Raw genomic sequence first — 55,876 nt, 5'->3', positions numbered from 1 at the left:
AGGCCAACGTGCGCGAGGGCGAGGCCGGCGGCATCACCCAGCACATCGGCGCCTACCAGGTGGGCGTCGACTTCGACGGCTCCGAGCGGCTGATCACCTTCATCGACACCCCCGGTCACGAGGCGTTCACCGCCATGCGTGCCCGCGGTGCCAAGGCCACCGACATCGCGATCCTGGTGGTTGCCGCCGACGATGGCGTGATGCCGCAGACGGTGGAGGCGATCAACCACGCCCAGGCCGCCGATGTGCCGATCGTGGTGGCGGTCAACAAGATCGACAAGGAAGGCGCTGACCCGCAGAAGATCCGCGGCCAGCTCACCGAATACGGCCTGGTGCCAGAGGAATTCGGTGGCGACACGATGTTCGTCGACATCTCGGCCAAGCAGGGCACCAACATCGCGGCCCTGGAGGAGGCGGTGCTGCTGACCGCCGACGCCGCCCTGGACCTGCGGGCCAACCCCGACATGGAGGCTCAGGGTGTGGCGATCGAGGCGCACCTCGACCGCGGCCGCGGCCCGGTGGCCACCGTGCTGATTCAGCGCGGCACGCTGCGGGTCGGTGACTCGATCGTCGCCGGTGACGCCTACGGGCGGGTGCGGCGGATGGTCGACGAGCACGGCGACGACGTCGACGAGGCGCTGCCGTCGCGGCCCGTGCAGGTGGTCGGCTTCACCTCGGTTCCCGGCGCCGGCGACAACCTGCTCGTCGTCGACGAGGACCGGATCGCCCGCCAGATCGCCGACAAGCGCAACGCGCGCAAGCGCAACGCCCTGGCAGCGCGGACGCGCAAGCGGATCTCGCTGGAGGACCTGGACTCGGCCCTGAAGGAAACCAGCCAGCTGAACCTGATCCTCAAGGGCGACAACGCCGGTACCGTCGAGGCGCTGGAAGAGGCCCTGATGGGTATCCAGATCGACGACGAGGTGGCACTGCGGGTGATCGACCGCGGCGTCGGTGGCATCACCGAGACCAACGTCAACCTGGCGTCGGCGTCGGACGCGATCATCATCGGCTTCAACGTGCGTGCCGAGGGCAAGGCCACCGAGCTGGCCAACCGCGAAGGCGTGGAGATCCGCTACTACTCGATCATCTACCAGGCCATCGACGAGATCGAGAAGGCTCTCAAGGGCATGCTCAAGCCCATCTTCGAGGAGAAGGAACTGGGCCGCGCCGAGATTCGCGCCATGTTCCGGTCCTCGAAGGTCGGCAACATCGCGGGTTGCCTGGTCACCTCCGGCATCATGCGCCGCAACGCCAAGGCGCGGCTGCTGCGCGATTCCGTGGTGGTCGCCGAGAACCTCACGGTCTCCTCGCTGCGCCGGGAGAAGGACGATGTCACCGAGGTCCGCGACGGCTACGAATGTGGTCTGACGCTGACCTACAGCGACATCAAGGAAGGCGACATCATCGAGACCTACGAGCTCGTAGAGAAGGCACGGACCTAGCCATGGCTGACCCGGCACGCGCGCGCCGGCTGGCCAAGCGGATCTCCACGATCGTCGCCTCGGCGATCGAGTACGAGATCAAGGATCCGCGGCTGGCCGGAGTCACGATCACCGATGCCAAGGTGACCGCCGACCTGCACGACGCCACGCTGTACTACACGGTGCTGGGCCGCTCCCTGGACGAGGACCCCGACTATGGCGGCGCTGCCGCCGCACTGGAGGGCGCCACGGGCGTGCTGCGGTCCAAGGTCGGCGCCGGCACCGGGGTGCGCTTCACCCCGACCCTGACGTTCGTCCGGGACACCGTGCCCGACGCCGCCCACCGGATGTCGGAGCTGCTGACCGCGGCCCAGGCGGCCGACGCCGACCTGGCCCGCATCCGGGAGGGCAAGCAGCCGGTCGGGGACCCCAACCCCTACCGGGAGGCCCCGGCGCAGCCGGACGCCGAAGACAGCGGTGACGGTGAGCGATCGGGCGCCTGATCCGCTGCCGCCGGGTCGGCGCGTCGACGCCGCCGGTGCCGTGGAGCTGCTGGCGGGTGCAGGCACGCTGGCGGTGATCTGCCATGTGCATCCCGACGCCGACACCATCGGTGCCGGGCTGGCACTCGCGATGGTCTTGCGCCGGTGCGGCAAGGCGGTCCAGGTCAGTTTCGCCCGCCCGGCTTGCCCCGCCGAGCTGCCGCAGTCGCTGCGGTCGCTGCCGGGCGGCGAGTTGCTGGTCAGCCCGGAGACGATAAGCCACGAGGTCGATCTGGTGGTGACCGTCGACGTCTCGAGCGCTGATCGGCTCGGGGCGCTCCAAGAGCTGGCCGCCGCCGGTTCTGAGTTGCTGGTGATCGACCACCATGTGTCGAATCAGCTATTCGGAACGGCGAATTACGTTGACCCGTCAGCGGATTCGACGACGATGATGGTGGCAGATCTGATCGATGCATGGGGCGAACCGATCGACGAAGACGTGGCGCACTGCCTGTATGCCGGGCTGGTCACCGATACCGGCTCGTTCCGATGGGCCAGTGCCCGCGCCTACCGGCTGGCGGCGCGGCTGGTCGGCGTCGGCGTGGACAACGCGACGATCACCCGCAGCGTGATGGACACCCATCCGTTCGGCTGGCTGACGATGCTCTCGCGGGTGCTGGCCGACGCGCAACTGCTGCCGGATGCCGCGCATGGTCGCGGGCTGGTCTATGCCGTCGTCGACCACGCCGAGTGCAGCGCCGCGCGGCCCGAAGAGGTGGAGAGCATCGTCGACATCGTGCGCACCACCGAGCAGGCCGAGGTGGCGGCGGTGTTCAAGGAGGTCGAGCCGGGCTGCTGGGCGGTTTCGATGCGGGCCAAGTCGGCGGTGGACCTCAGCGCGGTGGCGGTGTCGTTCGGCGGCGGGGGACATCGGCTGGCCGCCGGGTATTCGGTCACCGGCGGCGCGGACGACGTGGTCGCTGCCCTGGTCACCGCGCTGGCTTGATCCGCCCATGATGGACATGCCCGATGCCGTTGAGTCGGCCGGGGCCCGCCGGATCGCGGCGCTGGCGCTGCCGGCGCTGGTGGTGCTCGCCGCCGAACCGCTGTATCTGCTGTTCGACACCGCGGTCGTCGGCCGGCTCGGCGCCCACGGGCTGGCCGGACTGGCGATCGGCGGGCTGATTCTGGGCCTGGTCGCCTCGCAGGCCACCTTCTTGTCCTACGGAACGACGGCGCGCTCGGCGCGGCACTTCGGTGCCGGCGACCGCGCCGCCGCGGTCGCCGAAGGGGTGCAGGCGACCTGGCTGGCGTTGGGTCTGGGCGCACTGATCGTCATCGGGGTGCAGGCCGCAGCGGTGCCACTGGTGTCGGCCGTCGCCGGCCGTGACGACATCGCGCAGGCCGCTCTACCTTGGCTGCGGATCGCGATCCTCGGCGCTCCGGCGATCCTGGTGTCGCTGGCCGGCAACGGCTGGCTGCGCGGGGTACAGGACACCGTACGTCCGCCGCGCTATGTCGTTGCCGGCTTTGCGCTTTCGGCGCTGCTATGCCCGCTGCTGGTGTTCGGCGCGCTGGGCATGCCGCGCTGGGGCCTGGCCGGCTCGGCGGTGGCCAACTGCGCCGGCCAGTGGCTCGCCGCACTGTTGTTCCTGCGCGCACTGCACTGCGAGCGGGTCCCCTTGCGGCTGGACGGCGCGGTGCTGCGGGCACAACTGGTGATGGGACGCGACCTGATCGTGCGCTCCCTGGCCTTTCAGGCCTGCTTCGTGTCGGCGGCCGCGGTCGCGGCGCGATTCGGGGCCGCAGCGCTGGGCGCCCATCAGATCGTGCTGCAGCTGTGGACATTTCTGGCGTTGGTGCTCGATTCGCTGGCCATCGCCGCGCAAGCGCTGGTCGGAGCGGCACTGGGCGCCGGCCACGCCGGTCACGCCAAGTCGGTGGCGTCCCGGGTGACGGTGTTCTCCACGGTGGCCGCGGTGGTGCTGGCCGCCCTGCTGGCCGCCGGCGCCGGTGAGCTACCCGGACTGTTCACCAGCGATGCCGCGGTGCTGGCCGCAGTCGGGGTGCCGTGGTGGTTCCTGGTCGCCCAATTGCCGCTTGCCGGAATTGTTTTCGCTCTCGACGGCGTTCTGCTGGGCGCCGGCGATGCGGCGTTCATGCGCACCGCCACCGTGATCAGCGCGCTGGCCGGCTTCCTGCCGCTGACCTGGTTGGCGCTGATCCTGGACTGGGGGCTGGCCGGAATCTGGTCGGGCCTGACCACGTTCATCGCGCTGCGGCTGGTGTTCGTCGGGTGGCGCGCGCTCTCGGGGCGATGGGCGCAGACCGCCCGCCAGTAGGATCAGCCGGCATGAACGGTCACCGGGATCGGATGCTCCGCGGGCAGCGGTATTTGCCCGATGATCCCGACTTGGTCGCGGACCGCCGAGCCTGCCGGCGTTTGGTTGCCGCGTTCAACGACACCGCGCCCGACGATGACGACCGGCGCCGCGACCTGCTGGGGCAGCTGCTCGGATCGTTCGGGGCGGGTTCGGTCATTGAGCCCCGATTCTGTTGCGACTACGGCAAACACATCGGCATCGGCGCGAACTGCTTCATCAACTACGACGCCGTCCTGCTGGACTGCGCGCCGATCACCATCGGCGACCACGTGTCGATCGGCCCCCGCGCCCAACTGGTTACCGCCCTGCACCCGATCGACGACATCGACGCCAGGCGCGCCGGCTGGGAGTCGGCGGCGCCGATCACCGTCGGCGATAACGCCTGGCTGGCAACGGGTGTCATCGTCTGTCCGGGGGTGTCGATCGGAGCCGACACGGTCGTCGGCGCCGGCAGCGTGGTGACCCGGGACCTCCCGGCCGGGGTGCTCGCGGCAGGCAACCCCTGCCGGGTCATCCGGTCACTCGGCTAGCCGATTGTCCGCGTCTCACCCCACTTGCGCGCGACCGCGTTTCAGTACGGCCTCCCGGTTGGCGGCGACGTCGGCGCCGCTCACCCGCTTCATCCACTGTTTGGCCGCGGCCGCCTCCATCCACAACCCGGTAGCGGTCTGCGACTCGTCGATGCGGTGATAGGAGGCCAGCAACGCCCGCACCGCGGCCTGGTTGTTGCCGACGATCGACGCGGCCGCAGTGCGTGCGGCGGGCAGCAGCTCGGTGTGCGGCACCACCTCGGTGACCAGACCTGCTCGCAGCGCATCGGCCGCCGACAGGTAGTCCCCGGTCAAACTCATCCGGCGGGCCAGGCCCACCCCGACGCGTTGGGGCAGCCGCACGCTCAGCCCCCAGCTGGGCATCAGTCCGACCCGGGCGTGGGTGTCGGCGAAGCGCGCCTGCTCCGAGGCGATCAGGATGTCGCAGTACAGCGCCAACTCCAGTCCGCCGGTCACCGCCGCGCCGTTGATCGCACCGATCACCGGCTTGGTCAGCGCCGGCCATTGCGGTGAGATGTCGGGCAGTGCAGTCGAATCGCCGAACTCCTTGAGATCCAGGCCGGCGCAGAACACCGGATCGGCGCCGGTGAGGATCATCACGTCCACATCGCCGTCGGCGTCGGCGTCGGCCAGCGCGCCGAAGATGGCATCACGCAACGCGCTGGACAGCGCATTGCGGGCCTGGGGACGGTTGAGGGTCAGGGTGCGGGTACGGTCCTGTGTCTGGACCAGCAAAATGTCGTCGCTCACCGGTTCACGGTAACCCCGACTACCCTGAGGAAAATGCGCGGTACGGCGTTGAAGGAGTGGAGCGCCGTCGTCTCGGCCCTGCTGGCCGGTCGGCAGCGAATCTTGCTGCGCAAGGGCGGCATTCACGAGAAGCGCTTCGACGTCACCGCCGAGGAGTTCCTGTTGTTCCCGACGGTGGCGCACAGCCACGCCGAACGGGTCCGCCCCGAACACCGTGACCTGCTCGCAGCAGCGGCCGCCGATTCCACCGCTGACGAGCTGCTGGTGCGGGCCGCAGCGAAAGTCGTTGCGGCGCTGCCCGTGGAGCGGCCCGACGCGCTGGATGACCTCGCGGACCTGCACATCTGGACGCCTGAATCGGTTCGTGCCGACCGGCTGGATTTCCGGCCTAAACACCGGCTGACGGCGCTGGTGGTCCAGGTGTTTCCGCTGGTCGCACCGGTGCGGTTGGCGCGCAGCCCCGACTATGCCGGCTGCTCCAGCTGGGTGCGGCTACCGATCGCCGACCCTGAGCTGGGCGACCCGGTATTCACCACCGAACAGCTCGAGGCGGTGACCGCCGGGGTCCGCGACACCGTCGGCTGACAAGGCGGGGTCAGATCTGCCCGTGATTGGGCGGCCGGACAGCGGTCAGCTCCCATGCGCCGATGTGGTGGTACTTCCAATCCACCGGATCGTGCACGCTGTGGGTGCGGGCGTTGCGCCAATGCCGATCCAGTCCGTGCTTGAGATCCGTTCCGCTGGCCCCGGTCAGCGCGAACAGCTCGCTGGCGACCTCGACGGCCACCTCGCTGGCGAACGCCTTGGCCTGGGCAACCGCGATCGACCCGTGTGCGGCGGTGTCGGGGCCGGCCGGGATCAGGCCCAGCTCCTCGAGGACGTCGGCTGCCCAGCGCAGCAGCTGCACGGCGGCGCGGGTGCGGGTGGCCAATTGGCCGAACCGCAACCGGATGGTCGGATCCTCGGCGGCGGTCGGTGCGTGATCGGCCCGGTACGCCTCGGCGAACGGCCGGCTGCGGGTGCGGATGAATTCCGCGGCGTCGGCCAGCGCCCCCTGTGCGATCCCGGCTTCGATAGCCGCGTGCACCAGTTGCGTTCGCGCACCGAGCAGCTGTGGCTCGGTGAACGCGGTCCAGTACGGAACGACGAAGCCGTCATCGACGCGCACGCCGTCGAAATTTGTTGTACCGCTGACCGTAGCCCGCTGTCCCATCGCCGACCAGTCCTCGCCGATGGCCACCCCGGCACGGTCGCGTTCGACCAGTGCCAGCACCAACCGCTCGTCGGGGTCCAGCGCGCTGGCGGCCAGCCAGCGTGCGGTGATGGCGCCGGTGCTGTAGTACTTGGTCCCCTCCAGGCGCCAGCCCGGTCCGTCGGCGACCAGACGGGTCTTCAGGTCGAGGGCGTGGGTGCCGCCGCGTTCGGCCAGCACCGGCGCGATGCGCCCACCCTCGGTCACCGCGCCCAGCAGCGTGCTGCGCTGGTCGGCAGTGCCCAGCAGGCGCAGGATGTCGATGGCCAGGAAGTGGCCCTGCGGGATCTGCGCCAACGCCGGGTCGGCGACGGCGATCGTTGCGATCACCTCGGCCAGTGTCACCGGCCCCAGGCCGGACCCGCCGTCGGCGGCCGGGATGGTGATCGCCGGCAGTCCGGAGCGGTCGAAATCGGCGAGCTCGGTGTGCGGAACGCGGCCGGCCCGGTCCCGGTCGGCCGCGCCGGGGCGTACCGCGTCGGCGAAGGTCTTTGCGGCAGCGACGGCTTCGGCGTGGCTGTCAAGTCGCACCGCGGTCCCTGCCGTCACGGCAGTGCCGGCTCAGCAACGGGCGCCAACCCGGCACGTGCTTCCAGTTCGCGCACCAGCGGCAGCACGTTACGGCCGAACGCCTCGACTTCTTCCTGGAAGTGCAGGAACCCGGCCAAGATCAGATTCACGCCGAGCTTCCGGTAGGCGACGATGCGCTCGGCGACCTGTTCGGCGGTGCCGATCAACTGCGTGCGGAAGCCGTCGTTGTATTGCACCAAGTCTTCAAAGCTGGAGTTCGCCCACATACCCCGCTGGTCTGCGGTTGACGCGCCGGCCTGGCGCACCGCCGCGCCGAACCCCTCAACCGCGCGAACATCGGCTTTGGCGATGATCTCGCGCAGCACCTCTTTGGCCTCCGCTTCGGTGTCGCGCACGATGACGAAGCCGTTGAGGCCGAAGCGGGGCGGCTCGGCGCGACCGGAGTCGGCCGCGGCACGGCGCAGGTCGGCCAGCTGCGCGGTGACCCCGTCGAAGTCGTTGCCGTTGGAGAAGTACCAGTCCGAATAGCGACCGCCGTTGTTGCGGGCCGCGGTGGAGTTGCCGCCCTGGAAGATCGCCGGGTGGGGCCTGCCGTCCCAGGAAAGCGGCTTGGGCTGCAGACTGAAGTCGCGGATGCGGTAGAAATCGCCGGCCAGATTCGCCCGGTCCTTGGTCCAGATCTCCCGCAGCGCCTGGATGAATTCGGCACTGCGCCGGTAACGTTCGTCGTGCTCGAGCCACGGTTCGCCGAGCTTGGTGAACTCGTCTTTGAGCCAGCCGCTGACGATGTTGACCGCCACCCGCCCGTTGGACAGATGGTCGGCGGTCGCCAGCCATTTCGCCAGCACTCCCGGCTGCCACATTCCCGGGTGTACCGCGGCGATCACCTTGAGCCGCTGGGTGGCCAGCAGCAGGGCCAGGCTGAAACTGGTTGACTCGTGCTGATATTGGGCGCTGTAGCTCGCGGTGTAGCGGACCTGAGTCAGTGCGTACTCAAAACCGGCTTCCTCGGCGATCCGGGCCAGCGCTACGTTGTAGTCGTAGCTCCAGTCGGTGCGCTGCTCAATCGTCGAGGTGACCAGTCCACCGCTGACGTTGGGAACCCAGTAGGCGAAGCTCAGCGGCGTGGGGGCATTGGTCGGCATGGCCTTGTCTTCCTTACGTGTATGAGGTAACGGGGTTCTCGAGCAGGCCCCGCTCGGCCAGAATGGGCAGCACGCCCTCTCCGAACGAGAACGCCTCTTCCAGGTGCGGATAGCCGGACAGGACGAATTCGTCCAGTCCCAGCTGGTAGTACTCCTCGATGCGGTCGGCGACCTCCTGGTGGCTACCCACCAGTGCGGTTCCGGCGCCGCCCCGGACCAGGCCCACACCGGCCCATAGGTTCGGTGACACCTCGAGTCGGTCGGTCCGCCCACCGTGCAGCGCAGTCATCCGCCGCTGGCCCTCCGACCCGGACTGCTGTTGGATCTGCTGGGCACGCTGGATCTGCTCGGGGCGCAGGCCGGCCAGCAATCGGTCGGCTTGGGCCCACGCCTCTGCCGCGGTGGGCCGGCTGATCACATGCAGCCGGATCCCGAACCGCAGCTCGCCGGAGGCCACCCGAGCCGAACCTGCGTCCTTGACCCGCCGGCGCACCGCGTCGAGCTTGTCGGCGACCTGGGCCGGTGGTTCTCCCCAGGTCAGGTAGACATCGGCGTGCTCGGCGGCCACGTCGATCGCCGCGGACGAGGAGCCGCCGAGATAGATCTGCGGCCAGGTCGCCGCGGGCACGATGGTCGCATCCTCGACGAAGAGGTGATCGCCATGGAAGGTGACCGGATCTCCGGTCCACAGCTGCCGGAAGACGGTGAGGAACTCGGCGGCGCGGGCGTAGCGCGCGTCCTTGTCCAAGCCGTCGCCGAACCGCCGCTGCTCGGCGTCGTCACCGCCGGTGACGAGGTTGAGTAGCAGCCGGCCCCCCGACACCCGCTGGAAGGTCGCCGCAGCCTGGGCTACCAGCGTCGGCGCCTGCAGACCCGGACGGAAAGCCACCAGGAACTTGAACCGCGTGGTGAGTTGGCTGAGCGCGGCGGTGAACACCCACGCGTCCTCGCACCAGCTGCTGGTCGGGGTCAGCGCCCCGGTGAACCCCAACTGCTCTGCCGCCCCGGCGACCAGACGCAGGTAGTCCAGGCCCGGGGCGCGGTCGGCGCCATCGGGGTTTAGGCGGCTGCCTGCGGCACCGACGGCGTTCCCCAGACTCAGATCGCTGCGGGAATCACCGTTGGTGGGCAGGAACCAGTGCAGTGTGATGGCCATCAGCGGTACAGCGAGAACTCAGGGTGCCGGTGGTTGAGCACCCAGTCACCGACCTCACGCGCCTTGTAGGCGACCGGGTCGTGCAAGGTGTGCGTGCGCAGGTTGCGCCAATGCCGGTCGAAGCCGTAGGCACTGGCGGTGGCGCGGGCGCCCTGGATTTCGAACAGTCGGCCTGCGGCCTGCAAGCCGACCTCGGTGGACAGAAACTTGGCTTCGTACACCGCGATCGCGGCTTCGGCGCGCTGGTCCTCGGTCAGTGCGGGACCGAAGTCAACGGCCTCCTGCAGCGCCTCGCCGGCGCGGTCGGCCAACAGCGCTGCGGCGCGAACCTGACTGACCAGCTCGCCGACGGTCTGCAGGAGGTAGGGATCGTCAGTGGCGCGCTCGACGCCCGAGGACTCCCACGGGGTGGCGTACTCCCTGGTCCAATTCAGTGCCTCGGTGAGCGCGCCCTCGGCGGTGCCGACGTAGAAGTTGACGAAGGCCAACTGCCAGTGCGGAGTGATCAGCGTCTGGTACGGACTGAGCGTGCCACCGGTGAACGGTTCCGCACCGAGTACCTCATGATGTTCGATGCGGGCATCGACGACCCGGACCCCGCCGGAGTCCGTCAGGCGCTGGCCGATGTTGTCCCAGTCGTCGAGAAAGATGAAACCCTGCCGTCCCCCGCGGGTGTCGAGGGACAGGAAGACCTGTGACCCGTCCAGCAGTGCGGTCACCGAGAGCTGGTCGCCCGTGCTGGCGCCGCTGGCGAAGGTTCGGCTGCCGTTGAGCCGGAAGCCGTCACCGTCACGCGTCAAGACCAATCCTGAACTGCCACGCGGGTTTTGGATACCGCCCCAGAACAACTTCTCGGCGGCATTGCGGCGGGACTGGGCGTCGGCCTGCGCGGGCGTGCCGAACAGCGTGGCGACCCGGGTCTGGGCGTAGTGGTAGCCGAGCAGGTGGGCGATCGAGGTGTCGCCGCGGGCGATCCGCCGGGTGACCTGGGAGGCCTGGGCAAAGTTCAGCCCGGATCCGCCGTATTTGGCCGGCTCTTGGATCTGCAGCAGATCGTTGGATCGCAGCAGCTCGATCTCGGCGCGCGGGGTCGCATTCGCCTTGTCGCGCTCGGCCGCGGTCTGGCGCAGCTTTTCGGCGACCCGGTCGGCGGTGGCAAGCACATGAGCGAGGGTCTGGCCGCTGGCGGCCGGCCGCTCGGTGACGACGGTCATGGGGGACTCCTCGGGGAACTAAGTGGCACAACGGATGTGTGGCGTTGACATGAGATACAACGCGGAGGACCCGTTCCCGAACAACACCGGTGCCGGCCGAGCTCGCGGGCTGAACCGATGCTGAGCTGCCCCTATAGCGGTCTGACGCGCTAAAAAACAAGCTGAGCCGAATCCGGTGGGGCTCCGAGGGACCGCCGCACGGTTGGCCGGGTTGCCGAAAGTCAAGCCGATGCGCCAGGTTTCGCTCGGACTGGAGCTTATTGGCATCACGCGCTAAGCCGCTGACCACAGCTCTGTGACCTGTGTGCACCAGTCGGCAGCCTGTTGCGTATCGGCGTTGGCTGAAATTTCATTCCGTCTTGAATCGCCGTCCGGCGTGCGGCGGTCTCACGCCTCCGTGCGTACCAGCGGTTACAGCGTCCAAACAGGAAGAGCCAATGAGGTTTTCGATGAATCGTCAAGACTTGTCCAGCGTGACCCTTCGGCGGCGGACGCGCAGCGACTGCAGCGCTGCGGAGTCAGCGGTCAGGGCGGGGACGCGACGGCGATCGAGGGCCCAGGTGGCAACGGCGGTGGTCGCCGTCCTGGTGGCCGTCGGTTCGCTGGCCCTGGCGGCTGACCCGGTGGCGAACGCCGACGACGTCAAGTACGAAGCGTTCTATACGCCGCCGGCACCGCTTCCGGCCGGGAAGCCGGGGGATCTGATCCGGACCGAACCGCTGCGGCTGGTGCTGGAACCGTCGGGGCAGTTGGGCGCCTTCGTCGGGACCGGAACGCGAATCATGTACCGCGGCACGGATGCTCAGGCGCATCCGGTTGCCGTCACCGGGGCCTACATCGAGCCCGACGTGCCGTGGCCGGGGAGCGGACCGCGTCCTCTGATCGCGTATGCGACCGGCCCGTACGGAGTCGGTGAGCAGTGCGCCCCGTCGCGGCTGTTGGACCAGGGTATCCACTTCTCCCAGGGTTTCGACCTGACCTTCAACTACGAAGAAGGCTTCATCGCGACACTGCTGGCGCGCGGGTTCGCCATCGTGGTGACCGACGGGGTGGGACTGGGTACGCACGGACCGCAGTCGCCTCAGTTCTTGAACCGGGTTGCGGCCGGAACGGCGCTGATCGACGCCGCCCGCGCGGCTCAGAAGTTGCCCGGCACATCCCTGGATCCACATGGACCGGTCGCGTTCTGGGGCTGGGCGTCCGGCGGGCAGGCGTCGTTGTCGGCTGCCGAGTTGGCACCGACCTATGCGCCCGAACTCAACGTCGTGGGCAGCTACGCCAACGCGCCGCTGACCAACGTGGTCGAGGCGATCCCCTCGGTCGACGGTAACTTCTTGGCGGTGATGGCCGGTTATCTGCTGCGCGGCATCCAGGCGTCGTATCCGGAGACCGAGCAAGCGATTTGGGATGCGCTGACCCCGCGGGGAGTTCAGATGCTGGACTGGAGCGGTCACACCTGCCTGGTGCAGGGCGGCGTCGACTACGCGTTCCGTCACCTGCGGTTCTGGTTCAAGGACGACTTGAATGAGGTCGCCTCCGCCGAGCCGCTCAAGACGATCTTCGCCTCGCAGCGGGTCGGAAACATCAAACCCAAAGGGCCGGTGTATATCTCGCACAACCGTTGGGACCCGTTGGCGCCCTACACGTCGGCTCGTGACACCGCGCGCGACTGGTGCAGGTTGGGCGCTGACGTCGAACTGTGGACCAACGAGCAGCCTCCGTTCCTGAACAAGATGGACATCAACATCCTGCTGCTGCAGTTCGTCGATGGTGAGCGGAGCATGGCGTGGGTCAGCGATCGCTTCAACGGTCTGCCGACCCACTCCAACTGCGCGGCAATCCAGGCCGAGTGAGGTTCGCCGGGGATCAGGGCGAATGCGCACCCCGCGGTCGCGGTGGTGTTATCGCCGGGATCGCAGGGTCCGGATGATCTGTGCCGAGAGGTCCGGGTCGGACAGCAGCTGGTCGATCAGCGCCGTCATCACTTCCTGCCCGGTGATCCGGGCGCACCCCACGCGGTCGGCGGCCTCACGCTGCCACATATCCAGCCCGCGGTGTTGGGCCGGCGACAGATCGACGGTGCGGCGGGTCCGGGTTTGACGCAGCGGGATCGGCTCCGTCGGCTTCATCCCTGGCTCGCGCGCCGGCGCCCAGCCGGTGGGCGCGCCGCGGACACTGCGGTTCTCGAGGGGATCGCTGGCGGTGCTCATCGTGTGGACCTTCGGTAGCGGTGGTACCTCGCCCTGGTACTCACGCCAGAGTAGCCCGTCAACGGACGCAGGTGAGCGCCAGAGCAGCGGATGGTGGGCTCAGCTTGCTGTCCGGGTCGCTCAAGCCGGATACCGGGTGCCGACATAGCGGCGCGTCCCGGGCCTCGAATCGAAATACCGTCGAAGTTAATTTACCGCCCGTTATCAGTGCGCCTGAAAATAGGCATGATGGGACTGGATTGGTCCATGATTTCATGAAATACGGATACCCGTAAATCAGTGATTCAGTAGATCAGTAAATAGCTTCTGACCTGCTATAACCGCTTCCTTCCGCATTATTTGTGGCGTTCCGTCTGCGAAATCGTACGAAGCCGTAAAACTGTCGGACAAACCATTGTTGAGCCAGGTCATGAGTGCTACTCTGCAAGAATATCAAGAGAATTCGGGAATCTTGACGAGGAGGAAATCATGGTGATTTCACGGAATTCGTGCCGGCGCGTGGCGGCCGGGGCGATCGGAGCCGGCGTGTTCGCCGGTGCGCTGTTGTCGGGTGCTGCGGGGCCGGCGCAGGCCGCCCCGGAGGGCTTCCCGGCATCCCCGCCGGCCACGGTTCAGGTCGCCGACGCGCCGCCTGCACTGGTCGGTCAGCCGCAATCCGCGGGTCCGGGCGTGCTGGCCACCGGCTGGCAGTCCGGGCCGATGCCGCAGTGGGGGCATCACTGGTGGCGTCATCATCATCACCACTTCTGGCACCACTGGTGGTGGTGGTGGTGACCGCGATGGCGGTCACACCGAAACCTGATGGCGGGCGCCGAACGGCCGCCCGCCACGGGCTGCTGCTACTGGCCGCACTCGGTGTCGGGGCAACGCTCGCCGGGTGCGGTACCGGTACCGAGGGGGCTCCGGCGGGCTCGGTTGTGTCGCCGCCGCCCGCCGCTGAGCCCAGCCCGGCACCGTACGACATCTCCCGGGTGGACGCCGTCAAGGACGGCTTCCCGGCGGGCTTCACCGCGCAGGCGCACCCGGCCAAGACGCTGGGGGAGCAGGACATCGCCGGGTCGGCGGTCGCCGCGTTCACCGACGCCCAGGTCGAGCCGCCCCAGTGCCGGTCGGTGGTCATCCCGCCCTACGTCGATCCGAAGGCCGGCACCGAAGCCGCCGGCGTGATCGGGCAGGGAGACCAGGGAAACGTGTATGTCGTCGCCCTGCGGTCACCGAATCCGATTGCGGCCGGGCATGGTCCGGCGGGCTGCGACCGGATCTCGCTGTCCGGTTCGCCGGAGGCGACCGGGACCGTGGAGCGGATACCGGCACCCGCCATCGCCGGCGCCACCACAACCGGCGTCAGGCTGTCCGTCGCGGATCCCCAGGAAGATCCCGACTACCTCTACACCGCGGCACTCGACGACCGGACGTCGATCGTCGTGATGGGCAGCGCGGACGCCCAGTTGGATCCGCAGCGGCTGATGTCGGACCTACTGGTCAAGGCCGTCGCGGCGGTCCGCGGGCAGCAGCAATCGTGACCGGCCGAACGGCAGCGTGTGCAGCGCCGGTTGCACCCGGGTGGCGCTGATCGGCGCTTCGCCGGTGCCCGGGTTCGCCGCGTAGCGGGGGTGGTTGCCGCCGCCGATCAGCACCCGGATTCGGGAGCCGGCGGGGAAACGGCGCGCCAGGGCGTCCAACTCGATGCGCACCGGCCCGGTGCGCTGCCGCAGCCGTCGGTAGCCGTCGGCGACGTTGACCGAGCGGCCGCGCGTGTCGACCTCGCTGACCCGGACGAACAGGTCGACGTGGCCGGTGTCGGAGCTGTGGTCCAACTCCAGCACCGGGACACCGAACACGTCCAGATCTTCGGTCAACGTGGCGCTGGTGAAGCTGAGCATGTCGGCGCGCCGGTGCAGCCGGCTGTCGTTGCGGTACCCGGCGGCCGCGGACAGCAGTCGCCCGCCGATCGTCGGGGGCGGATCGCTGGGATCGAAGCGGAAAGTGGCCGGCGTGGCGGCCGCATCGGGTGCGGTGGTCGCAAGTGTGCCACCGGGCTGCAGGTACCACGCCTGCCAGGCGTCGGCCGGCGCCCAATCCGACCGGTCTTCCCAACCCCGACCGGCCGTGAAGATCCGGACCCGGCTCGGCCGCGGCGTCGTGGTCGAGCCGCGCAGATGGGTGTCCAGCCACTGCAAAGACTCGGCGGTGACCAATCCCAGGCCGGCGGTCAGCATCTGGGTGTGCGTCCAGGGCCCGATGGTCATCGCGACCTCGGCGCCCCGGTCGCGCAACGCCCGGTACTGGGCCAGCGTCTGATCCAGGAACAGGTCCTGCCAGCCGCCGAGCAGCAGCACCGGAACCCGTGACTGCTCCAGCGCCGCGGGGTGGCGCAGCACATCCCAGAACGGGTCGTCGGCGTCGGGGTGTTCGACCCACGACTCATACCAGGCTGAGCCGTCGCCCAGCAGTTTCCGGCCGGCCGTACCCAACGGCCGACCGGCCGCGGCGCGCTTCACCTTGCGCTGGGCGGTCAGCTGGTGCACACCGGCCCGGATCCGCGGGCGGTCTTCCTGGTGGGCCATCAAGTGGCTCCAGCCCAGGAAGTCATTGAGCGCGAACGACCCGGCGCCCCAAGTGGACTGGTAGAGATCGTGCGGCCCGACGGTGATGACCGAGGCCGCCAGCTCCGGCGGCGGATCGGCCAGCAATGCCCACTGGGTGAAGCCGAGATACGACAGTCCGATGGTGCCGAACGAACCGGTGAACCACGGCTGGGTACGCAGCCACGCCACGGTGTCTGCGCCGTCGGCGGCTTCGTTGACCATGGGTTCGAACACGCCCGCCGACCCGAAGGTGCCGCGGACACTCTGCAGGATCACCCGGTAGCCGCGGGCGGCGTACATCCGCCCGAACACCAGCGCGAACGGAAAGCCCCGGCCGTACGGGCAGCGAACCAGCAGGGTGCCGCCCACCTCGCCGGTCGGTTGGTAGTGGTCGGCCGTCAGGGCGACACCGTCGCGCATTTCGATGCGTTCCCGGCGCACGGTGTAGCCGGTGGTGGGCGCGGGCAGCCGCCGTAGCGCCCGGTTCAAGACGACATCGGCGAGACGCGGGGCGGTCCTCACCAAGGGATCAGTATTTGTAGTGCGGCGCCAGCTGGTGGGCGCGCATCAGGTTCTCGGCGGGGCAGTCCACCTGCGGGTTGGAGTAGACCGGTGAGTAGTACAGCGATTGCTGGATCACCCCGTAGCTGGTCTTGAACGCCACCATGCACGAGACCCACCACCGGTTGTTCCACTCCGTGGGCTTCATCACCCAGAACTGCGCCGCACGGTGCCCACCGACGTCCGTCTCGATCGCGTCGGCCGGCAACGTCTCGTCGTAGCTGCGCCACACGAACGTCTCGACGGCCATTTGGTAGTTCCCGGCATCGAACTCGCAGCGCACCCCCTCGACCGGCTTGGGCGGCGTGAAGGCCAGCCCCAGTTGGGCGATCACGTCGAAGGGAATGTCCTCGCAGGCGTCGAACGGCCGCGGGTTGGTGAGGTTGACCGGTTTGCTCGAGGTGGGCGGTGGCGCCAGCGGCATCGCGGTGGAGCGCAGCTGCACCCCGCCCTCACCCGAGACGCCGCTCCCGGACTGCTGCCCGACCATGACGACGGCCATCACCAGTGCGCTGACCGCGGTGATCAGCCGCAGTTTGGTGAGCATGACACTCCTCGCTTCCGCCCGGTGTTCTGCCGGGAGTGTACAAGTTGTGGCGCGGGCCACTCCCACGAAGGCGAGAACACGTTCCAGTTCGCCGGACCCGTTAGGCTCGAACCCCGTGACCACCCGTGAGCCGACGGCCTCGCACGGCCCGACCCTGTGGGCGATCTCCGACCTACACACCGGCCACATGGGCAACAAGCCGGTCACCGAGTCGCTGCATCCGGCGACCGGTGACGACTGGCTGATCGTCGCCGGTGATGTCGCCGAGCGCACCGACGAGATCCGTTGGTCGCTGGACCTGTTGCGCAAGCGCTTCGCCAAGGTGATCTGGGTGCCCGGCAACCACGAGCTGTGGACCACGACCAAGGACCCGATGCAGATCTTCGGGCGCTCCCGCTATGACTACCTGGTCGACATGTGCGACCAGATGGGCGTCATCACCCCGGAGCACCCCTTCCCGGTCTGGACCGAGGAGGGCGGCCCGGCCACCATCGTGCCGATGTTCCTGCTCTACGACTACACGTTCCTGCCCGTCGGGGCGACCAGCAAGGCCGCGGGTCTGGCACTGGCCCGGGAGAACAACGTGGTGTGCACCGACGAGTTCTTGTTGTCCCCCGAGCCGTACGGCACCCGCGACGCGTGGTGCCGTGACCGGGTGGCCGTCACCCGCAAGCGGCTCGAAGGCCTGGACTGGATGACGCCGACCGTATTGGTCAACCACTTCCCGATGGTGCGCGAGCCCTGCGACGCGCTGTTCTACCCGGAGTTCTCGCTGTGGTGCGGCACCACCGAGACCGCCGACTGGCACACCCGCTACAACGCCACCTGCTCGGTCTACGGCCATCTGCACATCCCGCGCACCACCTTCTATGACGGGGTGCGCTTCGAAGAGGTTTCGGTGGGCTACCCACGGGAGTGGAAGCGACGCCCGCCGCACCGCTGGCTGCGGCAGGTACTGCCCGACCCGCAGTACCCGCCCGGCTATCTCAACGAGTTCGGCGGCCACTTCGCCATCACCGACGAGATGCGTGCGGCCAGCGCACAGTTCGCCGAACGCCTGCGGCAGCGGCAGTCCCGATGAGCAAGCTGCTGGACACGGTGCTGGATCCGGTGCCGGGGCATTCGCTGGCCTGGGCCGAACGCTACGACGACCCTCCAGGGTTGGCCCCGCTTCCCGAGGAGGAGCCGCTGGTTGCGCGGTCGGTCGCCAAGCGCCGCAACGAATTCATCACGGTGCGCTACTGCGCCCGGCTGGCGCTCGAGGAGCTCGGTCGGCCGCCGGTGCCGATCCTCAAGGGGGAGAAGGGCGAACCGACCTGGCCCGACGGCGTGGTCGGCAGCCTTACCCATTGCGCGGGTTTCCGCGGCGCGGTGGTGGGTCGCAGCGCTGACGTGCGGTCGGTAGGCATCGACGCCGAGCCGCACGACGTGCTGCCCGACGGAGTGCTGAACGCGGTCAGCCTGCCGGCCGAGCGCGCCGAGCTGGCCGCGCTCCCGCGCGAGCCGCACTGGGACCGGATCCTGTTCTGCGCCAAGGAAGCTACCTACAAAGCATGGTTTCCGCTGACCAGGAGGTGGCTCGGCTTCGAGGACGCCCACATCAGTTTCACTCTGACCGGCGAGGCGTCCGGGACATTCGTGTCTCGCATCCTGATCGACCCCGCAGCCCTGGCCGGGCCGCCACTGACCGAGCTGCGTGGGCGGTGGTCGGTCACCGGCGGGCTGGTGCTGACGGCGATCGTGCTGTGAGCGTGCAGCCCGGCTTGGTGATCGTCGACAAGCCAGCCGGAATCACCAGCCACGATGTGGTTTCGCGGTGCCGCCGATTCTTCTCCACCCGCAAGGTCGGCCACGCCGGCACTCTCGACCCGATGGCCACCGGCGTGCTGGTGATCGGCATCGAACGAGCCACCAAGATTCTCGGCCTGCTCACCACCTCGGTGAAATCCTATGCCGCCACCATCCGGCTGGGTCAGACCACCTCCACCGAGGACGCCGACGGCGAAGTGCTGCAGACTGTTTCAGCCACGCACCTCAGCGACTCCCAGATCGTCGACGCGGTTTCGAACCTGCGTGGCGATATCTTGCAGGTGCCCTCGGCGGTCAGCGCGATCAAAGTCGCCGGCAAGCGATCTTACCAGCTGGCCCGGGAGGGCCGCGCCGTCGAACTGCCGGCCCGCCCGGTGCGCATCGATCGCTTCGAAGTCCTCGCGGTGCGCCGCACCGGGCAGTTCGTCGATCTGGACGTCGAGGTGGATTGTTCGGCGGGCACCTACATCCGGGCGCTGGCCCGCGATCTCGGCGGCGAGCTGGGGGTGGGCGGGCACTTGACCGCGCTGCGGCGCACCCGGGCCGGCAGCTTCGGCCTGGATCAAGCCCGCACCCTGGAAGAGCTGGGAGACGCCCCGCGGCTGAGCTACAGCCTGGATGACGCCTGCCTGCAGACCTTTCCGCGCCGCGGCCTGACCGCCGACGAGGCACTCGACGCCAGCCACGGCCGGCCGCTGGCGCCCGCGGGCCTCGACGGCGTCTATGCGGCTACCGCCCCGGATGGGCGGGTGATCGCGCTGCTGGAGGATTCCGGGCGGCGGACCAGATCGGTGGTCGTCATCCGGCCGGCGACGCTGTGAGCAGGCGCCGGCGCTACGCCACCGCGGCGACGGCTTGGGCCCCATGGACACCGGAGGACAGCAGGTCGTTGGGCAGTGACAGCCGGATCACATTGCGCCACGCCGAGGCGACCTGTTCGGCGACCTTCGGCGCGATCTCGCAGAAGCGATTGCTGGCCAGGTCCGGAAATAAGTGGTGCTCGATCTGTAATGACAAGTTGCCGCTCATCAGATGGCTCAGGCTGCCGCCGCTGATGTTGGCCGAACCGAGCATCTGCCGCAGGTACCACTGGCCGCGGGTCTCGCCGTCGATCGACTGGTCCTCGGGTTCCACCCCCGTAGTCGACGGGCCGGCGCGAGGCGTCGACGGGTTGGCATCTTTATGTATACCGGTGACGCTAAGATGCTGATATGCGCACCACGATCCGGATTGATGACGACCTCTACCGGGAGGTGAAGGCGCTGGCGGCCCGGTCCGGACGAACCGTCGCCGCGGTGCTCGAAGACGCCGTGCGGCGTGGGCTGCGCCCGCAGACCCGGGAGCCGAAGGCCCGCTATACGGTCCGGCCGCTCGGTAGCGGGGGGCTTCGGCCCGGCGTGGACCTGTCGTCCAACGCTGCGGTCGCCGAGGTGATGGACGACCACGGCTCGCTCGATGCGCTGCGTTGACGTCAACGTCCTGGTCTACGCGCACCGCACGGACCTGCCCGAACATGACGACTACCGCGGCCTGCTCGAACGGCTTGCCAATGACGACGAGCCGCTTGGTCTGCCGGATCTGGCGCTCAGCGGGTTCGTGCGGGTGATGACCAATCGCAGGGTTTTCACCGAGCCGGCAAGTTTGGCCGATACGACTGCCGCGGTCGACGAACTGCTGGCCGCCCGCAGCGCCATGAGGCTGTGGGCCGGGGAACGGCACTGGACCCTGTTCCGGCAACTTGCCGCCGAAATCGATGCCCGCGGAAACGATGTCGCCGACGCATATCTGGCCGCCTACGCGGTCGAGAACAACGCGACCTGGCTGAGTGCCGACCGCGGCTTCGCTCGTTTCAGTCGGCTGCGCTGGCGGCATCCGCTCGACCTCTGAAGCTGCGGGTGAGTCCGGCTGAGCCTCAAACCCCGGATCGCGGACGCATCCCGCGCCAGAACAGGTCGAGCACCGCGTCGGCCGTCGCGTCGGTCTTGGCACGATCGGTCGGCGGGGCGGCGAGCGTTTCGGCGACCCGTTCGGCGGCGCCGACGATCGCGCGGGCGTGGATCACGGTCTGGGCGCTGTCTGTGGCGTATCCGAGCTCGTGGAGCAGATCGACGACCAGGGCGTCCATGTTCCGGCGGATCGACTCGGCTTGGTGACCCGCCTTCGTCCCGGTCAGGGCACCGTCGGCGAGCAGGGCGCGACACAGCGGTCCACCGTGGGAAATGAACGCCATCGCCTTGCGCACGATCGTCTGCAGGCGGCGGTAGATATCATCACCGGTAGCGGTGGCTTCGTCGATGATCCGGTGCAGTTTGAGCAATGATCCGGACAGTGACGCGGCGGCGAGTTCGTCATTGGATGAATAATGCTGGTACAGCACAGTTCTGGTCACCCCGGCATGCCGGGCGATATCGTCCATGGTTGCGGCGTGGAACCCGCGTTCGGCGAACACCTCCTCGGCGCTGCGCAACAGTTGACGGGCTCGGTCGGCGGGCGCCATTCGGCGACGGACGCGACCGCTGGCCTAGGGCATGGGTCCTGTCTACCGCAGCAGGTCACGTGCTCATCGCGGGGGGTGCGGCTCGGCGGTCTCCGACGGCGCGGTCCGGACGATGAAATCGGCCGGGTCCAACTGGGCGAGCCGGCGGCGGAATTCCTCCAGCGGCCACGGCCAGAGCAGCGAAACGCCGTCCGGGCCGAGATACCAACTGTCGCAGCCGCTGACCCATACGGTGCCGCCCATCGCGTCGCCCACCTCGTCGTAGAAGCGGTTGGTCGCGGACGCCGTCGGCTCGATCTCGACAATTCCGCGCTCACGCATCCGGCGCAGCCACGCCACCACGTAGTCGGCTTGGATCTCGGCGATCGGCACAAGTGAGGAGTTGCCGATCGGAGAGTTGGGACCCATCAGCAGGAACAGGTTCGGCAGGCCGGGGATCGTCGTGGTGTTGTGATCGACGAATTCATTGACCGCGCCGTGGAACACACCAAACGGGTGCGGCTGGGCACCGGTTATTCGTTCGACTACGACATGGGATCGATCACCACCCGGGCCAACTTCGAGCGGTTCGCCGGCTACCTGGATCAGGCCACCGCATCCGGCGCCTCGGTACTCACCGGTGGTAGGCCGCGTACCGATATCGGCCCGCAGTGCTACGAGCCCACCATCCTGGTCGACGTGGCGGCATCCGCGTGCCTGCACGCCGAGGAGGTCTTCGGCCCGGTCGCCGCGATCTATCCGTTCGCCACCGTCGAGGAGGCGATCACGTTGGCCAATGACACCGCCTACGGGTTGTCGGCCGGCATCTGGACCCGGGACACCAAAGAAGGCCTGCGGCTCGGGCAGCGGATCCGGGCCGGCGGGGTCAACATCAACGACGGCTACGCCGCGGCGTTCGGGGCGCATTCCGCACCCGCCGGGGGGATGAAGGCGTCCGGTGTGGGGCGGCGCCACGGCGCCTCAGGCTTGCTGCGTTACACCGAGGCGCAGACGATCGCCGTTCAGCGGTTGATCTCGATCGAGTCGCGGTTCGGGTTGCCCCGGCGTATCCATGGGGAGGTGCTGAGCCGCGCGGTCAGATTCCTGAAGTACCTGCGTTGACGTCCGCGTCCTTGATCCGAGCCACGCCTCATCCCTGAAACAATCCGCCGTGTATGTATGTAAGATGCATACACGGCGGCAGGTATCGTTAATCCGTCGAGGCGTGGCGGAAGGGGATGGCGATGGCGACGGGCGTCGATGACGGGCAGCGCGCCCGGCGCACCCAGGCCGAGCGCAGTGCCGCCATGCGGGAACGCTTACTGGATGCCACCGTGGAATGTCTGGTGTCCTACGGCTACGCCGGGACGACCACGCCGCGCATCGCCGAGGTGGCCGGGGTTACCCGTGGCGCCCAGATCCACCACTTCCGCTCGAAGGAAGATCTGGTCGTAGCGGCCATCGAGCACCTGGCCCAACAACGTGCGCAGGCCGCGATCCGCGAACTCGGCCGGCTCAAGAACAGCCCGGACCCGGTTTCGACGGTTCTGGACTTCATGTGGGAGGTCCATCAGGGGCCGCTCTTCGTTGCGACCATTGAACTTTGGATCGCCGCGCGTACCGACCCTGTGCTGGCAGAAGAGATCCAGCGGGTCGAGCCGGTGGTCAACGGTGCGCTGATCGCGGCGATCGCCCAGCTGCTGCCCGAGCACCCGGCGCAGCGGGAACTTCGCAATATCGCCTACACGGCGATGGATGCCTTGCGCGGGATCTTGGTCGCGAGCTTCGTCGACCAGGACGCCGGGCGGGCTCGCCGGCGCTGGGAGCGCGCGTGCGGGGATCTGCGTGCGGTGCTGGCCGGCGCATTGCCGGACTTGCGCTAGCCGCCAGCGGTATCTCCCGCCGAGCGTGCAGCTGGGTCACGCTCGCGCTCGACGGTGAACTCAACTCCGCGCTCGGTGCCTTCCGTGTCCTGCCACCGGTCCTAGCCAAGCGCTTGCAAAGATACAATCACGTGTGTATGTTTTGATCCACGGTGAACAACCCGATGAAGGGAATGTGATGGCAGACAAGGTCGCCAACAAGGTCTACGTCGTCGGCGTCGGCATGACGAAGTTCGAGAAGCCCGGCCGGCGACTCAACGAGGACGGCTCGGCGTGGGATTACCCGGACATGGCCCGCGAGTCCGGCACCAAGGCGCTGGCCGATGCCGGCATCGACTACCGCGAGGTGCAGCAGGGCTACGTCGGCTACGTCTATGGGGAGTCGACATCGGGGCAGCGGGCGCTCTACGAGCTGGGCCTGACCGGCATCCCGATCGTCAACGTCAACAACAACTGCTCGACAGGGTCGACGGCGCTGTACCTGGCCGCGCAGGCGATCCGGGGAGGGCTGGCCGACTGCACCATCGCCCTGGGCTTCGAGAAGATGAAGCCCGGCTCGCTGGAGGCGTCCTACGATGACCGCGCGCAGCCGATGGAGCGCCACATCCTGGCCCTGGCCGAGATCTCTGAGGTGCTGTTCCCGCCCGCGCCGTGGATGTTCGGTGCCGCCGGCCGCGAGCACATCAAGCAATATGGTTCTACCGCGGAACATTTCGCCAAGATCGGGTACAAGAACCACAAGCATTCGGTGAACAATCCCTACGCGCAGTTCCAGGACGAGTACTCCCTCGAGGACATCCTGGGCTCGCGGATGATCTATGACCCGCTGACCAAGCTGCAGTGCTCACCGACTTCAGACGGCTCGGGCGCGGCGATCCTGGCCTCCGAGGCCTTCGTCGACAAGCACGGGCTGGCCGGCCAGGCGGTCGAGATCGTGGGGCAGGCGATGACCACTGACTTCGACTCGACGTTCAACGAGACAGCCAAGAACCTGATCGGCTACGACATGAATGTGCAGGCCGCCAGGCAGGTCTATGACCAGGCCGGCCTGGGCCCGCAGGACTTCCAGGTGATCGAGTTGCACGACTGCTTCTCGGCCAACGAGTTGCTGCTCTATGAGGCCCTCGGCCTGTGCGGTGAGGGCGAGGCGCACAAGCTGATCGACAACGGCGACACCACCTACGGCGGACGCTGGGTGGTCAATCCGTCCGGCGGCCTGATCTCCAAGGGCCACCCGCTGGGTGCCACCGGGTTGGCCCAGTGTGCCGAGCTGACCTGGCAGCTGCGCGGGGCCGCCGACAAGCGCCAGGTGGACAACGTCACCGCCGCTTTGCAGCACAACATCGGCCTCGGCGGTGCCGCCGTGGTCACCGCCTACCAGCGCGCCGAGCGCTGAGCATCCAACCAATCACCACCGAATCAAGGAGAAATCATCATGGGAAGCATTGAAGCCACCAAACAACTGTCGGTCAGCCCGGACGCGTTGTGGAAGACCGTCTCCGACCCGTCGACCTGGGACCAGTGGTTCACCATCCACGAGAAGTGGCTGCAGGAGCCGCCGTCCACCCTCACCGAGGGCGCGACGATGACCGCCAAGATCGTGATGCTCGGCATGGCCAACAAACTGGAATGGACGGTCGATAAGGTCGACGCCCCGACGAGTTTGACGATGTCCGGGACCGGTATGGCCGGGGTGAAATGCCAGTTCGACTTCTCGATCACACCGTCCGGTGACGGCTCGGAATTCAAGGTGGCCGGCAGTTTTGAGGGTGCGCTGGTCAAGGGCGCGCTGGCCAAGGCGGTGGAGAAAGACGGCGCTAAACAGCTCGAGAAGACGCTCGCGCAACTCGAAGCGCTGGCCGCGGCGGCAGCCTGACATGGCCGGTCAGGTCACCGAATTCGACGATTCGGGATTGAACGTCTGGGCAGATCCGGAGACCTTCGAGGTCACCCGCGAGCGGATCGCCGAGTACGCGGCGGCGACCAACGACCCGATCGAGGCGCACCGCAGCGGCGACGTCGCCCCGCCGGTGTTCGCGATCGTGCCGGCCTTCGACGCACTGATGGCGCCCGTGCTCGATGTCGTCCCGATCGAGATCTTCGGCCGAATCGTGCACGGCGAACAGGATTTCCACTTTCATCGACCGATCCGCCCGGGGGACAAGCTGACCTCGCGGGCACGGGTGATCGGCTATGACACGGTGGAGTCCGGCGCCCGGGTCTCGATTCACCTGGAGACCCGCGCGCAGGACGACGAACTGGTCAACGAGCAGTACCTGATCGGGTTCTTCCGCGGCATCGACGCCGGCGACGCGGTGGGGGAGCAGGTGCCCAACCACAAGTTCGATGCCGCGCTGCGGGGGTCCGCGCCGGTGGCCAAGCTGGTGCAGCACGTCGATCTTGATCAGACGTTCCGCTACTCACCGGCTTCCGGTGACCCGATGCCGATCCACCTCGACGAGGAGGTCGCCCGCGACGCCGGACTGCCCGGCATCATCGCCCACGGACTGTGCACCATGGCGTTCACCTCGTGGGCGGTACTCACCGAGGTCGGCGGATCGGATGTGCACCGGCTCAAGCGGTTCGCGGTCCGCTTCTCCAAGATGGTGCGGCCCGGCGACGACCTGGAGACCAGGATCTGGCAGACCGGACGTAGCGGCGACGCCACGACGTACGCGTTCGAGACCGCCCGCAACGGGGACGCCGGCGAGGAATTCGCCATCACCGACGGCCTGGCCGTCATCGCAGACTGATCAAGGGAGCAATACCAATGGGAGCTTTGGAGGGACGGGTCACCGTCATCACCGGCGCCGGACGCGGCATCGGCCGCGAGCACGCGCTGCTGTTCGCCGCCGAGGGCGCCAGCATCGTCGTCAATGACCTGGGCGGCAGCAATGCCGGCGAGGGTGCGGACGCCGGGCCGGCGCAGCAGGTCGTCGATGAGATCATCGCCGCCGGCGGCAAGGCGGTGGCCAACACCGAGAACATCTCCAGCTGGGATGGAGCCAAAGGCCTGGTGCAGCAGGCGATCGACGAGTTCGGCCGGCTCGATGTGCTGGTCAACAACGCGGGCATCCTGCGGGACGCCTTCATCCCCGGGATGGAGGAATCCCAGTGGGACGCGGTGATCAATGTGCACCTTAAGGGCCACTTCGCGATGCTGCACCACGCCGCGGCCTACTGGAAGGCGCAGAGCAAGGCCGGGGATCAGCCCAACGCCGCAGTGATCAACACCGCGTCCGGATCCGGGGTGACCCTGCCCAACGCCGGGCAGGCCAACTACGGCGCGGCCAAGGCCGGGATCGCCGCACTGACCCTGATCGCCGCCGAGGAACTGGACCGCTACGGGGTGCGGGTCAACGCGATCGCGCCGATCGCCCGCACCCGGCTCACCTTGGCCACCCCGGGCATGGGTGCGTTGATGGCCGAACCGGATGAGGGGGAGGTCGACCTGTTCAGCCCGGCCAACATCTCCCCGTTGGTCGCCTACTTGGCAACCGAGAAGTGTCCGATCACCGGCGTGGTGTATGCGGTGCAGGGCGGCGCGATATCGCGGCTATCCGGCTGGCACGACACCGAGACCATCGAGACCGACGGGGTGTGGCAGATCGACGACATCGCAGGGAGGCTGCCGTCATGATCGAATGGTCCGAAACCGATCTGCTCATCCGTGACAGCGTCCGTGAGTTCATCGACAAAGAGGTCCGGCCCAACCTCGATGCGCTGGAGAGTGGCGAGCTGCCGCCGTATCCGATCCTGCGGAAGCTGTTCGCCGACTTCGGCCTTGACGTGTTGGCCGCCGAAGCCGTCAAAGCCATGTTGGACAAGAAGCGTGCCAAACAGGAGGCCGGTGCGATCGAGCAATCCAAGACCTCCGGTGGCGGTCTGGGTGATATCGGCGCTCAGGCCTCGATGGGTTTGATTCTGGTCAGCGAACTGTCCGGAGTCAGTTTGGGGCTGGTCGCCGCGGTCGGGGTGAGCCTGGGGCTGGGAGCGGCCACGATCATGAGCCGCGGCACACTGGCGCAGCAGGAGCGTTGGCTGCCGGAGCTGGTCACACTGGAGAAGATCGCGGCGTGGGCGATCACCGAACCCGACGCCGGATCTGATGCGTTCGGCGGGATGAAGACCTATGTGCGCCGCGACGGCGATGACTACATCCTCAACGGGCAGAAGACGTTCATCACCAACGGGCCCTATGCGGACACCATCATCGTCTACGCCAAACTCGACGAGCGCGATGGTGCAGATCCGCGCAAGCGCAAGGTGCTGACCTTTGTGCTCGATGCCGGCATGGAGGGCCTGACGCTGGGCAAGCCGTTCAAGAAAATGGGCATGAACTCCTCGCCGACCGGGGAACTGTTCTTCGACAACGTTCGGTTGGGCGCTGACCGGCTGCTGGGGGAGACCGAGGAACACGAGGGGGGCGACGGCCGCGACAGTGCCCGGGCGAACTTCGTAGCCGAGCGGGTCGGGGTCGCCGCGCTCGCGCTGGGCATCATCAACGAATGTCACCGGCTCTGCCTGGATTACGCCAAGACCCGCACGCTGTGGGGTCAGAACATCGGACAGTTCCAACTGATCCAGCTCAAGCTGGCCAAGATGGAGGTGGCCCGGATCAACGTGCAGAACATGGTGTTCCAGACTCTGGAGAAGGCCAGGGCCGGCAAGATACCGTCGCTGGCCGAGGCGTCGGCGATCAAGCTGTACTCCTCGGAGGCGGCCACCGAGGTGGCGATGGAGGCGGTGCAACTGTTCGGCGGCAACGGCTACATGGCCGAGTACCGGGTGGAACAGTTGGCGCGGGATGCCAAGTCGCTGATGATCTACGCCGGCAGCAACGAGGTTCAGGTGACCCACATCGCCAAGGGCCTGTTGGCCGGATGATCACCACAGCCCGGGTGAGCTACGGCGCTGTCGAAACCCGGGTGCTCTCGGTGCCGGGTGCCGGCCTGCCGGTGGTGTTGTTGCACGGCTACGCCGACAGCGCCGACACCTGGCGGCCGGTGCTCACCCGGCTGATGGCTGGTGGGCAACGTGCGGTAGCGGTCGACCTGCCCGGTTTCGGGCAGGCCGATCCGCGCCGGCCCGGGGCGATGGTGCCGCAGTTCGACGGTTTCGTCGACGCGGTGCTCGCCGACACCGGTCCTGCGGTGCTGGTGGGAAATTCGCTGGGGGCGGCGACGGCGGTGCGGGCGGCGGCGCGCAATCCATCGGTGCGGGCTCTGGTCGCCCTGGACGATCCGCTGGCGGCCAACCACTGGCTGGCGCGCCGTGCTCGATCGCGACCACTGCCCGGGGCGTTCTGGGGACGCGTCGGCCGTCTCCCGGTGCCGCCGCGGGCACTGCGCTTCGCCACCCGGCATGCGGTCCCGAAGATCCTCTACGGGCCGGGGGTGCGTCCCGAACCGGAGGTGGTGGCGTACTGGACCCGGGCAGCATCGCGGATGTCGGAGGTGGCCACCCTGGGCCGCTATGCCTTCCAGTACGCCTACGAGTCCGCCGCCGGACACGCCGGCGTGCACATCGACTGCCCCACGGTGATCGTGCACGGCGCCCGGGACCGGATCATCCCGGTGCATTCCAGCCGCACGCTGCACCAACAGATTCCGGGCAGTGAGTTGGTCGTGCTGCCGCGCTCGGGGCACTGCCCCCAGCTGGACAACCCGGATGCGGTGGTGCGGACCATCACCGGACTGTGCAAGCAGGTCGACAACTACTGAGAGGACCGGGTAAATGCTGACCGATCGCCTGCGTGCCGTGCGGGTCCTGGCCCGGCGCGGCATGATCGAGCCACTGCGGCCCGACCGCGCCGTACACGCGTTCCTGGCCATCCGGCGCTACGGCCCGTTCGGCGGTCTGATCGCCCACGCGGCCGCCCGTTACGGGGATTCGCCGGCGGTCACCGATGAGCGCGACACGCTGAGCTTCCGCCAACTGGAGGCGGCATCGAATGCGACGGCCCGGGGAATGCAGGCGGCCGGCGTCGGAGCGGGCTCGGTGATCGCGGTGCTGTACCGCAACCACCGGGGCATGCTGTTGGCACTGAGCGCGGCGAACCGGGTCGGGGCCCGGGTGGTGTTGATGAACACCGGATTCGCCGGCCCGCAGCTGGCGGATGTCTGCGTGCGGGAGAAGGTCACCGCGGTGCTGGCCGACGACGAGTTCAACGCGTTGCTCGAGCCCCTGCCGTCAACCGTGGCACGGCTGAATCTCGACGAGCTGGCCGCCGGCCGGGCGACGTCTCCGGTCCCCGCCCCGGCGCAGCCGGGCGGCATGGTGTTGCTGACCAGCGGCACCACCGGCACCCCGAAAGGCGCGCCCCGCAACAAGATCGACCCGCTGCAGTCGGCGCAGCTACTGGACCGCATCCCCTGGTCGGCGCGGGGCGCCTACTGTGTGCCAGCGCCCTTGTTCCACGCGACCGGATTGGCGACGTGCGCGCTCGGGTTGGCGCTGGGTAACCGGATGGTGCTGACGCGCCGCTTCGACCCGGAAGCCACGCTGGCCGCGATTGCCCAGCACCGGGCCGGGGTGCTGATCGTGGTCCCGACCATGCTGCAGCGCATCCTCGATCTGGGGCCGCAAGTGCTCGGCCGTTATGACACCTCATCGCTGGAAGTGGTGTTCGCCGCCGGGTCGGCGCTGTCGCCGGACCTGTGCCGGCGCACCGCGGAGGCATTCGGCGAGGTGCTCTACAACCTGTACGGGTCCACCGAGGTGGCGGCCGCCGCTATCGCGACACCGGCTGAACTGCGGCAGGCGCCCGGTACCGTGGGCCGGCCGCCGCTGGGCTGCCAGCTGGCCTGCTACGACGAGCAGCGGCGCCGGATCACCGAGCCGGGCCGGGTCGGCACCCTGTTCGTCGCCAGCGGACTGTCCTTCACCGGCTACACCGACGGCAACCACAAGGAGATCGTCGACGGCATGCTGTCCAGCGGCGACACCGGGCATTTCGACGCCGACGGGCTCTGGTTCGTCGACGGCCGCGACGACGACATGATCGTCTCGGGCGGTGAGAACGTCTTCCCGCTGGAGGTGGAGAACCTGCTCAGCGACCACCCCGACGTCATTGAGGCCGCGGTCATCGGAGTGGACGACGTCGAGTTCGGAAAGCGATTGTGTGCCTTCGTGGTAGCCACCCCGGACGGCCGATGCGATGCCGACGAGATCAAGGATTTTGTCCGCTCTCATCTGGCCCGGCACAAGGTGCCGCGCGATGTGCTGTTCGTCGATGCGTTGCCGCGCAACGAGACCGGCAAGCTGCTGCGCAATGAGCTGTCTGAAAGTGTCAAATAACTGTCCGTCTTGGGCATTACGCGCCACGGCAGCCGGCCCTAATGTCGTTGGTATGACTACGAATCTCCTGCGGCCCCCGCCCAGGGCGATCGCCGCGGCCGCGCGCGCCGCGATCTTCGATTTGGGCGGTCCACTGGCCCTCGGCACCTATCGTGACTGGCGCCGGCCGCGGGCACGCCGAGCGCCAACCTCGTTGCCGCGCAACACCTTCGATCCAACCCTGCCGGACAGTATCGCCAACCCCTACCCGGATTTCGCGCGAATCCGGGAGCACCCGGTGGTGGTCAACGAACGCCTCGACGTGTGGATGCTGGGACGCCACCACGATGTGCACGCCGCGGCCCGGGATACCCAGATGTTCTCCTCGGCGTCCGGGATCATGCTGCGCTCCACGCCCGGGCCCTCGATGATCACCTCGGATCCACCCCATCACGAGCGCCTGCGCACGATCACCCAGCCGATGTTCAGCAAGAAATCGGTCGCCTCGCTGACCGACGAGATTCGGGCGCTGGCCGCCGACGGGGTGGCCCGGTTGCACCGCGGTGCGGTCGTTGACATGGTGCCCGCGCTGACCATCCCGTTGCCGATCAACGTGATCGCCCAACTATTGGGGGTGCCCCGCGACCAATGGGCACAATTTCGGGCGGTCTCCGAAACCTGGGCGCAAATCTTCAGCCCCAGATCCCTTCCCGAGATTCTGCGGTTGCTGGCCGACGGTATCGCCGCCTATTTTCAGTTGCGTAGTTTTGTCGCCGGTGAGCTGGGCCGCCGGGTGGGACGCTCCGGCACGGAGGTCCTGGATCGGTTGCGCGCCGCCATCGACGAGGGCCAGCTGACCGAGCAGGAGGCGTTCTACTACACCCTGTTGATCCTGGTGGCCGGTAACGAGACCACCACCAACCTGCTTGGGATGACGCTGATCCGCCTCGCCCGGGATCCCGAGCTGTTCGCCGAGCTGCAAGCTGACCGCAGCCTGCTGCCCGCGACAGTGGAAGAGACCGCACGCTGGGGATCCCCGGTGCAGTGGGTCACGCGGATGACCACCGCGCCCTACGAGATCGGGCACACCGTGATTCCCCAGGGTGCCCGGGTAGTGCTGTTCTACGCTTCGGCAAACCGTGACCCGGCCAAGTTCACCGACCCCGACCGTTTCGACATTCACCGCACCACGGCGGGGCATCTGGCGTTCGGCCACGGCATCCACTTCTGCCTCGGGGCGCATCTGGCCCGGCTGGAGGTGGTGACCGCCATCGACCACCTGCTCGACGAGGTCGACGGCCTGGAGTTGGCCGGCCCGGTGCGGTGGGGGACCACCCCGTCGCTGCAGGGGCCGGTGTCGGTGCCGGTGCGGGTCAGGAGGGCGGCATGAGGGGCGCGAAACGACTTGCCGGCAAGGCGGTGCTGATAACCGGCGGCGCGCAAGGTATCGGCGGCCAGGTTGCCCGCCAGTTGGTCGGTCACGGCACCCGGGTCGCGATCGTCGACCGCGACGGCGCCGCCGCGCAGCGACTGGCCGCCGAACTCGGGCCGCGCGCCACGGCGATCGAAGCCGACGTGACCTCCGCGGAGGCGATGGTCGCCGCCTGTGACGCCGCCGCCGAACAGTTCGGCGGGCTGGACGTGGTGGTGGCCAACGCCGGGATCGCGGGGCCGGCGGCGACCGTCGCGGCGGAGTGGCGCCGTGTCATCGACGTCAACCTGGTCGGGGTCTTTCACACCGCCGCCGCCGCGCTGCCGTATCTTCGGCAGCGCCGGGGCTATCTGCTGGCGGTCGCCTCGATCGGCGCGGTGATCCCGGGTCCGACGGTCAGCGCCTACATGGCCGCCAAGGCTGGAGTGGAATCGCTGACCCGCTCATTGCGAATCGAGTTGGGCGGGACCGGTGTCGGGGTGGGCGTCGGCTACTTCGGGCTGGTCGACACCGGTTTGGCGCAACAGATGCTGACCGGCTCCGGGGTGGGCGCGATGCTGTCGGGCCTGCCTGTGCTCAGCCGGGCCATCCCCGCCGCCAACGCCGCCACCGCGATCATCACCGGTATCGCCCGTCGGTCCCGCCGGGTCTACGCACCCGGCTGGGTTGCACCGGTGCTGGATTTGCGGGTGCCGCTGATGGTGATCGACCGGCTACTGGCGGTCTGGCCGAGTATGCGCCGCACCGTGCGCGACGCCGACGAGGCGGAAGTCCGGGCATGAAGCGACAGCCCTCGGTCGGGATCATCGGCGCGGGCATGTCCGGGCTGTGCCAGGCCATCATGCTGCGGCAGGCCGGTATCACCGACGTCACGATCTATGAGAAGTCGCATGAGGTCGGCGGAACCTGGCGTGACAACACCTATCCCGGACTGGCCTGCGATGTCCCCTCGCGGTTCTATCAGTTCACGTTCGCGATCAACCCGGACTGGACCAGGCTGTTCTCGCCGGGGGATGAGATCTTCGACTACTTCCGCTGGACGACCGACGAATACGGCATACGGGAGTCGATCCGGTTCGGCATCGAGGTCACCGACGCCACCTTCGACGGGCGGGGCTGGCTGCTGACCACCGATGCGGGGGAGACGGTTTCGCACGATTTCCTCATCTCGGCCACCGGGGTGTTGCGCGAACTGCGGCTGCCCGACATCGACGGGCTTGCCGACTTCGACGGCCCGGTCATGCATTCGGCACGCTTCGACCACAGCGCGGACCTGACCGGGAAGCGGGTCGCGGTGATCGGCACCGGCTCCACCGGCGTACAGCTGGTCTGCGGGCTGGCCGATTCGGTCAGTCGCCTGGAGCTGTATCAGCGCAGCGCCCAGTGGGTGCTGCCGCTGCCGAATCCGGGCTATCGGCGCTGGACGGGCCCGTTGCATCGCAGGTTTCCCATTCTCGACCGCATCGCCTACCGCGGCTACCACGAAACGTTCGAATTCCTCGCCGGCGGTCTGGTGCGGCCGGGCTGGCGACGCACCATGCTCGGCGCAGCGTGCCGCGCCAATCTGCGCACCGTGCGGGATCCGGAGTTGCGTCGGCGTCTCACCCCGGACTACCAGCCGATGTGCCGGCGGCTGGTGATCTCGGCCGGTTTCTACCGGACCATGAAGCGGCCCAATGTGTCTCTGGTCGATACCGCAATCGACCGGGTGGAGGCGCGCGGCATCGTCACCGCCGACGGCACCCTGCACGAACTCGACGTCATCGTGCTGGCCACCGGGTTCGACGCACATGCGTTCATGCGGCCGATGACGCTGACGGGTGCCCAGGGGCGCACTGTCGAACAACTCTGGGATGCCGGGCCCAAAGCCCACCTGGGTGTCGCGTTGCCCGGCTTCCCGAACTTCTTCATGCTGATGGGACCGCACAGCCCGGTCGGCAACTATTCGTTGACCGCGATCGCCGAAGCCCAAGCCGGACACATCACCGGCTGGATTCAGCGCTGGCGCGGCCGGGAATTCGACAGCGTTGCACCCACTGAGCAGGCCACCGACAAGTTCAACGCGAGTATGCATGCGGCGATGCCGAACACGGTGTGGGCGACCGGTTGCACCAGTTGGTATCTGGGCATCAACGGCACACCGGAGTTGTGGCCGTGGACGCCGAACGCCTATCGGCAGCGGCTCGCACAGGCACCCGACGTAGGCGACTACGAACTGCACACCGCACTGGAAGGAACACGAACACGATGAAGCAGGATCTGACCGGACGGGTGGTCGCGATCACCGGCGGTGCGCGCGGCATCGGGCTGGCCACGGCGAAGGAGTTCGTGGCCGCCGGCGCGAAGGTGGCCATCGGGGACCTCGACGTCGGCCTGGCCAAGAAAGTCGCGGACGGGATCACCGGTGAGGTCGTCGCATTACCTCTGGATGTCACGTCACCGCAGTCGTTTTCGGAGTTCCTTGATGACACGGAAGCCGCGCTGGGGTCGCTGGATATCCTGGTGAACAATGCCGGCGTCATGCTCACCGGTGAGTTCCTGGTCGAATCGGCGGCCACCGAGGACAAGATGATCGACATCAACCTGCGCGGTGTGATCCTGGGCTGCAAGCTGGCCGCGACCCGCTTCACCGGGCAGGGTAGTGGAGCGATCATCAACATCGCGTCGATGGCCGGTGTCGCCGGTTTCCCCGGTGTGGCCACCTACTGCGCTACTAAATTCGGGGTGGTCGGTCTGACCGCCGCGCTGCGAGAGGAACTGCGGCCACACGGGATATCGGTGTCGGCGATCCTGCCGGGCATCGTGCACACCGAACTGTCCGCCGGCGTCCAACTGCCGGGTGTCGTGGAGGATTTCGTGTCGGTCGAACCGGCAGACATCGCCGCGGCCGTCGTCGCGGTCGCACGAACCCGGCGTGCCCAGTCGTATGCCCCGCGCAGGTTGAGCCTGGTGTTGCGGATCGCCGAGGTCATACCGGAACGCCCGCGCAGGTTCCTGTACCGCATCACCCGCACCGAGCAGGTGTACCTGGCCGTCGACCAGGCCACCCGGGACGCCTACCACGCCCGGGCAGGTGGTTGACGCCTCAGCAGTACAGCGTCTGGAATCGCTTGATCGAGCCCTCGATATCGCCCTTGACGGCGCGGGCGGCCGCCGCGCCGATCGGGCCGAACAGTGGCCGTCCGCCCATATCCAGCCGCAAGGTGAAACGGGAACCGGCGGCGGCGGGCGCGATGGCCAGGGACAGACCGTATTTGGTGCCGCCCACTCCGTCGCCGGCGATCTCCAGCAGCGCCGGCGGGTCAAACTTGCGGACCGTCCAGGTGACCCGGTTGCGCATACCCTTGGCGCCGGCCACCCCGACTAGTGTTGTCCCGACCGTGAGTTCCTCCGGCAGCTCGCAGCGCCACCCCTGATGCATGGACAGCCAGTCGCCCAGCTCGGCCAGGTTCGAGGCGTGCTCCCACGCCTGCTCCGGGGGAAGCGACAGTTCGCGGGACAGTTCGAGTTTGGCCATCCGTCGATGCTAGGCGATGCGGTGCGTATCGAGTTCGGTCCGCAGCCGTTTCGCGAAGCGGTCGATCGCCCGGTTGGCCTCGCCGATCAGCCCGGCCATGATGTGAAACACGTGCGCCTGGCCGGGATGCTCGGTGTAGGCCACCACCTCGACACCGTCGCCGCGAGCCCGTTGTGCCAGTGCGCGGGCGTCGTCGACCAGCAGATCGTGGCCGGCCGCTTCGATGACCATCGGCGGAAGCCCGGCGAGACTGCGCAGCGGCAGGTCCAGGCTGGTGGTGTCGGTGCTGTCCCAGGTGTAGGTGCCCACGAAGCGGCGCATCAGCTCGGCGGTGAGGATCGGGTCGCGGGCGTCCCTGGCGGCGACGACGTCGGGGTCGTATTCGACCGGCGGGCAGATACAGCACCACTGCGTCGCCGGCGGCCCCGCGGGGGACGTGGACCTCGGTGGGCAATCCGGCCAGAAGCTGACGGCGCAACGTCACCGCCGACGGGCGGGGCGAATACCGGGTGGTCAGATCGACTCGTCGGCGCACCCGCGACCAGTCCGCCGGAGCGAACGTCCAGGATGCGGCCCGGCACAGCAGCGGGCGCAATGCCCATGCGGGCAGCGGTAGATCCATGTTTTCCCTTGCGGCTCAGAGTTGTTCGGGTTCGTTCAATTGGTGCGGTCGAACCCGTAGTCGGATAGATCGAACCGGCTGCTGCGCCAGAACGTCTCGATGGTGGTGGTTGGTTTCAGCGGCACGTCGCCGTGCGGGCTGAAGTAGTAACTGTTGGCCAGGCTGCAGCTGTCCTGCCAGAACACCTGCCGGCCCCGCCGCGACAGCATCTCGGCGAAGTACCGGTCGTTGGCGGCGGCGGTCACCTCCACCCGGTTCGCTCCGGTCGCCCGGGCGTGGCGCAGACAGCGCAGGATGTGGGCGGTCTGCGCCTCGATCAGGGTGAAGTACGACGCGCCGTTGTAGCCGTACGGGCCGAAAACCGAGAAGTGGTTGGGAAAACCCGGGACGCTGATGCCGTGGTAGGCCTGGTAGCGGTTCTCCTGCCACCACCGGCCCTGTTCCACACCGTCGCGCCCGGTCAGCCGGTAGGTGGGCAGGTTGTCGGGATCGAACACCTTGAATCCGGTCGCCAGGATCAACACGTCGATCTCGTGGGCGGTGCCGTCGGTGGTGTGCACAGCAGAAGCGCTGATGTGGCTGATCGGGGTGGTCTGCAGCGCCACGTTGGCACGGTTGAAGGCCGCGTAGTAGCCGTTGTGGAAACTGGGGCGTTTGCAGCCGGGCGCGTAGCGCGGGGTGAGCTGCTCGGCCAGCTTCGGGTCGTTGAGCTGGCTGCGCAGGTAGCGGGTGAACCAGGATTCCCACCGGTGCGAGCCGGGGATTGCGGTGAAGTAGTGCCGCGATGGGGAACGTCACCTCGACGAAGGCGTGGCTGGCCAGCCGCAGCGCGTGCCGTACCCCGGGCAGCCGGGCCATCAGCTTTTGCACCGGGCGGGGCAACGTGAAATCGGGTTTGGGCAGACACCAGATTGCGGTGCGCTGAAACACGGTGAGTGACTCGACGTCGGGCGCGATCGCCGGGATGATCTGCACCGCCGAGGCTCCGGTGCCGATGATCGCGACCCGTTTGCCGGCCAGGTCCACGTCGTGATTCCAGCGGGCGGTGTGCAGGGTGTCACCGGCGAAGTCGGTGACGCCGGGGATGTCGGGATAGTTGGGGGTGACCAGCACGCCGGAGGCGTTGACGACGTAGCGGGCGGTGAGCTCGTCGCCGGCGGCGGTGGTCAGCCGCCACAGGTTGCGCGTGTCGTCGTAGGTTGCGGAGGTGATCGTGACGCCGAACCGGATGTGGCCGCGGATGCCGTACTTGTCGACGCAGTGCTCGGCGTAGCCCTTCAATTCCCGGCCCGGCGCATAGCTGCGTGACCAGTTCGGGCGCTGTTCGAACGAGAACTGGTAGGAGAACGACGGAATATCCACCGCCACACCAGGATAGGTGTTCCAGTACCAGGTGCCGCCGGCCTCGTCGCCGGCCTCGATGATCACGAAGTCGTCGAAGCCGGATTGCCGCAGCTTGATGGCGACCCCGATACCGGAGAAACCGGCTCCGATGACGATGATCTCGTGGTCGGGGGAAACGGGCATGACCGCCACGCTATGAATCGCCCGGATGCGACGGAATGACCGTTGCAGACCTCGATTTGATATCTTCGGACACATGGTGGTCGGGGAAGCGCACGCTCATGGGGCCGACTGGGACGTTCCGCGGCCGGTGGCGACCACTCGGCACCTGATCGAGGCGGCCCGCCTGCACGGGGTGGCTACGGCCGACTGCCTGGCCGGCACCGATGTGTCGCCGGCCGACATCGAGAACAGCGCCACCGAGGTTCAAGCCGGCCAGGAATTGGCGATCTTGCGCAACATCCTTGCCCGCGTTGCCGATCCGCACGAGTTCGCCCGCGACGTCGGGCTGCAGTACAACTTCGCCAACATGGGGATTCTCGGCTATGCGCTGCTGGCCAGCCCGACCTGGGGCGACGCCGTCAACATCGCCTGCCGCTTTGCGGCGCTGTCGTCGACTTTCCTTCGGATCACCCGCTGCGACACCGCCGCCGGCGCCGTCATCGAGTTCGACGACAGTCAGGTTCCCGCCGACGTGCGGGAGTTCATGCTCGAACGCGATCTGTTCGCCGTGATCAACCTGGCGCCGCTACTGATCGGGCAATTGGAATCGCCGACGCCGCTCAAGGTCGAACTGCCCGGCATCGAGATACCGACGGATCGCCTTGTTTTCCCCGGACTGGTCATCGAGATCGACACGACGTCCACCCGCAGTGCGATCATGATCCCCAACGAGGTGCTGGGGCAGGCGATGCCGGCCGCCGACGCCGCGACCGCACAACTGTGTGTGCAGCAGTGTGAGGACCTGTTGGAGGCCCGGCGACAGCGCCGCGGGATCGCCGCGTTGGTGCGGACCCGCCTGGTCCGCGACCCCGGCCAGCTGCCGTCGATGGCCGACATCGCCGCCGAACTGTGCATCGCCGAGCGCACCCTGCATCGCCGGTTGGCGGCCGAGCGCACCAGCTACCGTGCCCTGGTCGACGAGGTGCGGGCGACGCTGGCGGCGGCGCTGCTCGAATCGGGGTTAACTGTCGAGGAGACCGCCCGGCAACTGGGCTATTCGGAGACCGCCGCGTTCACCCGCGCCTTCATCCGCTGGACTGGTACACCGCCGAGCAGACACCGCGGTCGCTGACCAGGGACCGCCGAGCCGATTGTGGCCGTGGACCCGACCCGCTATCGCGCCCGCCTCGGCGAACCACCGGTGCGGGCCGACTTCGACCTGCGGTCCGCGAAGGCCGCTCCAACATCCGAGGTGTCCGGATCCATCAAATAGCTGTCCGGTTCGCGCATTACATCGATCGGCCCGCCGGGTCAGAGTGAGACCATGACTGCATCTCACGACGTGGCCTACCCGGCGGTGCGCCGGATGAGCTTCGGGTTCGGCGTGGCCGGCACCGACAAGTACTTCGCCGACGGCAATATGGTGTTCAGCCACCTGATCGCGATTCTGTCGGCGATCTTCCCGCCGGGCGAAGAGATCTTCGTGCGGTCGGTAGGCCGCTACAAAGACCAGATCGCCGACCCGGACCTGCGCAAGCGGGTGGCCGGATTCATCGGGCAGGAGAAAACTCACGGGCGCGGGCACCGTGAGCTCAACGAGCAGCTCACCGCGATGGGGTATCCCACCGCCTGGTTCGAGTATCTGTTGGAGAGCACCGAGCGGATGGAGAAGTTCCTCGACAAGCAGTACCCGAGCCCGGATCGGCTGCCCCGGCTCCGGCACTTCTTCCTCGGCTTCACCGTGGCCGCCGAGCACTTCACCGCGGTGTGGGCGGAGAACATCCTCAAAAGCCCCGAGATTCAGGCGATGATGTACGACCCCGAGATTCGCAACCTGCTCAACTGGCATGCGTTGGAAGAACTGGAACACAAGTCGGTCGCCTTCGACGTGTATCGGGCTGTCGGCGTGCCGGAATCGACGCGCATCCGCTGGATGCGGTTCGCGCAGAACTGCGGCATCCCGATCCTGGTGCTGTTCGCCTGGCTCTCGATCGCCACCACCGACCGCGAGGGGCGCCGGCGGCCGCTCCGGATCCTGCGGGAGACCGTGCAGATGCTGCGCACGCCGATGTGGACGGGCTTCTACTCCGCGATGGGCCCGTTCAAGAAGGCCGGATTCCACCCGTCCCAGATCGACACCACGGAGCTGGAAGCCGCATGGCGTCACAAGCTTTTCGGAGAGCAAGGACAGCTCGTCGGCCACCTGAGGTGATCCGGCAGGCCGACGATCACACCACCCAGATCGCCTGTGCCGCAGGGCTTCCCAGGTCTATGGTCGCCTGCTCGCCGGCGGGCGACTCCAGGGCCACCGAGATGATCCCGGCGAACTCGCGGCGGGTCAGCACCTGGACGCGAGCATCGAGGCTGATGCCCACTCCGTCGAAGTAGCGCAGCATCTCCGGGTCGGCATCGGAGATCCGGGCCACCGTGCCGGAGTCGCCGTCGGCGCACTCCCACAACTGACGGGCCGGGGGGGTGGGCACCTGCCCGTCGGCCGCCGGGATCGGGTCGCCGTGGGGGTCGCGCTGCGGAAATCCCAATTTGGCGTCGATGCGGTCCACCAGCGCATCGGAGACCGCGTGCTCGAGCACCTCGGCCTCGTCGTGCACCTCGTCCCAGCTGTAGCCCAGCTCGCGCACCAGAAACGTCTCGATCAACCGGTGCCGGCGCACCATGCCCAGCGCAGCGCGCCGTCCCTCGTCGGTGAGGGTTACCGCGCCGTACTTCTCGTGGTCCACCAGGCCGGCTTCGGCGAGTTTGCGGATCGATTCCGATGCGGTGCTGGCCGATACACCGATCTTCTCCGCCAGCATCTTGGTGCTGACCTTGTCGGGTGACCACTCCTGGGCGGTCCAGATGACCTTCAGGTAGTCCTGGGCGACGCTAGTCAGCCCGTCCGACTGCTCCCAAGGGCTCACGGCACACAGTTTAGGCTTGCGGATGTGCAGCGGTGGCGGGGGCAGGACGAGATCCCCACAGACTGGGGCAGGTGCGTGCTCACCATCGGCGTGTTCGACGGTGTGCACCGCGGCCATGCCGAACTGATCGCCCATGCGGTGAAGACCGGTAGAGCCCGCGGTGTGCCGACGGTGCTGATGACCTTCGACCCGCACCCGATGGAAGTGGTCTACCCCGGCAACCATCCCGCGCAACTCACCACGTTGGCGCGCCGCGCCGAGCTCGTCGAAGAGGCCGGCGTAGACGTGTTCCTGGTGATCCCGTTCACCCACGACTTCATGAAGCTCACCCCGGACCGCTACATCCACGAACTTCTGGTCGAGCGCCTGCACGTGGTGGACGTGGTGGTGGGGGAGAACTTCACCTTCGGCCGCAAGGCGGCGGGCAACGTCGAGACGTTGCGCCGCGCCGGTGAGCAGTTCGGTTTCGGGGTGAAGTCGGTGTCGCTGGTGGCCGAGCGCGCCGACACCGACCCGGCCCAGTCGGTCACCTTCTCCTCGACCTACATCCGGTCCTGCGTGGACGCCGGCGACGTCGTCGCCGCGGCCGAGGCCCTGGGCCGGCCGCACCGGGTCGAGGGCTTGGTGGTGCGCGGGGATGGCCGCGGGAAGGACCTGGGCTTCCCGACCGCCAACGTGGCACCGTCGGCGTATGCGGCCATTCCGGCCGACGGGGTGTACGCGGCGTGGTTCACCGTGCTGGGGCACGGCCCGGTGCCCGGCACCGTCATCGCCGGTCAGCGCTGCCGGGCGGCGGTGTCGGTCGGCACCAACCCGACCTTCTCCGGGCGGGCCCGCACCGTCGAGGCGTTCGTACTGGACCAAACCGCCGACCTGTACGGCCAGCGGGTCGCCGTCGATTTCGTCAGCCGGATCCGGGGTCAGGAGAAGTTCAACTCGGTGGCGGATCTGGTGGCGGCGATGAACACCGACGTGGACAAGACCCGCGCTCTGTTGGCCGAAGACTGACCGCCCGCACGATTGGGAAAGGTGCGGGAGGCGCTGCTAGACTCGCCCCTCGGCGTGCTGCAGTCCGCGGTGGCCGCCGTAATGACATTCGCGGGACCGATTGATGGAGATGTTTTCGTGGCACTGACAGTCGAGCAGAAAAAAGAGATCCTGGGTAACTACGGTCTGCACGAGACCGACACCGGTTCTCCGGAGGCGCAGGTCGCGCTGCTCACCAAGCGGATCATCGACCTCACCGAGCACCTCAAGACCCACAAGCACGACCACCACTCCCGGCGCGGCCTGCTGCTGCTGGTCGGCCGGCGGCGTCGTCTGCTCAAGTACCTCGCCCAGATCGATGTGGCGCGGTACCGCTCGCTCATTGAGCGCCTGGGCCTGCGTCGCTGACCAACCGGCGGCAAACGCCGCCGTGTAGAGTGAGACCGTTCCGGGCCCCGCCCGGAGATCGGTGTGGCCCACGCAGTCCGCGCGCGTCACTCCGGCACGTCACGACGGGACACGTTCGGGGCGATCAGCCCAGACCTGAGTCGGGCGGTCTTCGGTAGTGGCAGCCGGGTCGAGGAGTTCTACAGATCCGGCCGCTTCGATCGACGACCGTAGCCGCATCCAGGTCCTGCACAGGTCCACGTCTGGCGTTGCGAAACAGCTGAACGAACCAGGAAGGCCGCACGGGCGTCCATGTCTGCAATTGAAATAGAAGAAGGCGTTTTCGAGTCCACCGCCACCATCGACAACGGGAGCTTCGGCACCCGCACCATCCGCTTCGAGACCGGCCGGTTGGCCCAGCAGGCGGCCGGCAGTGTCGTCGCTTACCTCGACGACGAAACCATGCTGCTGTCGGCGACCACCGCCAGCAAGGCTCCCAAGGAGCACTTCGACTTCTTCCCGCTCACCGTCGACGTCGAGGAGCGGATGTATGCCGCCGGGCGCATCCCCGGCTCGTTCTTCCGCCGCGAGGGCCGGCCGTCCACCGACGCGATCCTGACCTGCCGGCTCACCGACCGCCCGCTGCGCCCGTCGTTCGTCGAGGGCCTGCGCAACGAGATCCAGGTCGTGGTCACGGTGCTGAGCCTCGACCCCAAGGACCTCTACGACGTGGTGGCGATCAACGCCGCGTCGGCCTCCACGCAGTTGGCCGGCCTGCCGTTCTCCGGGCCGGTCGGCGCGGCGCGGGTGGCGCTGATCGACGGCAGCTGGGTGGCTTTCCCCACCGTCGAGCAGCTCGAGCGCGCGGTGTTCGACATGGTGCTGGCCGGGCGTGTCCTGGAAGACGGCGATGTCGCGATCATGATGGTCGAGGCGGAGGCCACCGAGAACGTCATCGAGCTGATCGAAGCCGGTGCGCAGGCGCCGACCGAGACGGTGGTCGCCGACGGCCTGGAAGCGGCGAAGCCGTTCATCGCGGCGCTGTGCAAGGCCCAGCAGGAGCTGTCCGACGCCGCCGCGAAACCGACCGCCGACTACCCGCTGTTCCCCTCCTACGGTGAGGACGTCTACTACTCGGTGGCCTCGGTGGCCACCGATGAGCTGGCCAAGGCGCTGACCATCGCCGGCAAGGCCGAGCGCGACGATCGCACCGAGGAGATCAAGGCGGAGGTGGTCGCGCGGCTCGCCGAAACCTACGAGGGACGCGAGAAGGAGATCAGCGCGGCCTACCGCAGCCTGACCAAACAGCTGGTGCGCCAGCGCATTCTGACCGACCACTTCCGCATCGACGGTCGCGGCATCACCGACATTCGGGCGCTGAGCGCGGAGGTCGCCGTGGTGCCCCGGGCGCACGGTAGCGCGCTGTTCGAGCGCGGCGAGACCCAGATCATGGGTGTGACCACGCTGGACATGATGAAGATGGCCCAGCAGATCGACTCGCTGGGGCCGGAGACGTCCAAGCGCTACATGCACCACTACAACTTCCCGCCGTACTCCACCGGTGAGACCGGCCGGGTCGGTTCGCCCAAGCGCCGCGAAATCGGCCATGGCGCATTGGCCGAGCGGGCCCTGATTCCGGTGCTGCCCAGCGTCGAGGAGTTCCCCTACGCCATCCGGCAGGTCTCGGAAGCCCTGAGCTCCAACGGATCCACCTCGATGGGCTCGGTCTGCGCCTCCACGCTGGCACTGCTCAACGCCGGAGTGCCGCTGAAGGCTCCGGTCGCCGGCATCGCGATGGGCCTGGTCTCCGACGACGTAGAAGTCGACGGCAAGACCGAGCGCCGGTTCGTTGCGCTCACCGACATCCTGGGCGCCGAGGACGCGTTCGGCGACATGGACTTCAAGGTCGCCGGCACCAAGGACTTCGTCACCGCGCTGCAGCTGGACACCAAGCTCGACGGCATTCCGTCCAAGGTGCTCGCGGGCGCGCTGTCGCAGGCCAAGGACGCGCGGCTGACCATCCTGGAGGTGATGGCCGAGGCCATCGACGCCCCCGACGAGATGAGCCCGTACGCGCCGCGGGTCACCACCATCAAGGTTCCGGTGGACAAGATCGGCGAGGTGATCGGGCCCAAGGGCAAGATGATCAACTCGATCACCGAGGAGACCGGCGCCCAGATCTCCATCGAGGACGACGGCACCGTGTTCGTCGGAGCCACCGACGGCCCGTCGGCGCAGGCCGCGATCGACAAGATCAATGCGATCGCCAACCCGCAGCTGCCCAAGATCGGTGAGCGGTTCCTGGGCACCGTCGTCAAGACCACCGACTTCGGCGCGTTCATCTCGCTGCTGCCGGGCCGCGACGGGCTGGTGCATATCTCCAAGCTGGGCAAGGGCAAGCGCGTCGCCAAGGTCGAGGACGTCGTCAAGGTCGGCGACAAGCTGCGAGTGGAGATCGCCGACATCGACAACCGCGGCAAGATCTCGCTGGTGCCGGTGGAGGACGCCGCCGAGTCGGCCCCAGAGGCGGGGTCCACCGAGCCTGCCGATGCCGCCGCCACCGAGAGCTGACATCGCGCGCGCCACACTGCGACGTACCACCCTGCCGGGCGGGCTGCGGGTGGTCACCGAGTACCTCCCTGCGGTCCGTTCGGCGTCGGTGGGCGTCTGGGTGGGCGTCGGATCACGTGATGAGGGCGCCACGGTGGCCGGGGCGGCGCACTTCCTGGAGCACTTGCTGTTCAAGGCCACCCCGACCCGCACGGCGGCCGGCATCGCCCAGGCCATGGACGCCGTCGGCGGTGAGCTCAACGCCTTCACCGGCAAAGAGCACACCTGCTACTACGCCCACGTGCTCGACAGCGATCTGGAGCTGGCCGTCGCGCTGGTGAGCGACGTGGTGCTCAACGGGTCCTGCGCGGCCGCCGACGTCGACCTCGAGCGCGACGTGGTCCTCGAAGAACTCGCGATGCGCGACGATGATCCCGAGGACGCGCTGGGCGACGTGTTCTTGTCGACGCTGTTCGGCGACCATCCGATCGGACGGCCGGTGATCGGCAATGTCGAGTCGGTGTCGGCGATGACGGCTAAGCAGCTGCGCTCGTTTCACCAGCGTCGCTACACCCCGGAGCGCATGGTGGTGGCGGTGGCCGGCAATGTCGATCACGACACCGTGGTGGCGCTGGTTCGAGAACACTTCGGGCATCGCCTGATTCGAGGCGAGAAGCCCGCCGAGCCGCGGCGCGGGACTTCCCGGGTGCCGGGCACGCCCGGGCTGACCGTGGTCAACCGGGACGCCGACCAGACCCACATGTCGCTGGGGGTGCGCGCTCCGGGGAGGTACTGGCCGCACCGTCAGGCGCTGGCGGTGCTCAACACCGCCCTCGGCGGGGGGTTGAGTTCGCGGTTGTTCCAACAGGTTCGGGAATCGCGCGGGCTGGCGTACTCGATCTACTCGTCGGTGGACACCTTCGCCGACGCGGGTGCACTGTCGGTCTACACCGCCTGCCAGCCGGAGCGGTTCGCCGAAGTGGCGGCAGTGACCACCGAGGTGCTCGACGCGGTTGCGCGCGACGGCATCACCGCCGAGGAGTGCCGGATCGCCAAGGGATCCTTGCGCGGCGGACTGGTTCTGGGACTGGAGGATTCGAGTTCGCGGATGAACCGGCTCGGCCGTACCGAACTGAACTACGGACGGCACCGCCCCATCTCCCGTACCCTGCGGGAGCTGTCCGCGGTCACCGTCGACGAGGTCAACGCGGTGGCCCGTCAACTGTTGCGCCAGCCCTACGGTGTCGCTGTTCTGGGTCCGTACCGCTCGAAAGGGGCTCTTCCGCGGCGTTTGCGGTTAATGGCAGGCTAGGGGGATGGCTTTCAGCTTCTCCGAACTCGCGGTCCCACTGCTCGGTGCGCCGATGGCCGGCGGTCCCAGCACACCGGAGCTGGCGGCCGCCGTGTCGCAGGCGGGCGGGCTGGGTTTTGTCGCCGGCGGTTACCGAACCCCGCAACAGTTGGCCGACGACATCACCGCCGCACGCAGCGCCACGGCCGGCCCGATCGGGGCCAATCTGTTTGTGCCGCAACCCAGTGGTGCCGATATGGTGCTGCTCGACGAGTATGCCGATCTGCTGGAACCACTGGCCGAGCATTACGGCGTCGAACTGGGCCGGCCCCGCTCCGGTGACGACGACTGCTGGCCGGAGAAGCTCGAGGTGATCGCCGACCTACGGCCCACGGTGGTCTCGTTCACGTTCGGGACACCGGCGCCGGAGGACCTGGCGAGGCTGCGGGCGCTGCGCATCATGACCCTGGTCACGGTGACCTCGGCGTACGAGGCCGGTATCGCGGTGGCGCACGGCGCCGACGCGTTGGTGGTGCAGGGCCCTGGCGCCGGCGGGCACCGTGGCAGCTTCGCGCCCGACGTGCGGCCGGGAAGCGAGCCGCTCGAGGATCTGCTGGCCGAGATCGGCCACGCCCACGGTGACGTCCCGCTGGTGGCGGCCGGTGGTCTGGGCACCGCGGGCGATGTGGCCGGGGTGCTGGGACGCGGTGCGGTGGCCGCCCAGATCGGTACCGCACTGCTGCTGGCGGACGAGGCGGGTACCAACCCGACGCACCGTGCGGCGCTGACGAACCCGGAGTTCATCAACACCACGGTGACGTGTGCGTTCTCCGGCCGCTACGCGCGCGGACTGGAGAACGACTTCACCCGGACCTTCGACTATGTGGCGCCGGTGGGATATCCGGAGATCAACCACATGACCAGGCCGATCCGGGCGGCGGCAGTGGCGATGGATGACCCGCACGGGACCAGCCTGTGGGCTGGGACCGCCTACCGGACGGTCCGCGGGGCGAAGGCCGCCGACATCGTGGCGGCATTGACGCCGGGTTGATCCGGTCCGGACCCGGTTGCCCCGGCCCGCCACGCTCATTCATCGATCCGGCGCATTCAATGTAGGCAGTACCGGTGGTATCGTTGTACCCTAGCTGATCATCTGTCCAAGTCAAAGACAAAACATGCGTCTTTGTAAACGTGATAGGGGTTGACATGCTCAAGGTCGACGACAGTGCCGCGGGCCCGCATGACGGCTCACTGGACCACGAGCGGATCGTCCTACAAGCCCGTGACGTCGGATTCGACTGGTCGGACCTGCCGGTGCACTACCTGCCCGGGGAACCCTTCGCCACCCACTTCTGCAACGTGCTGCACCTACTGCTGCCCGCCGGCGAGGAGTTCTTCGTCGAGGTGTTCAAGCAGGCGCTGCCCTTGATCAAAGACGACCAACTGCGCCTCGACGTCCAGGGGTTCATCGGGCAGGAGGCCACCCACGCGCAGGCGCACACAGGCGTCGTCGAGGCGCTGGCCGCCCGCGGCATCGACATGTCGCCGTTCACCGCCCAGATCAAGTGGCTGTTCGCTCACCTGCTCGGCGACCGGCCGCACTGGAGCCAGCGCCGCCAGCAGCGCTGGTTGCTGGAACGGGTGGCGCTGGTCGCCGCCGTCGAGCACTACACGGCGATCCTGGGGGAGTGGGTGCTCGACAGCCCGGCGCTGGATGCGATCGGCGCCCATCCGGCGATGCTGGACATGCTGCGCTGGCACGGTGCCGAAGAGGTCGAGCACAAGGCCGTCGCCTTCGACGTGATGAAACACCTGCGGGCCGGGTACTTCCGGCAGGTGCGCACCCAGTTGATCGTCACGCCGATGATGCTGTGGCTATGGGTGCGCGGCCTGCGGTTCATGTACAAGGTGGACCCGCAATTGCCGGCCGGAACCAAGCCGCGCTGGCGGGACTGGTTCACAGTGTCGCGCCGTGGGCTGGTACCCGCTCCGTTCGAATTCATGCCCGCCATCGCCTCCTACTACCGGCCGGGCTTTCACCCCGCTCAACTCGGCGGGATCGAGAAAGCGGTCAACTATCTGGCCATTTCGCCCGCCGCCCGCGCCACGCACTGACCACCGACAACAGGGACCACATGAGCACTCTCACCGCATCCGACGGCGTCACGCTGGCGGTGCACGCCTACACCGACCTGGCCCCGGGACGGCCGACGATCCTGGCCGTTCACGGCTACCCGGACAACCACCACGTGTGGGATCCGGTGGCCGAGGAGCTCGTCGAGACGGGCCGCTACAACGTCGTCGCCTACGACGTGCGCGGTGCGGGCGCGTCCTCGGCGCCGACGGACAGGTCCGGCTACCGGCTGCCTCAGCTGGTCGACGACATCGGTGCGGTGATCGAGCACCTGGGTGTCGAACAGGTCCATCTGCTGGCCCACGACTGGGGTTCCATTCAGGGCTGGGCGGCGGTGACCGACCCCTCGGTGGCGTCCAAAATCGGTTCCTACACGTCGATTTCCGGGCCGCACCTGGATTACGCCGGACAGTTCCTGCGCTCGCCCCGTAACCTGCGGACCCTCGTCGACGTCGTCCGGCAATTCCTGGAGTCCGGCTACATCTGGCTGTTCTTGACCCCATGGCTGCCCGAGGCGCTGTTCCGGTCCGGTTTCGGCGGCAGACTCATCGAAACCCTGGAGCGGATCGGTCAGTCCGGCGGCCCGCGGCGGGCCGGCCACCGTGCGGAGAACGACTACGTCAACGGACTGAACCTGTATCGGGCGAACATGCCCAGACCGCTGCTGAAACCGTCCGTGCCGCTGCCCTCCACCGAGGTGCCCGTACAGGTGCTCGCACCGCGCCTGGACCTGTTCGTCAGCCCCGCCCTGCAACGCTTCACCGGTGCGATCCCGCCCCGCAACCGGGTGCTCGACATCGACGGTGGGCACTGGGTGGTGACCGACCGCCCCGAGATGATCGCCCGGCTCACCGGCGAATGGGTGGATCAGCATGTGGCCGACAGCGCAGACCCTGCCGTCACCGATATCCCTGATACGCGGCAAAGCTGATATGCCGCAAGACATCTGGCGTTCTCGGCCCCCGGACCTCTACGGCCGGCGTAAGCATGACCGGTTCTTCAGCCTGCTCTGGGGATCGGTGACGATCTTCGGCGGCATCTCGGGGCTGTCGAGGTGGACGCCGTCGCGGGTGGCGCCGGTCTCGCGGACCATCGCCGCGGTCGTCACCAAGCGGGAGATGCTGACCCCGGACGTCGTGGCGCTGACGATCGCCGACCCGCAAGGCCTGCTGCCGTCCTGGACCCCAGGCGGTCATATCGACGTGCAGCTGCCGTCGGGTCGTCGCCGGCAGTACTCGCTGTGCGGGGTGCCCGGCCGACGCACCGACTACCGCATCGCGGTGCGGCGGCTCGACGACGGTGGCGGCGGGTCGGTGGAGATGCACGAGTCCTACGCCGTGGGCGACACCTTGGTGTTCGAGGGCCCGCGCAACGCGTTCTATCTCGGCACCGATGAGAGCGACGTGCTGTTCGTCATCGGCGGGATCGGGGTAACCCCGATGCTGCCGATGCTGCGCGAGGCAGCGCAGCGCGGAATCAATTGGCGCGCTGTGTATGCCGGCCGCAACCGGGCCGATATGCCGCTGCTCGACGAGGTGCTGGCGGTGGATTCCGGGCGCGTCACGGTATGGGCCGACGACGAACACGGGCGGTTCGCCTGCACCGACGAACTGCTGGCCGATGCCGGTCCGCAGACCGCGGTGTATGTGTGCGGGCCGACCGCGATGCTCGAAGCGGTGCGCGCCACCCGTAACGAACACGCCGATGCGCCGCTGCACTACGAGCGGTTCAGCCCGCCGCCGGTCGTCGACGGCGTGCCCTTCGAACTCGAGCTGGCCCGCTCGCGGCGATTGCTGCTGATCCCGGCGGACCGTTCGGCGCTGGATGTGATGCTCGACGCCGACCCGACCACCGCCTGCTCGTGTCGGCAGGGGTTCTGCGGCACCTGCAAGGTCAAGGTGGTCTCCGGTGATGTCGACCGGCGAGGACGCACCGCGGAGGAGTGCGACGAGATGCTGGTCTGCGTCTCTCGGGCCCGCGGCGGCCGGATCGTCATCGACGCCTGAGCGAATTGGCGTCAACTTCCAGGCGGTTTCGGCAAATCACGGCCTCCGCTATCGGCCGGCCCCTACACTGCCCGGATGCCCCCAACCCTTCCGATCCATCCGGCCAGCCTGCCCGCCAAGCTGATCTACGGGCTCGCCAACGCCGTCACCCCGCGCCTGGTGCGGCGCCTGGTGCTGCACGCCGGTAGCGGGACGGTCGCCAGCCGGATCACAAAGGTAGGCCGCCGGGTCAACACCGTCGCCAAGCTGCAACGCGTCAGGCCGTTCTTCGGGGTGGGCTTTACCCGTAGCCAGGGCCCCGGCGTCCCGGTCGAAGTGGTCCGAGTGGCCGATCGGGGCCGGCCGCTCGGTGATGCCTTCGTCGATGGCGTCATCCTGTATTTCCACGGCGGCGGCTTCGTCACCGGAGGCTTGGACACCCACCTGCATGTGGTGGCCAAACTCGCCCGACGCACCCGACTGCCGGTTGTTCATGTCGATTACCGGCAATACCCCCAAGTTACGGTGGACGGTTCGGTGGACGATTGCATCGGCGCGTACCGCTGGCTGCTCGGACTCGGCGCCGACCCGGACAAAACGGTGCTCGCCGGGGACTCCGCCGGTGGGTTCTTGGCATTCGCGACCGCGCTGACCAGCCAGCAGCGCGGCCTGCCCGCCCCGGCCGGGGTGATCGGGATCTCGCCGGTGCTGGAGTTGGACGGCGTCGCCCGCAGCACCCACTCGAACAGGACCGCCGACGCATTCGGCATCCCGGCGGTGCTGCCCGACATCATCGATCTGGTGTGCCCCTCGGCGCGGCTGCGCCACGAGCTGTCCCCGATCAATGGCCGGCTGGAGACTCTGCCGCCGGCCCTGCTGATCGCGGCCGAGTCGGAGATCCTGCGCTGCGATGCCGAACGGCTGCACGCCGCGCTGCAGCAGCTGGGCCGGCCCAGCCTCCTGGAGCTATGGGCGCGCCAACTGCACGCATTCCCGGCGTTGTTCCCCTTCCTGCCGGACAGTCGGGCGGCGTTCGCTCTCATCTGCCGGTTCGTGGCCGAGCGCCTGGCCGAGGCCGACCGATCCGGGGAGGCCCGCCGAGAGGTGTCCTGACGCTTGGGCCCACACCGCCCGGCTTCGCCGCGCTCGCAGTCCCCGCTAGGGTGGCAGCCATGCGGGTAGCAGTGCTGGGCGCCAAGGGCAAAGTCGGTGCCACCATGGTTGCGGCGGTGCGCGCCGCCGATGATCTGACCCTGTCCGCCGAGGTCGACGCCGGTGACGAGCTGAGCCTGCTGACCGCCGGCGACACCGAGGTCGTGATCGACTTCACCCACCCCGACGTCGTGATGGACAATCTGAAGTTCTTGATCGACAACGGGATTCACGCGGTGGTCGGCACCACCGGATTCACCGCCGAGCGGCTCGATCAGGTCCGCTCCTGGCTGGCGGCCAAACCCGGTGCGTCGGTGCTGATCGCACCCAACTTCGCGATCGGCGCCGTGCTGTCAATGCACTTCGCGGTGCAGGCCGCCAGGTTCTTCGAATCGGCGGAGGTCATCGAGCTGCACCACCCGCAGAAGGCCGATGCGCCGTCGGGCACCGCCACCCGCACCGCCGCGCTGATCGCCGAGGCCCGAAAAGACCTGCCGCCCAACCCCGATGCCACCAGCACCGGCCTGCCGGGAGCGCGCGGCGCCGACGTGGACGGCGTTCCGGTGCATTCGGTACGCCTGGCCGGGCTGGTCGCCCACCAGGAGGTGCTCTTCGGCACCCTGGGCGAGACGCTCACCATCCGCCACGACAGCATCGACCGGACATCGTTCGTTCCCGGGGTGCTGTTGGCGGTGCGGCGCGTCGCCGAATTCCCGGGCCTGACGATCGGCATCGAACCCCTCCTCGACCTGCAATAGGCGTGGTCACAGTGTCGGCGGCAGCCCGAATGAAGGCACTCATCGCCTTCATGTGCCTGGCACTGTTGATGTACCTGGTGTTCTTGGGCCGGATCGCGGTGCTGCTGATCACGTCCGGCTCGGCGCCCGCGGTCGGGTTGGGGCTGGCACTGCTGGTCATGCCGGTCATCGGCCTGTGGGCGATGATCGCCACCCTGCGCGACGGCTTCGCCCATCAGCGGCTGTCCCGGCTGATCGCCGATGACGGGATGGAACTCGATGCCAGCGCGTTGCCGCGACGGCCGTCGGGTCGTATCGAACGCGACGCCGCTGATGCCCTGTTCCACACGGTGCGTGCGGAACTCGACGCCGACCCCGATGATTGGCGACGCTGGTACCGGCTGGCCCGCGCCTACGAGTACGCCGGGGACCGTCGCCGCGCGCGGGAGACCATGAAGATCGCGGTCCGGCTGCAGGAGAGCCGATGAGCAAGACCTTGTTGATCGTTCACCACACGCCGTCGCCGTACTGCCAGGCCATGTTCGAGGCGGTGCTGTCCGGGGCGACCGACCCCGAGATCGAGGGGGTCGAGGTGGTGCGCCGCGCGGCGTTGGCGGTGTCGCCGGGCGACATGCTGTCCGCCGACGGCTACCTGCTGGGCAGCCCGGCCAACCTGGGCTATCTGAGCGGCGCCCTCAAGCACGCCTTCGACGTGTGTTATTACCCGATCCTGGATTCGACCCGCGGCCGGCCCTTCGGGCTGTATCTGCACGGCAACGAAGGCACCGAGGGAGCCGAACGCGCCGTCGACTCCATCACGACCGGCCTGGGCTGGGTGAAGGCCGCCGACTACGTCGTGGTGTCCGGCAAGCCCACCAACGCCGACATCGAGGCGTGCTGGAACCTCGGCGCAACGGTTGCGGCGCAATTGATGGGGTAGCCGTGCTAGGCGTTGCCACGCGGTGGCGGCTGCACCTCGACACCACCGTATTCGTGCTCCGGCCCGGCATCAGGGTGTTCGGCGGGTAGCCGGTCACGGAATCGGCTGGCCTCACTGGGACCTCCGGGGCCGGTTCTCCGCTCGGGGCTGCGGTATGGCCCCGGCTTCGGCCGAGGTTTCCCGCCCGGGAATGCCAACCGGAAGATAGTGCGGTGCACCGTAAACCACTGCTTGGAGAACCGCCCGGAGTTGTAGGGCAACTCATAGCGCTCGCAGATGTCCTTGATCTTGGGGGCGATCTCGGAGTACCGGCTACTGGGCATGTCCGGATACAGATGGTGTTCGACTTGGTAGCCCAAATTGCCGCTGATGACGTGGAACAGCGGACTGCCGTCGATGTTGGCCGCGCCGATCAACTGGCGGACGTACCACCCGCCGCGGGTTTCGTTCTCCACTTCCTCTTCACTGAATGTGTACGTCTGGTCGGGGAAATGCCCGCAGAAAATGATGGCGTGAGCCCACACATTGCGGATGAGATTAGCCAGTGCGTCGGCGGCCAGGGTGCGCAAATAGGTACTTTCGACCCCCGACAGCAACCGGTCCAGCATATTCGCCGTGGCGCCGATCCGGCCCTTGCTCGAGACCTTCCGAAGCCGCCGGCCGACACGCGACTCCGCCGGCTGATCAATCCGGCCACGAAGGGCCAGCTGTGCCAAGGCGAACGCGCCGGCGCTGATTGCCGGCCAGCCGAGGTAGTCCTTGACAATCTGCGCCCGCGCCTTACCTCGGATTCCCTTGAGCTCTTGGCGCACCTCCGACCACGGCTTCTCGCCGCGCTGTGCGGCGCGAAAGTCGATATCGTGAACCGCCACGCCCCATTCGAACAAAATCGTCAGCAAAAAGTTGAACAGTGGTTGGGCGAGCCAGACCGGATGCCACGGCTGATTGGGGTCGATCCGCATTATCTCGTAGCCGAGATCGCGATCCTTGCCCCGGATGTTGGTGTAGGTGTGATGGATGTAGTTATGCGAGTGCTTCCACGCTTTCGCCGTTGAGGCGGTGTCCCAGTCCCACACCGAGGAATGGACGTCGGGGTCGTTCATCCAATCCCATTGGCCGTGCATGATGTTATGACCGAGTTCCATGTTCTCCAAGATTTTGGCCATACTCAGACATGCCGTGCCGAGCACCCACGCAGTTCTCGACCGCGATGCCAGCAACAGCACACGTCCGACCACCACGATCTGGCGCTGTACCGAGATCACCGTCTTGATGTAGTGGCGGTCGCGATCGCCGAGTTCGGCGAATACCTCGTCGTGGATCGCGTCGAATTCTTTCGCGAGTTTTTCCAGCTCCTGCTCGCTCAGACGGGCGAGCGGGCTCTCCGCGGTAGTAGTCATGTGGCTCCCTTCGATCACAGTTCGAGTTCGACGTCACCTTCGGCGGTGTGGATACAGATCCGCACGTCTTGTCCGATCGGCTCGGTGACCTCCCCGGAACGTAGATCGCGCAGCTTGCCGGACTTCAACGTCCCAACACAGGTGTGGCAGATACCGATTCGGCAGCCGTACGCGAGGTTCAGACCGGCCTGCTCGCCGGCTTCCAAAATGGGGGTGCCTCCATCGCATTCGACAGCAGTCTCACTTTCGAGGAAGGCAACCTGACCCCCTTCGCCTGCGCCGGCGTTACCGCCGATCTTCGGCTGGAACCGCTCATAGTGCAGCCGATCCGGGTCGCCGTTGTCCTCCCAGTGCTGGATCATCGCATCGAGCAAGTCGCCCGGACCCGAACAGAACGCTTCGCGATCGCGCCAGTCCGGACACAACTCGTCCAAGTCGCTCGGCGACAACCGGCCGCGTTCGGCCGTGAGCCGCACATCCAGCCGCAGGTGTTCGTGGCGGCGGTCGAGGTCTTCCAGTACCGGCAAGAACATCACCTGCTCGCGGGTGCGGGCGGAATGAAACACCACCACGTCGCCCAGCTCGCCGCGGTGATCAAGGCTGCGCAGCATGCTGATGATCGGCGTGATGCCGCTGCCGGCGCTGATGAACAGCATTTTCGCGGGCAGCGGCTCGGGCAGGGTGAAGACGCCCTCTATTTCGCCGAGCCGTACCAGCTCTCCGGGCTGTATTTTCCGCACCAGGTACGGCGACACCACGCCGCTGTCCACCGCCTTGGGCGTGACGCTGATCAGCCCGTCCTTTGGCTGCGGATCCGAAGTCAGCGAGTATGCGCGCCAGTGGTACCGGCCGTCGATGACCAAACCAAGCCGTACGTACTGGCCCGGCTTGTGGCCCGGCCACTCGTACCCCGGGCGAATCAGTACGCTGGCCGCTTCGGAGCCTTGCGGCTCGACCCGCTCGACCTTGCCGCGCAACTCTTTGGTCGTCCACAGCGGGTTGACCATCTCGAGGTAGTCGTCGGGGCGTAACGGACTGAACAGATGCCGCACCGCTCGCAAAAACAGGCGACGGCCGCGTGGGACGTGGGGTTCAGCACCGCGTTCGGCCATATCCCGTCTCCCTCCGGGCTGGCCGTGCAAACCGCCCTTGAACTTGGCAGACCCAAGACCTGCTTAGCGGTAGGTAACCCGGTCTGGGACGTGTTGAAACCCGACTACGTGTAGATGCATGGCGCCGCGTTGGCGGTGGCGCCGGCCGTCATGCCGCCCGCCGACGGCTACCTGCTGGGCAGCCCGGCCAACCTGGGCTATCTGAGCGCTCGGAAGCGTGCTGGGGTCGGCTGAGCACCGCTAGGGGGCGATGCGGGTCTCCGGTTGATAGAACGAGTGGAACGGATACTGTCGGCCCAGCGGACCCATCTGGTGGCAGTCCTGCTGCGACGGCGGGGATTTCGGCGGCTCGTAGTAGTAGATTACGCAGCGCTGCCAGCTACCGTCGGGCTGAAGGGGCCCGTCGCACTTCTGGGCGGTGGCGAAGAACAGCAGCGGATTGTCCTGGCACCCGGCATTGGCCGCCGGCGCCGCGCCGAGCCACCCGGCCATCAGCGCCGCGGCTCCCAACAAGGCGGTCAGCCCACCCGTGATGTAGCGCTTCACGGCCATTCCCTTCCCGTCCCAGTGTGTTGCCGAGAGACTAGGCCGGACGTCGCCGGGGTTTGGCCGATTTGCGCTCGCCGTTTCCGCCCAGTTCCCAGAGTGAGGCGATAGGCTGCGATGCCGTGACGCAAGCAAACGACACCCAGGCCACCGGCGACCTGCTCGCGCGCACGCTGGAATCGGTGCGTGCCGCCCACCAGGACCTCGCGGAGCTGGTCAAGCACAAGGACGGCATCCATGCCGTGGCGCACACCGCCAGGGGCACCGCACTGATCCACGACCTGCGCAAGGAACTCGACCAGCTCAACAAGATCCTGCCCTTCAAGAGCTAGTTGCCCGCCTGCGACGTCAGGGTGGGGCTTTGTTGAGGGCGCGTTCGGTGTTGATGCGGTGGGTGCGGTCTTGGGTGCGGGTGCGTT

59 protein-coding genes and 2 pseudogenes (1 of these 61 cut by a window edge) are annotated in these 55,876 nt (G+C 67.8%); 43 read left to right on the top strand and 18 right to left on the bottom strand.

Annotation, left to right across the window (positions count from 1 at the left end; all coding sequences use genetic code 11):
• From infB to A5771_RS16755, 5 genes are all read left to right on the top strand, one after another.
• The coding region annotated (gene infB, locus A5771_RS16775; RefSeq protein WP_064856325.1) for a translation initiation factor IF-2 crosses the window boundary (this coding region is incomplete at its 5' end): on the top strand, nt 1-1,445 show 1,445 of its 2,406 nt. The annotated region extends 961 nt beyond the left edge of the window.
• A 2-nt stretch (nt 1,446-1,447) separates the two neighbouring features.
• Nucleotides 1,448-1,927: a 30S ribosome-binding factor RbfA gene (rbfA, locus tag A5771_RS16770; RefSeq protein WP_064856318.1), complete on the top strand. Its 480-nt coding sequence runs from the start codon at nt 1,448-1,450 to the stop codon at nt 1,925-1,927.
• Complete coding sequence (locus tag A5771_RS16765) at nt 1,908-2,912, top strand: DHH family phosphoesterase (protein ID WP_109401176.1); 1,005 nt, start codon at nt 1,908-1,910, stop codon at nt 2,910-2,912. Before rbfA ends, A5771_RS16765 begins: the two co-directional genes overlap by 20 nt.
• Before the next feature lie 16 nt (nt 2,913-2,928).
• Nucleotides 2,929-4,248 carry an MATE family efflux transporter gene (locus A5771_RS16760; RefSeq protein ID WP_064856324.1) on the top strand — a complete coding sequence of 440 codons (1,320 nt, stop codon included), beginning with the start codon at nt 2,929-2,931 and terminating at the stop codon, nt 4,246-4,248.
• Between the two features lie 11 nt (nt 4,249-4,259).
• Nucleotides 4,260-4,820, top strand: coding sequence for a sugar O-acetyltransferase (locus A5771_RS16755; protein ID WP_064856316.1), 561 nt, complete (start codon nt 4,260-4,262; stop codon nt 4,818-4,820).
• 15 nt (nt 4,821-4,835) lie between these two features.
• On the opposite strand, the gene A5771_RS16750 is transcribed toward A5771_RS16755, so the two are convergent.
• Nucleotides 4,836-5,591, bottom strand: a complete 756-nt coding sequence (locus A5771_RS16750; protein ID WP_064856315.1) for an enoyl-CoA hydratase — start codon at nt 5,589-5,591, stop codon at nt 4,836-4,838.
• A gap of 33 nt (nt 5,592-5,624) precedes the next feature.
• Here A5771_RS16750 and A5771_RS16745 point away from each other — a divergent pair, with 33 nt between their 5' ends.
• On the top strand, nt 5,625-6,176 hold the full coding sequence (locus A5771_RS16745; protein WP_064856314.1) for a DUF1802 family protein: 552 nt from the start codon (nt 5,625-5,627) through the stop codon (nt 6,174-6,176).
• 10 nt (nt 6,177-6,186) lie between these two features.
• Here A5771_RS16745 and A5771_RS16740 read toward each other — a convergent pair whose 3' ends face one another.
• From A5771_RS16740 to A5771_RS16725, 4 genes are read right to left on the bottom strand one after another with little or no spacing between them, the layout of a single operon-like run.
• Complete coding sequence (locus A5771_RS16740) at nt 6,187-7,392, bottom strand: acyl-CoA dehydrogenase family protein (protein ID WP_064856313.1); 1,206 nt, start codon at nt 7,390-7,392, stop codon at nt 6,187-6,189.
• Nucleotides 7,389-8,519 (bottom strand): dimethylsulfone monooxygenase SfnG, encoded by a 1,131-nt coding sequence (gene sfnG / locus A5771_RS16735; RefSeq protein WP_064856312.1) that lies wholly within the window; start codon nt 8,517-8,519, stop codon nt 7,389-7,391. Before sfnG ends, A5771_RS16740 begins: the two co-directional genes overlap by 4 nt.
• A 13-nt stretch (nt 8,520-8,532) precedes the next feature.
• Nucleotides 8,533-9,675, bottom strand: coding sequence for an LLM class flavin-dependent oxidoreductase (locus tag A5771_RS16730; protein ID WP_064856311.1), 1,143 nt, complete (start codon nt 9,673-9,675; stop codon nt 8,533-8,535).
• Nucleotides 9,675-10,889, bottom strand: a complete 1,215-nt coding sequence (locus A5771_RS16725; protein ID WP_064856310.1) for an acyl-CoA dehydrogenase family protein — start codon at nt 10,887-10,889, stop codon at nt 9,675-9,677. The genes A5771_RS16730 and A5771_RS16725 overlap by 1 nt, the downstream gene beginning before the upstream one ends.
• 560 nt (nt 10,890-11,449) lie before the next feature.
• On the opposite strand from A5771_RS16725, the gene A5771_RS16720 reads away from it, so the two are divergent.
• Complete coding sequence (locus A5771_RS16720) at nt 11,450-12,742, top strand: lipase family protein (RefSeq protein ID WP_064856309.1); 1,293 nt, start codon at nt 11,450-11,452, stop codon at nt 12,740-12,742.
• 48 nt (nt 12,743-12,790) lie between these two features.
• On the opposite strand, the gene A5771_RS16715 is transcribed toward A5771_RS16720, so the two are convergent.
• Nucleotides 12,791-13,099, bottom strand: coding sequence for a hypothetical protein (locus A5771_RS16715; RefSeq protein WP_064856308.1), 309 nt, complete (start codon nt 13,097-13,099; stop codon nt 12,791-12,793).
• Nucleotides 13,100-13,567: 468 nt separating this feature from the next.
• Between A5771_RS16715 and A5771_RS16710 the strand changes: the two genes are divergently transcribed.
• Both A5771_RS16710 and A5771_RS16705 read left to right on the top strand, forming a co-directional pair.
• The gene (locus A5771_RS16710; RefSeq protein WP_131808928.1) at nt 13,568-13,873 is read left to right on the top strand and encodes a hypothetical protein; all 306 of its coding nucleotides are present in this window, start codon (nt 13,568-13,570) and stop codon (nt 13,871-13,873) included.
• Nucleotides 13,874-13,878: 5 nt separating this feature from the next.
• Nucleotides 13,879-14,622, top strand: a complete 744-nt coding sequence (locus A5771_RS16705) for a DUF5642 family protein (protein WP_234783086.1) — start codon at nt 13,879-13,881, stop codon at nt 14,620-14,622.
• Here the strand turns inward: A5771_RS16705 and A5771_RS16700 are convergent.
• On the bottom strand, nt 14,575-16,209 hold the full coding sequence (locus A5771_RS16700) for a CocE/NonD family hydrolase (RefSeq protein WP_064856305.1): 1,635 nt from the start codon (nt 16,207-16,209) through the stop codon (nt 14,575-14,577). The genes A5771_RS16705 and A5771_RS16700 overlap by 48 nt on opposite strands.
• 7 nt (nt 16,210-16,216) lie before the next feature.
• Entirely contained in the window at nt 16,217-16,795 is a 579-nt protein-coding gene (locus tag A5771_RS16695; RefSeq protein WP_064856304.1) for a DUF3558 family protein, read from the bottom strand.
• A gap of 115 nt (nt 16,796-16,910) precedes the next feature.
• Here A5771_RS16695 and A5771_RS16690 point away from each other — a divergent pair, with 115 nt between their 5' ends.
• The 3 genes from A5771_RS16690 to truB are packed head-to-tail and all read left to right on the top strand — an operon-like array spanning nt 16,911 to nt 19,425.
• Nucleotides 16,911-17,876, top strand: a complete 966-nt coding sequence (locus A5771_RS16690) for a metallophosphoesterase family protein (RefSeq protein WP_064856303.1) — start codon at nt 16,911-16,913, stop codon at nt 17,874-17,876.
• Nucleotides 17,873-18,544 (top strand): 4'-phosphopantetheinyl transferase PptT, encoded by a 672-nt coding sequence (gene pptT / locus A5771_RS16685; RefSeq protein ID WP_064856302.1) that lies wholly within the window; start codon nt 17,873-17,875, stop codon nt 18,542-18,544. Before A5771_RS16690 ends, pptT begins: the two co-directional genes overlap by 4 nt.
• Entirely contained in the window at nt 18,541-19,425 is an 885-nt protein-coding gene (gene truB / locus A5771_RS16680) for a tRNA pseudouridine(55) synthase TruB (protein ID WP_064856301.1), read from the top strand. Before pptT ends, truB begins: the two co-directional genes overlap by 4 nt.
• A gap of 13 nt (nt 19,426-19,438) precedes the next feature.
• Here the strand turns inward: truB and A5771_RS16675 are convergent, their stop codons facing one another.
• A complete protein-coding gene (locus A5771_RS16675) occupies nt 19,439-19,738 on the bottom strand; it encodes a fatty acid desaturase (protein ID WP_064856300.1) in 300 nt (99 codons plus the stop codon).
• A gap of 77 nt (nt 19,739-19,815) precedes the next feature.
• Between A5771_RS16675 and A5771_RS16670 the strand changes: the two genes are divergently transcribed.
• Both A5771_RS16670 and A5771_RS16665 read left to right on the top strand, forming a co-directional pair.
• The gene (locus tag A5771_RS16670; RefSeq protein WP_064856299.1) at nt 19,816-20,073 is read left to right on the top strand and encodes a ribbon-helix-helix domain-containing protein; all 258 of its coding nucleotides are present in this window, start codon (nt 19,816-19,818) and stop codon (nt 20,071-20,073) included.
• Nucleotides 20,060-20,491, top strand: coding sequence for a type II toxin-antitoxin system VapC family toxin (locus A5771_RS16665; RefSeq protein ID WP_064856298.1), 432 nt, complete (start codon nt 20,060-20,062; stop codon nt 20,489-20,491). The genes A5771_RS16670 and A5771_RS16665 overlap by 14 nt, the downstream gene beginning before the upstream one ends.
• Nucleotides 20,492-20,516: 25 nt before the next feature.
• On the opposite strand, the gene A5771_RS16660 is transcribed toward A5771_RS16665, so the two are convergent.
• Nucleotides 20,517-21,101 carry a TetR/AcrR family transcriptional regulator gene (locus A5771_RS16660; RefSeq protein ID WP_064856297.1) on the bottom strand — a complete coding sequence of 195 codons (585 nt, stop codon included), beginning with the start codon at nt 21,099-21,101 and terminating at the stop codon, nt 20,517-20,519.
• 63 nt (nt 21,102-21,164) lie between these two features.
• Entirely contained in the window at nt 21,165-21,587 is a 423-nt protein-coding gene (locus tag A5771_RS16655; RefSeq protein WP_064856296.1) for a hypothetical protein, read from the bottom strand.
• Between A5771_RS16655 and A5771_RS16650 the strand changes: the two genes are divergently transcribed.
• The 13 genes from A5771_RS16650 to A5771_RS16590 all read left to right on the top strand — a co-directional run bounded on the left by A5771_RS16650 (nt 21,579) and on the right by A5771_RS16590 (nt 34,754).
• Nucleotides 21,579-22,202 carry an aldehyde dehydrogenase family protein gene (locus A5771_RS16650; protein ID WP_234783085.1) on the top strand — a complete coding sequence of 208 codons (624 nt, stop codon included), beginning with the start codon at nt 21,579-21,581 and terminating at the stop codon, nt 22,200-22,202. The genes A5771_RS16655 and A5771_RS16650 overlap by 9 nt on opposite strands.
• Before the next feature lie 122 nt (nt 22,203-22,324).
• Nucleotides 22,325-22,963, top strand: coding sequence for a TetR/AcrR family transcriptional regulator (locus tag A5771_RS16645; protein ID WP_064856323.1), 639 nt, complete (start codon nt 22,325-22,327; stop codon nt 22,961-22,963).
• Between the two features lie 178 nt (nt 22,964-23,141).
• Nucleotides 23,142-24,359: a lipid-transfer protein gene (locus A5771_RS16640; RefSeq protein WP_064856294.1), complete on the top strand. Its 1,218-nt coding sequence runs from the start codon at nt 23,142-23,144 to the stop codon at nt 24,357-24,359.
• A gap of 39 nt (nt 24,360-24,398) precedes the next feature.
• Complete coding sequence (locus tag A5771_RS16635) at nt 24,399-24,839, top strand: type II toxin-antitoxin system Rv0910 family toxin (RefSeq protein ID WP_064856293.1); 441 nt, start codon at nt 24,399-24,401, stop codon at nt 24,837-24,839.
• A 1-nt stretch (nt 24,840) separates the two neighbouring features.
• A complete protein-coding gene (locus A5771_RS16630) occupies nt 24,841-25,716 on the top strand; it encodes a MaoC/PaaZ C-terminal domain-containing protein (RefSeq protein ID WP_064856292.1) in 876 nt (291 codons plus the stop codon).
• A 17-nt stretch (nt 25,717-25,733) separates the two neighbouring features.
• Nucleotides 25,734-26,603: an SDR family oxidoreductase gene (locus A5771_RS16625; protein ID WP_064856291.1), complete on the top strand. Its 870-nt coding sequence runs from the start codon at nt 25,734-25,736 to the stop codon at nt 26,601-26,603.
• Nucleotides 26,600-27,850, top strand: coding sequence for an acyl-CoA dehydrogenase family protein (locus tag A5771_RS16620; protein WP_064856290.1), 1,251 nt, complete (start codon nt 26,600-26,602; stop codon nt 27,848-27,850). The genes A5771_RS16625 and A5771_RS16620 overlap by 4 nt, the downstream gene beginning before the upstream one ends.
• Nucleotides 27,847-28,686, top strand: a complete 840-nt coding sequence (locus tag A5771_RS16615; RefSeq protein WP_064856289.1) for an alpha/beta fold hydrolase — start codon at nt 27,847-27,849, stop codon at nt 28,684-28,686. Before A5771_RS16620 ends, A5771_RS16615 begins: the two co-directional genes overlap by 4 nt.
• Before the next feature lie 13 nt (nt 28,687-28,699).
• Complete coding sequence (locus A5771_RS16610) at nt 28,700-30,262, top strand: acyl-CoA synthetase (RefSeq protein ID WP_064856288.1); 1,563 nt, start codon at nt 28,700-28,702, stop codon at nt 30,260-30,262.
• A gap of 52 nt (nt 30,263-30,314) precedes the next feature.
• Nucleotides 30,315-31,631, top strand: coding sequence for a cytochrome P450 (locus tag A5771_RS16605; RefSeq protein ID WP_064856287.1), 1,317 nt, complete (start codon nt 30,315-30,317; stop codon nt 31,629-31,631).
• Nucleotides 31,628-32,455, top strand: a complete 828-nt coding sequence (locus A5771_RS16600) for an SDR family NAD(P)-dependent oxidoreductase (RefSeq protein ID WP_064856322.1) — start codon at nt 31,628-31,630, stop codon at nt 32,453-32,455. Before A5771_RS16605 ends, A5771_RS16600 begins: the two co-directional genes overlap by 4 nt.
• Nucleotides 32,452-33,924, top strand: a complete 1,473-nt coding sequence (locus A5771_RS16595) for a flavin-containing monooxygenase (RefSeq protein ID WP_064856286.1) — start codon at nt 32,452-32,454, stop codon at nt 33,922-33,924. Before A5771_RS16600 ends, A5771_RS16595 begins: the two co-directional genes overlap by 4 nt.
• A complete protein-coding gene (locus A5771_RS16590; protein ID WP_064856285.1) occupies nt 33,921-34,754 on the top strand; it encodes an SDR family oxidoreductase in 834 nt (277 codons plus the stop codon). Before A5771_RS16595 ends, A5771_RS16590 begins: the two co-directional genes overlap by 4 nt.
• Nucleotides 34,755-34,758: 4 nt before the next feature.
• On the opposite strand, the gene A5771_RS16585 is transcribed toward A5771_RS16590, so the two are convergent.
• From A5771_RS16585 to A5771_RS16575, 3 genes and pseudogenes are all read right to left on the bottom strand, one after another.
• Nucleotides 34,759-35,190, bottom strand: a complete 432-nt coding sequence (locus A5771_RS16585; protein ID WP_064856284.1) for a type II toxin-antitoxin system Rv0910 family toxin — start codon at nt 35,188-35,190, stop codon at nt 34,759-34,761.
• Between the two features lie 9 nt (nt 35,191-35,199).
• On the bottom strand, nt 35,200-35,589 hold the full coding sequence (locus A5771_RS16580; protein WP_082947281.1) for an alpha/beta hydrolase fold domain-containing protein: 390 nt from the start codon (nt 35,587-35,589) through the stop codon (nt 35,200-35,202).
• 258 nt (nt 35,590-35,847) lie between these two features.
• Nucleotides 35,848-37,339: pseudogene (locus A5771_RS16575) on the bottom strand (flavin-containing monooxygenase).
• 73 nt (nt 37,340-37,412) lie between these two features.
• On the opposite strand from A5771_RS16575, the gene A5771_RS16570 reads away from it, so the two are divergent.
• Both A5771_RS16570 and A5771_RS16565 read left to right on the top strand, forming a co-directional pair.
• Nucleotides 37,413-38,450, top strand: a complete 1,038-nt coding sequence (locus A5771_RS16570; protein ID WP_064856282.1) for an AraC family transcriptional regulator — start codon at nt 37,413-37,415, stop codon at nt 38,448-38,450.
• 192 nt (nt 38,451-38,642) lie between these two features.
• Nucleotides 38,643-39,530: a metal-dependent hydrolase gene (locus A5771_RS16565; protein ID WP_064856281.1), complete on the top strand. Its 888-nt coding sequence runs from the start codon at nt 38,643-38,645 to the stop codon at nt 39,528-39,530.
• A gap of 16 nt (nt 39,531-39,546) precedes the next feature.
• Here A5771_RS16565 and mntR read toward each other — a convergent pair whose 3' ends face one another.
• The gene (gene mntR / locus A5771_RS16560) at nt 39,547-40,236 is read right to left on the bottom strand and encodes a manganese-binding transcriptional regulator MntR (RefSeq protein ID WP_064856280.1); all 690 of its coding nucleotides are present in this window, start codon (nt 40,234-40,236) and stop codon (nt 39,547-39,549) included.
• 24 nt (nt 40,237-40,260) lie between these two features.
• On the opposite strand from mntR, the gene A5771_RS16555 reads away from it, so the two are divergent.
• The 12 genes from A5771_RS16555 to A5771_RS16500 all read left to right on the top strand — a co-directional run bounded on the left by A5771_RS16555 (nt 40,261) and on the right by A5771_RS16500 (nt 52,399).
• Nucleotides 40,261-41,244: a bifunctional riboflavin kinase/FAD synthetase gene (locus tag A5771_RS16555; protein ID WP_064856279.1), complete on the top strand. Its 984-nt coding sequence runs from the start codon at nt 40,261-40,263 to the stop codon at nt 41,242-41,244.
• Nucleotides 41,245-41,361: 117 nt separating this feature from the next.
• Complete coding sequence (gene rpsO, locus A5771_RS16550) at nt 41,362-41,631, top strand: 30S ribosomal protein S15 (RefSeq protein WP_064856321.1); 270 nt, start codon at nt 41,362-41,364, stop codon at nt 41,629-41,631.
• 291 nt (nt 41,632-41,922) lie between these two features.
• The gene (locus tag A5771_RS16545) at nt 41,923-44,181 is read left to right on the top strand and encodes a polyribonucleotide nucleotidyltransferase (protein ID WP_064856278.1); all 2,259 of its coding nucleotides are present in this window, start codon (nt 41,923-41,925) and stop codon (nt 44,179-44,181) included.
• Entirely contained in the window at nt 44,159-45,472 is a 1,314-nt protein-coding gene (locus A5771_RS16540) for a M16 family metallopeptidase (protein WP_064856277.1), read from the top strand. Before A5771_RS16545 ends, A5771_RS16540 begins: the two co-directional genes overlap by 23 nt.
• A 4-nt stretch (nt 45,473-45,476) precedes the next feature.
• A complete protein-coding gene (locus A5771_RS16535; protein WP_064856276.1) occupies nt 45,477-46,502 on the top strand; it encodes a nitronate monooxygenase in 1,026 nt (341 codons plus the stop codon).
• Nucleotides 46,503-46,657: 155 nt separating this feature from the next.
• Nucleotides 46,658-47,566 carry a metal-dependent hydrolase gene (locus A5771_RS16530; RefSeq protein ID WP_064856275.1) on the top strand — a complete coding sequence of 303 codons (909 nt, stop codon included), beginning with the start codon at nt 46,658-46,660 and terminating at the stop codon, nt 47,564-47,566.
• Nucleotides 47,567-47,586: 20 nt separating this feature from the next.
• Entirely contained in the window at nt 47,587-48,516 is a 930-nt protein-coding gene (locus A5771_RS16525) for an alpha/beta fold hydrolase (protein WP_064856274.1), read from the top strand.
• Nucleotide 48,517: 1 nt separating this feature from the next.
• Nucleotides 48,518-49,591 (top strand): PDR/VanB family oxidoreductase, encoded by a 1,074-nt coding sequence (locus A5771_RS16520; RefSeq protein WP_064856273.1) that lies wholly within the window; start codon nt 48,518-48,520, stop codon nt 49,589-49,591.
• Between the two features lie 75 nt (nt 49,592-49,666).
• Nucleotides 49,667-50,683: an alpha/beta hydrolase gene (locus A5771_RS16515; protein WP_064856272.1), complete on the top strand. Its 1,017-nt coding sequence runs from the start codon at nt 49,667-49,669 to the stop codon at nt 50,681-50,683.
• 59 nt (nt 50,684-50,742) lie between these two features.
• Nucleotides 50,743-51,480, top strand: a complete 738-nt coding sequence (gene dapB / locus A5771_RS16510; RefSeq protein ID WP_064856271.1) for a 4-hydroxy-tetrahydrodipicolinate reductase — start codon at nt 50,743-50,745, stop codon at nt 51,478-51,480.
• A gap of 29 nt (nt 51,481-51,509) precedes the next feature.
• Complete coding sequence (locus A5771_RS16505; protein ID WP_428844416.1) at nt 51,510-51,947, top strand: hypothetical protein; 438 nt, start codon at nt 51,510-51,512, stop codon at nt 51,945-51,947.
• Nucleotides 51,944-52,399, top strand: a complete 456-nt coding sequence (locus tag A5771_RS16500; protein ID WP_064856270.1) for a flavodoxin family protein — start codon at nt 51,944-51,946, stop codon at nt 52,397-52,399. Before A5771_RS16505 ends, A5771_RS16500 begins: the two co-directional genes overlap by 4 nt.
• 5 nt (nt 52,400-52,404) lie before the next feature.
• Here the strand turns inward: A5771_RS16500 and A5771_RS16495 are convergent, their stop codons facing one another.
• Together A5771_RS16495 and A5771_RS16490 are read right to left on the bottom strand one after the other, a co-directional pair.
• Entirely contained in the window at nt 52,405-53,799 is a 1,395-nt protein-coding gene (locus A5771_RS16495) for a fatty acid desaturase family protein (RefSeq protein WP_064856269.1), read from the bottom strand.
• Between the two features lie 14 nt (nt 53,800-53,813).
• Nucleotides 53,814-54,911 (bottom strand): ferredoxin reductase, encoded by a 1,098-nt coding sequence (locus A5771_RS16490; protein WP_064856268.1) that lies wholly within the window; start codon nt 54,909-54,911, stop codon nt 53,814-53,816.
• A gap of 123 nt (nt 54,912-55,034) precedes the next feature.
• Here A5771_RS16490 and A5771_RS24680 point away from each other — a divergent pair.
• A pseudogene (locus A5771_RS24680) lies at nt 55,035-55,118 on the top strand (flavodoxin family protein); the annotation flags it as partial.
• 33 nt (nt 55,119-55,151) lie between these two features.
• Here A5771_RS24680 and A5771_RS16485 read toward each other — a convergent pair.
• A complete protein-coding gene (locus tag A5771_RS16485) occupies nt 55,152-55,457 on the bottom strand; it encodes a CDGP domain-containing protein (RefSeq protein WP_064856319.1) in 306 nt (101 codons plus the stop codon).
• Between the two features lie 122 nt (nt 55,458-55,579).
• Between A5771_RS16485 and A5771_RS16480 the strand changes: the two genes are divergently transcribed.
• Nucleotides 55,580-55,789 (top strand): hypothetical protein, encoded by a 210-nt coding sequence (locus tag A5771_RS16480; RefSeq protein WP_064856267.1) that lies wholly within the window; start codon nt 55,580-55,582, stop codon nt 55,787-55,789.
• Nucleotides 55,790-55,876 lie beyond the last annotated feature (87 nt).

This window comes from Mycolicibacter sinensis (genome assembly GCF_001667375.1).
Classification (GTDB): Bacteria; Actinomycetota; Actinomycetes; order Mycobacteriales; family Mycobacteriaceae; genus Mycobacterium; species Mycobacterium sinense_A.
This window is presented reverse-complemented; position numbering and strand designations above follow the sequence as displayed.

Excerpts from the sequence above, each read along its gene's own strand:
- A5771_RS16565 (WP_064856281.1), top strand. The coding sequence starts at position 38,643 with ATGACTGCATCTCACGACGTGGCCTACCCGGCGGTGCGCCGGATGAGC.
- A5771_RS16615 (WP_064856289.1), top strand. The coding sequence starts at position 27,847 with ATGATCACCACAGCCCGGGTGAGCTACGGCGCTGTCGAAACCCGGGTG.
- A5771_RS16695 (WP_064856304.1), bottom strand. The coding sequence starts at position 16,795 with ATGCTCACCAAACTGCGGCTGATCACCGCGGTCAGCGCACTGGTGATG.
- A5771_RS16610 (WP_064856288.1), top strand. The coding sequence starts at position 28,700 with ATGCTGACCGATCGCCTGCGTGCCGTGCGGGTCCTGGCCCGGCGCGGC.
- A5771_RS16605 (WP_064856287.1), top strand. The coding sequence starts at position 30,315 with ATGACTACGAATCTCCTGCGGCCCCCGCCCAGGGCGATCGCCGCGGCC.
- sfnG (WP_064856312.1), bottom strand. The coding sequence starts at position 8,519 with ATGCCGACCAATGCCCCCACGCCGCTGAGCTTCGCCTACTGGGTTCCC.
- A5771_RS16760 (WP_064856324.1), top strand. The coding sequence starts at position 2,929 with ATGCCCGATGCCGTTGAGTCGGCCGGGGCCCGCCGGATCGCGGCGCTG.
- A5771_RS16710 (WP_131808928.1), top strand. The coding sequence starts at position 13,568 with ATGGTGATTTCACGGAATTCGTGCCGGCGCGTGGCGGCCGGGGCGATC.
- A5771_RS16585 (WP_064856284.1), bottom strand. The coding sequence starts at position 35,190 with ATGGCCAAACTCGAACTGTCCCGCGAACTGTCGCTTCCCCCGGAGCAG.
- A5771_RS16600 (WP_064856322.1), top strand. The coding sequence starts at position 31,628 with ATGAGGGGCGCGAAACGACTTGCCGGCAAGGCGGTGCTGATAACCGGC.
- A5771_RS16670 (WP_064856299.1), top strand. The coding sequence starts at position 19,816 with ATGCGCACCACGATCCGGATTGATGACGACCTCTACCGGGAGGTGAAG.
- A5771_RS16725 (WP_064856310.1), bottom strand. The coding sequence starts at position 10,889 with ATGACCGTCGTCACCGAGCGGCCGGCCGCCAGCGGCCAGACCCTCGCT.
- A5771_RS16570 (WP_064856282.1), top strand. The coding sequence starts at position 37,413 with ATGGTGGTCGGGGAAGCGCACGCTCATGGGGCCGACTGGGACGTTCCG.
- A5771_RS16715 (WP_064856308.1), bottom strand. The coding sequence starts at position 13,099 with ATGAGCACCGCCAGCGATCCCCTCGAGAACCGCAGTGTCCGCGGCGCG.
- A5771_RS16535 (WP_064856276.1), top strand. The coding sequence starts at position 45,477 with ATGGCTTTCAGCTTCTCCGAACTCGCGGTCCCACTGCTCGGTGCGCCG.
- A5771_RS16515 (WP_064856272.1), top strand. The coding sequence starts at position 49,667 with ATGCCCCCAACCCTTCCGATCCATCCGGCCAGCCTGCCCGCCAAGCTG.
- A5771_RS16490 (WP_064856268.1), bottom strand. The coding sequence starts at position 54,911 with ATGGCCGAACGCGGTGCTGAACCCCACGTCCCACGCGGCCGTCGCCTG.
- A5771_RS16625 (WP_064856291.1), top strand. The coding sequence starts at position 25,734 with ATGGGAGCTTTGGAGGGACGGGTCACCGTCATCACCGGCGCCGGACGC.
- A5771_RS16530 (WP_064856275.1), top strand. The coding sequence starts at position 46,658 with ATGCTCAAGGTCGACGACAGTGCCGCGGGCCCGCATGACGGCTCACTG.
- A5771_RS16665 (WP_064856298.1), top strand. The coding sequence starts at position 20,060 with ATGCGCTGCGTTGACGTCAACGTCCTGGTCTACGCGCACCGCACGGAC.
- A5771_RS16540 (WP_064856277.1), top strand. The coding sequence starts at position 44,159 with ATGCCGCCGCCACCGAGAGCTGACATCGCGCGCGCCACACTGCGACGT.
- A5771_RS16645 (WP_064856323.1), top strand. The coding sequence starts at position 22,325 with ATGGCGACGGGCGTCGATGACGGGCAGCGCGCCCGGCGCACCCAGGCC.
- A5771_RS16640 (WP_064856294.1), top strand. The coding sequence starts at position 23,142 with ATGGCAGACAAGGTCGCCAACAAGGTCTACGTCGTCGGCGTCGGCATG.
- A5771_RS16595 (WP_064856286.1), top strand. The coding sequence starts at position 32,452 with ATGAAGCGACAGCCCTCGGTCGGGATCATCGGCGCGGGCATGTCCGGG.
- A5771_RS16635 (WP_064856293.1), top strand. The coding sequence starts at position 24,399 with ATGGGAAGCATTGAAGCCACCAAACAACTGTCGGTCAGCCCGGACGCG.
- A5771_RS16500 (WP_064856270.1), top strand. The coding sequence starts at position 51,944 with ATGAGCAAGACCTTGTTGATCGTTCACCACACGCCGTCGCCGTACTGC.
- A5771_RS16590 (WP_064856285.1), top strand. The coding sequence starts at position 33,921 with ATGAAGCAGGATCTGACCGGACGGGTGGTCGCGATCACCGGCGGTGCG.
- A5771_RS16660 (WP_064856297.1), bottom strand. The coding sequence starts at position 21,101 with ATGGCGCCCGCCGACCGAGCCCGTCAACTGTTGCGCAGCGCCGAGGAG.
- A5771_RS16755 (WP_064856316.1), top strand. The coding sequence starts at position 4,260 with ATGAACGGTCACCGGGATCGGATGCTCCGCGGGCAGCGGTATTTGCCC.
- rbfA (WP_064856318.1), top strand. The coding sequence starts at position 1,448 with ATGGCTGACCCGGCACGCGCGCGCCGGCTGGCCAAGCGGATCTCCACG.
- dapB (WP_064856271.1), top strand. The coding sequence starts at position 50,743 with ATGCGGGTAGCAGTGCTGGGCGCCAAGGGCAAAGTCGGTGCCACCATG.
- A5771_RS16525 (WP_064856274.1), top strand. The coding sequence starts at position 47,587 with ATGAGCACTCTCACCGCATCCGACGGCGTCACGCTGGCGGTGCACGCC.
- A5771_RS16705 (WP_234783086.1), top strand. The coding sequence starts at position 13,879 with ATGGCGGTCACACCGAAACCTGATGGCGGGCGCCGAACGGCCGCCCGC.
- A5771_RS16745 (WP_064856314.1), top strand. The coding sequence starts at position 5,625 with ATGCGCGGTACGGCGTTGAAGGAGTGGAGCGCCGTCGTCTCGGCCCTG.
- A5771_RS16620 (WP_064856290.1), top strand. The coding sequence starts at position 26,600 with ATGATCGAATGGTCCGAAACCGATCTGCTCATCCGTGACAGCGTCCGT.
- A5771_RS16630 (WP_064856292.1), top strand. The coding sequence starts at position 24,841 with ATGGCCGGTCAGGTCACCGAATTCGACGATTCGGGATTGAACGTCTGG.
- pptT (WP_064856302.1), top strand. The coding sequence starts at position 17,873 with ATGAGCAAGCTGCTGGACACGGTGCTGGATCCGGTGCCGGGGCATTCG.
- A5771_RS16520 (WP_064856273.1), top strand. The coding sequence starts at position 48,518 with ATGCCGCAAGACATCTGGCGTTCTCGGCCCCCGGACCTCTACGGCCGG.
- A5771_RS16545 (WP_064856278.1), top strand. The coding sequence starts at position 41,923 with ATGTCTGCAATTGAAATAGAAGAAGGCGTTTTCGAGTCCACCGCCACC.
- A5771_RS16730 (WP_064856311.1), bottom strand. The coding sequence starts at position 9,675 with ATGGCCATCACACTGCACTGGTTCCTGCCCACCAACGGTGATTCCCGC.
- A5771_RS16495 (WP_064856269.1), bottom strand. The coding sequence starts at position 53,799 with ATGACTACTACCGCGGAGAGCCCGCTCGCCCGTCTGAGCGAGCAGGAG.
- A5771_RS16505 (WP_428844416.1), top strand. The coding sequence starts at position 51,510 with ATGAAGGCACTCATCGCCTTCATGTGCCTGGCACTGTTGATGTACCTG.